At 73.0% G+C, this 56913-nt stretch carries 46 protein-coding genes, 3 tRNA genes and 1 pseudogene (2 of these 50 cut by a window edge); 13 read left to right on the top strand and 37 right to left on the bottom strand.

The window, feature by feature from the left end:
* Positions 1-131 carry the beginning of a bifunctional UDP-N-acetylglucosamine diphosphorylase/glucosamine-1-phosphate N-acetyltransferase GlmU gene (gene glmU, locus ACZ7BZ_RS16665; RefSeq protein WP_465743925.1) on the bottom strand. 1324 nt of this gene lie to the left of the window's left edge, so 131 of the gene's 1455 nt are visible here — the first part of the coding sequence; its start codon is at positions 129-131; its stop codon lies off the left edge, out of view.
* Positions 132-285: 154 nt separating this feature from the next.
* Positions 286-356, bottom strand: a tRNA-Gln gene (locus ACZ7BZ_RS16660).
* Positions 357-624: 268 nt separating this feature from the next.
* Between ACZ7BZ_RS16660 and ACZ7BZ_RS16655 the strand changes: the two genes are divergently transcribed.
* Both ACZ7BZ_RS16655 and ACZ7BZ_RS16650 read left to right on the top strand, forming a co-directional pair.
* Complete coding sequence (locus ACZ7BZ_RS16655; protein WP_380457231.1) at positions 625-1617, top strand: acyl-CoA desaturase; 993 nt, start codon at positions 625-627, stop codon at positions 1615-1617.
* A 230-nt stretch (positions 1618-1847) separates the two neighbouring features.
* Positions 1848-2450: a TetR/AcrR family transcriptional regulator gene (locus ACZ7BZ_RS16650; protein ID WP_380457256.1), complete on the top strand. Its 603-nt coding sequence runs from the start codon at positions 1848-1850 to the stop codon at positions 2448-2450.
* A 46-nt stretch (positions 2451-2496) separates the two neighbouring features.
* Here ACZ7BZ_RS16650 and ACZ7BZ_RS16645 read toward each other — a convergent pair whose 3' ends face one another.
* The gene (locus ACZ7BZ_RS16645; protein WP_470358955.1) at positions 2497-3288 is read right to left on the bottom strand and encodes a methyltransferase domain-containing protein; all 792 of its coding nucleotides are present in this window, start codon (positions 3286-3288) and stop codon (positions 2497-2499) included.
* A gap of 110 nt (positions 3289-3398) precedes the next feature.
* Between ACZ7BZ_RS16645 and ACZ7BZ_RS16640 the strand changes: the two genes are divergently transcribed.
* A complete protein-coding gene (locus ACZ7BZ_RS16640; RefSeq protein ID WP_380411794.1) occupies positions 3399-3896 on the top strand; it encodes a MarR family winged helix-turn-helix transcriptional regulator in 498 nt (165 codons plus the stop codon).
* A 16-nt stretch (positions 3897-3912) separates the two neighbouring features.
* Here the strand turns inward: ACZ7BZ_RS16640 and ACZ7BZ_RS16635 are convergent, their stop codons facing one another.
* The 5 genes from ACZ7BZ_RS16635 to ACZ7BZ_RS16615 form a co-directional block, all read right to left on the bottom strand.
* The gene (locus tag ACZ7BZ_RS16635) at positions 3913-4836 is read right to left on the bottom strand and encodes a LuxR C-terminal-related transcriptional regulator (protein WP_470358954.1); all 924 of its coding nucleotides are present in this window, start codon (positions 4834-4836) and stop codon (positions 3913-3915) included.
* Between the two features lie 293 nt (positions 4837-5129).
* On the bottom strand, positions 5130-6092 hold the full coding sequence (gene galE / locus ACZ7BZ_RS16630; protein WP_380457226.1) for a UDP-glucose 4-epimerase GalE: 963 nt from the start codon (positions 6090-6092) through the stop codon (positions 5130-5132).
* Positions 6093-6439: 347 nt separating this feature from the next.
* A complete protein-coding gene (locus ACZ7BZ_RS16625) occupies positions 6440-7108 on the bottom strand; it encodes a helix-turn-helix domain-containing protein (RefSeq protein WP_470358953.1) in 669 nt (222 codons plus the stop codon).
* 168 nt (positions 7109-7276) lie between these two features.
* A tRNA-Thr gene (locus ACZ7BZ_RS16620) sits at positions 7277-7349 on the bottom strand.
* Between the two features lie 169 nt (positions 7350-7518).
* Positions 7519-8001 carry a winged helix-turn-helix transcriptional regulator gene (locus tag ACZ7BZ_RS16615; RefSeq protein ID WP_470358952.1) on the bottom strand — a complete coding sequence of 161 codons (483 nt, stop codon included), beginning with the start codon at positions 7999-8001 and terminating at the stop codon, positions 7519-7521.
* A gap of 175 nt (positions 8002-8176) precedes the next feature.
* On the opposite strand from ACZ7BZ_RS16615, the gene ACZ7BZ_RS16610 reads away from it, so the two are divergent.
* Positions 8177-8773, top strand: coding sequence for a flavodoxin family protein (locus ACZ7BZ_RS16610; protein ID WP_470358951.1), 597 nt, complete (start codon positions 8177-8179; stop codon positions 8771-8773).
* 15 nt (positions 8774-8788) lie between these two features.
* On the opposite strand, the gene ACZ7BZ_RS16605 is transcribed toward ACZ7BZ_RS16610, so the two are convergent.
* The 5 genes from ACZ7BZ_RS16605 to ACZ7BZ_RS16585 form a co-directional block, all read right to left on the bottom strand.
* Entirely contained in the window at positions 8789-10123 is a 1335-nt protein-coding gene (locus ACZ7BZ_RS16605) for an MFS transporter (protein WP_470358950.1), read from the bottom strand.
* 137 nt (positions 10124-10260) lie between these two features.
* A complete protein-coding gene (gene mycP / locus ACZ7BZ_RS16600) occupies positions 10261-11598 on the bottom strand; it encodes a type VII secretion-associated serine protease mycosin (protein WP_470358949.1) in 1338 nt (445 codons plus the stop codon).
* A gap of 44 nt (positions 11599-11642) precedes the next feature.
* Entirely contained in the window at positions 11643-12986 is a 1344-nt protein-coding gene (locus ACZ7BZ_RS16595; protein WP_470358948.1) for a S8 family serine peptidase, read from the bottom strand.
* A gap of 98 nt (positions 12987-13084) precedes the next feature.
* Positions 13085-14719: a WXG100 family type VII secretion target gene (locus tag ACZ7BZ_RS16590; protein WP_470358947.1), complete on the bottom strand. Its 1635-nt coding sequence runs from the start codon at positions 14717-14719 to the stop codon at positions 13085-13087.
* A gap of 70 nt (positions 14720-14789) precedes the next feature.
* Positions 14790-15368, bottom strand: coding sequence for a hypothetical protein (locus ACZ7BZ_RS16585; protein ID WP_470358946.1), 579 nt, complete (start codon positions 15366-15368; stop codon positions 14790-14792).
* A 322-nt stretch (positions 15369-15690) separates the two neighbouring features.
* Here ACZ7BZ_RS16585 and ACZ7BZ_RS16580 point away from each other — a divergent pair, with 322 nt between their 5' ends.
* A complete protein-coding gene (locus ACZ7BZ_RS16580) occupies positions 15691-17553 on the top strand; it encodes an FUSC family protein (RefSeq protein WP_470358945.1) in 1863 nt (620 codons plus the stop codon).
* A gap of 72 nt (positions 17554-17625) precedes the next feature.
* On the opposite strand, the gene ACZ7BZ_RS16575 is transcribed toward ACZ7BZ_RS16580, so the two are convergent.
* The 7 genes from ACZ7BZ_RS16575 to rsmI all read right to left on the bottom strand — a co-directional run bounded on the left by ACZ7BZ_RS16575 (position 17626) and on the right by rsmI (position 25712).
* Complete coding sequence (locus ACZ7BZ_RS16575; protein WP_470358944.1) at positions 17626-19455, bottom strand: ABC-F family ATP-binding cassette domain-containing protein; 1830 nt, start codon at positions 19453-19455, stop codon at positions 17626-17628.
* A gap of 237 nt (positions 19456-19692) precedes the next feature.
* Complete coding sequence (locus tag ACZ7BZ_RS16570) at positions 19693-20607, bottom strand: 4-(cytidine 5'-diphospho)-2-C-methyl-D-erythritol kinase (protein ID WP_380457210.1); 915 nt, start codon at positions 20605-20607, stop codon at positions 19693-19695.
* Positions 20604-21485, bottom strand: coding sequence for a 16S rRNA (adenine(1518)-N(6)/adenine(1519)-N(6))-dimethyltransferase RsmA (rsmA, locus tag ACZ7BZ_RS16565; protein ID WP_470358943.1), 882 nt, complete (start codon positions 21483-21485; stop codon positions 20604-20606). Before rsmA ends, ACZ7BZ_RS16570 begins: the two co-directional genes overlap by 4 nt.
* A 59-nt stretch (positions 21486-21544) precedes the next feature.
* On the bottom strand, positions 21545-22423 hold the full coding sequence (locus tag ACZ7BZ_RS16560; RefSeq protein ID WP_380457206.1) for a TatD family hydrolase: 879 nt from the start codon (positions 22421-22423) through the stop codon (positions 21545-21547).
* A complete protein-coding gene (gene metG / locus ACZ7BZ_RS16555; RefSeq protein ID WP_470358942.1) occupies positions 22423-24042 on the bottom strand; it encodes a methionine--tRNA ligase in 1620 nt (539 codons plus the stop codon). The genes ACZ7BZ_RS16560 and metG overlap by 1 nt, the downstream gene beginning before the upstream one ends.
* 139 nt (positions 24043-24181) lie before the next feature.
* Complete coding sequence (locus ACZ7BZ_RS16550) at positions 24182-24607, bottom strand: hypothetical protein (RefSeq protein WP_470358941.1); 426 nt, start codon at positions 24605-24607, stop codon at positions 24182-24184.
* A 235-nt stretch (positions 24608-24842) separates the two neighbouring features.
* A complete protein-coding gene (gene rsmI, locus ACZ7BZ_RS16545) occupies positions 24843-25712 on the bottom strand; it encodes a 16S rRNA (cytidine(1402)-2'-O)-methyltransferase (RefSeq protein WP_380457200.1) in 870 nt (289 codons plus the stop codon).
* Positions 25713-25808: 96 nt separating this feature from the next.
* On the opposite strand from rsmI, the gene ACZ7BZ_RS16540 reads away from it, so the two are divergent.
* Positions 25809-27605, top strand: a complete 1797-nt coding sequence (locus tag ACZ7BZ_RS16540) for a dolichyl-phosphate-mannose--protein mannosyltransferase (RefSeq protein WP_470358940.1) — start codon at positions 25809-25811, stop codon at positions 27603-27605.
* Between the two features lie 198 nt (positions 27606-27803).
* The gene (locus tag ACZ7BZ_RS16535; RefSeq protein WP_470358939.1) at positions 27804-29564 is read left to right on the top strand and encodes a penicillin-binding transpeptidase domain-containing protein; all 1761 of its coding nucleotides are present in this window, start codon (positions 27804-27806) and stop codon (positions 29562-29564) included.
* Positions 29565-29688: 124 nt separating this feature from the next.
* Here the strand turns inward: ACZ7BZ_RS16535 and ACZ7BZ_RS16530 are convergent, their stop codons facing one another.
* The 6 genes and pseudogenes from ACZ7BZ_RS16530 to ACZ7BZ_RS16505 form a co-directional block, all read right to left on the bottom strand.
* Positions 29689-31098: a glycosyltransferase 87 family protein gene (locus tag ACZ7BZ_RS16530; RefSeq protein ID WP_470358938.1), complete on the bottom strand. Its 1410-nt coding sequence runs from the start codon at positions 31096-31098 to the stop codon at positions 29689-29691.
* 139 nt (positions 31099-31237) lie between these two features.
* Complete coding sequence (locus ACZ7BZ_RS16525) at positions 31238-32890, bottom strand: amino acid permease (protein ID WP_470358937.1); 1653 nt, start codon at positions 32888-32890, stop codon at positions 31238-31240.
* Positions 32891-32974: 84 nt separating this feature from the next.
* On the bottom strand, positions 32975-34525 hold the full coding sequence (locus ACZ7BZ_RS16520) for a penicillin-binding transpeptidase domain-containing protein (RefSeq protein ID WP_470358936.1): 1551 nt from the start codon (positions 34523-34525) through the stop codon (positions 32975-32977).
* Between the two features lie 7 nt (positions 34526-34532).
* Positions 34533-35873, bottom strand: a pseudogene (locus ACZ7BZ_RS16515) (FtsW/RodA/SpoVE family cell cycle protein); the annotation flags it as partial.
* A 151-nt stretch (positions 35874-36024) separates the two neighbouring features.
* Complete coding sequence (locus tag ACZ7BZ_RS16510; RefSeq protein ID WP_470358935.1) at positions 36025-36708, bottom strand: ABC transporter; 684 nt, start codon at positions 36706-36708, stop codon at positions 36025-36027.
* Complete coding sequence (locus ACZ7BZ_RS16505; RefSeq protein WP_470358980.1) at positions 36705-37550, bottom strand: ATP-binding cassette domain-containing protein; 846 nt, start codon at positions 37548-37550, stop codon at positions 36705-36707. Before ACZ7BZ_RS16505 ends, ACZ7BZ_RS16510 begins: the two co-directional genes overlap by 4 nt.
* A 174-nt stretch (positions 37551-37724) precedes the next feature.
* Here ACZ7BZ_RS16505 and ACZ7BZ_RS16500 point away from each other — a divergent pair, with 174 nt between their 5' ends.
* From ACZ7BZ_RS16500 to ACZ7BZ_RS16490, 3 genes are all read left to right on the top strand, one after another.
* Complete coding sequence (locus ACZ7BZ_RS16500; RefSeq protein ID WP_470358934.1) at positions 37725-39047, top strand: VWA domain-containing protein; 1323 nt, start codon at positions 37725-37727, stop codon at positions 39045-39047.
* A 2-nt stretch (positions 39048-39049) separates the two neighbouring features.
* Complete coding sequence (locus ACZ7BZ_RS16495; RefSeq protein WP_470358933.1) at positions 39050-39916, top strand: peptidase; 867 nt, start codon at positions 39050-39052, stop codon at positions 39914-39916.
* A 148-nt stretch (positions 39917-40064) separates the two neighbouring features.
* The gene (locus ACZ7BZ_RS16490) at positions 40065-40403 is read left to right on the top strand and encodes a universal stress protein (protein ID WP_470358932.1); all 339 of its coding nucleotides are present in this window, start codon (positions 40065-40067) and stop codon (positions 40401-40403) included.
* Here ACZ7BZ_RS16490 and ACZ7BZ_RS16485 read toward each other — a convergent pair.
* The 10 genes from ACZ7BZ_RS16485 to ACZ7BZ_RS16440 form a co-directional block, all read right to left on the bottom strand.
* Positions 40393-42015, bottom strand: coding sequence for a DUF2079 domain-containing protein (locus ACZ7BZ_RS16485; RefSeq protein WP_470358931.1), 1623 nt, complete (start codon positions 42013-42015; stop codon positions 40393-40395). The two genes, ACZ7BZ_RS16490 and ACZ7BZ_RS16485, sit on opposite strands and share 11 nt — an antisense overlap.
* Positions 42016-42041: 26 nt before the next feature.
* Positions 42042-43376, bottom strand: coding sequence for a glycosyltransferase 87 family protein (locus tag ACZ7BZ_RS16480; protein WP_470358930.1), 1335 nt, complete (start codon positions 43374-43376; stop codon positions 42042-42044).
* A gap of 244 nt (positions 43377-43620) precedes the next feature.
* A tRNA-Ala gene (locus ACZ7BZ_RS16475) sits at positions 43621-43694 on the bottom strand.
* Positions 43695-43766: 72 nt separating this feature from the next.
* Complete coding sequence (gene sepX / locus ACZ7BZ_RS16470; protein ID WP_470358929.1) at positions 43767-44768, bottom strand: divisome protein SepX/GlpR; 1002 nt, start codon at positions 44766-44768, stop codon at positions 43767-43769.
* 150 nt (positions 44769-44918) lie between these two features.
* Positions 44919-45503 (bottom strand): GNAT family N-acetyltransferase, encoded by a 585-nt coding sequence (locus tag ACZ7BZ_RS16465; protein ID WP_380457173.1) that lies wholly within the window; start codon positions 45501-45503, stop codon positions 44919-44921.
* Positions 45504-45541: 38 nt separating this feature from the next.
* On the bottom strand, positions 45542-46075 hold the full coding sequence (locus tag ACZ7BZ_RS16460) for a MogA/MoaB family molybdenum cofactor biosynthesis protein (RefSeq protein WP_470358928.1): 534 nt from the start codon (positions 46073-46075) through the stop codon (positions 45542-45544).
* The gene (gene moaC / locus ACZ7BZ_RS16455; protein ID WP_470358979.1) at positions 46072-46512 is read right to left on the bottom strand and encodes a cyclic pyranopterin monophosphate synthase MoaC; all 441 of its coding nucleotides are present in this window, start codon (positions 46510-46512) and stop codon (positions 46072-46074) included. The genes ACZ7BZ_RS16460 and moaC overlap by 4 nt, the downstream gene beginning before the upstream one ends.
* Positions 46513-46687: 175 nt before the next feature.
* Positions 46688-48049: a molybdotransferase-like divisome protein Glp gene (gene glp / locus ACZ7BZ_RS16450; protein ID WP_470358927.1), complete on the bottom strand. Its 1362-nt coding sequence runs from the start codon at positions 48047-48049 to the stop codon at positions 46688-46690.
* Between the two features lie 79 nt (positions 48050-48128).
* A complete protein-coding gene (galU, locus tag ACZ7BZ_RS16445; RefSeq protein WP_380457165.1) occupies positions 48129-49049 on the bottom strand; it encodes a UTP--glucose-1-phosphate uridylyltransferase GalU in 921 nt (306 codons plus the stop codon).
* Between the two features lie 51 nt (positions 49050-49100).
* Complete coding sequence (locus ACZ7BZ_RS16440) at positions 49101-49997, bottom strand: GGDEF domain-containing protein (RefSeq protein ID WP_470358926.1); 897 nt, start codon at positions 49995-49997, stop codon at positions 49101-49103.
* A gap of 60 nt (positions 49998-50057) precedes the next feature.
* On the opposite strand from ACZ7BZ_RS16440, the gene ACZ7BZ_RS16435 reads away from it, so the two are divergent.
* Complete coding sequence (locus ACZ7BZ_RS16435) at positions 50058-50633, top strand: 5-formyltetrahydrofolate cyclo-ligase (protein ID WP_470358925.1); 576 nt, start codon at positions 50058-50060, stop codon at positions 50631-50633.
* A gap of 88 nt (positions 50634-50721) precedes the next feature.
* Here the strand turns inward: ACZ7BZ_RS16435 and ACZ7BZ_RS16430 are convergent, their stop codons facing one another.
* Positions 50722-53442 carry a penicillin acylase family protein gene (locus tag ACZ7BZ_RS16430; RefSeq protein WP_470358924.1) on the bottom strand — a complete coding sequence of 907 codons (2721 nt, stop codon included), beginning with the start codon at positions 53440-53442 and terminating at the stop codon, positions 50722-50724.
* A gap of 340 nt (positions 53443-53782) precedes the next feature.
* On the opposite strand from ACZ7BZ_RS16430, the gene ACZ7BZ_RS16425 reads away from it, so the two are divergent.
* A complete protein-coding gene (locus tag ACZ7BZ_RS16425; protein ID WP_470358923.1) occupies positions 53783-55273 on the top strand; it encodes a potassium/proton antiporter in 1491 nt (496 codons plus the stop codon).
* A gap of 551 nt (positions 55274-55824) precedes the next feature.
* Positions 55825-56913 carry the 5' portion of an MFS transporter gene (locus tag ACZ7BZ_RS16420; protein WP_470358978.1) on the top strand. It continues 171 nt past the right edge of the window, so only the first 1089 of its 1260 coding nucleotides appear in the window; the start codon lies at positions 55825-55827; the stop codon falls past the right edge of the window.

The raw sequence follows: 56913 nt of genomic DNA, 5'->3' as shown, positions 1-56913 counted from the left end.
GCCGAGACCGCGTGCCCCACCAGCGAGCGCCCGCACACCTCGTGCAGCACCTTGGGCAGCTTGTTCGACTTCATCCGGGTCCCGCCACCGGCGGCGAGCACGACAACGGCGGCAAGCGAATTGGCACCCATGCGGGGAGGCTCCTCAGTAGGTTCACAGAGAGGGCAGAGCAGGCCAGAACGCGGATCCGCACATGTGCTCTGGCAGTTCGAGGATAGTGCGAGCCCGCCGGCCGGAATGCCGGCGGCCCGGCTCGCGCACGCCTGCCCGCGGCCTTACTCAGTGCTCCCGGAGGAGGATTCGAACCCCCATAAGCTGGACCAAAACCAGCTGTCCTGCCCTTAGACGATCCGGGACCGGAGCTCCCGCCGCCGGAGGGCCGGCGGCGCGCTGGGCCAAGACTACGGGGTAGCGCGCTTCACATCTACCACCTGTGCCGACCGCCCCGGCCGCCGGATCCCTTGACCGGTGCGGCCCCGGGTTCATCCATCCAGTCGGGTGAATTCACTCAAGCGCCGCGCGGCGGTGTGTTCCGGCGGACACGGAGCGCAACCTACGATGCCGTAGGTTACGCCAACGTAGGCTCCGCTCTGTCCCGATTCGGGACGCCGCGAAGGGACGCCCATGACCATCCAGGCCGGCGAGGCGCGCGCGGGGTCCGCCGCGCACCCCGACCCCTCCTCCGATCCCTCCGCCGACGCCGCGACCCGGCTGTCCGCCACCCGCGGCGGGGAGAAGCAGGGTCTCGCCGAGCGGATCGCGCTCGCCCTGTTCATCCTCCTGCCGTTCACCGCGCTGGTCGCCGCCGTACCGGTGGCCTGGGGGTGGGGACTGGGGTGGACGGACGTGGCGGTCACCGTCGCCATGTACTTCCTCACCTGTCACGGCATCACCGTCGGCTACCACCGCTACTTCACCCACGGCGCCTTCAAGGCCTCCCGTCCGATGCGGCTGGCGCTGGCCGTCGTCGGCAGCCTCGCCGTCGAGGGCCCGCTGGTGCGCTGGGTGGCCGACCATCGCAAGCACCACCGGTTCAGCGACAAGGACGGCGACCCGCACTCGCCCTGGCGCTACGGGGAGAGCGTCCCGGCGCTGATCAAGGGCCTGTGGTGGGCCCACATGGGCTGGATGTTCGACGAGGAGCAGACCCCCCAGCTCAAGTACGCCCCGGACCTGATCGGCGACCCGGCGATGCGGCGGATCTCCCGGCTGTTCTGGCTCTGGACCACCATCTCGCTGCTGCTGCCCGCGCTGGTCGGCGGCCTGGTGAGCCTCTCCTGGGAGGGCGCGCTGTCCGCCTTCTTCTGGGGCTCGCTGGTCCGGGTCGCGCTGCTGCACCACGTCACCTGGTCGATCAACTCGATCTGCCACGCCGTCGGCCGGCGCCCGTTCCGCTCCCGGGACCGCTCCGGCAACGTCTGGTGGCTCGCGGTGCTCTCCTGCGGCGAGTCCTGGCACAACCTGCACCACGCCGACCCGACCGCGGCCCGGCACGGGGTGCTGCGCGGGCAGATCGACTCCTCGGCCCGGCTGATCCGCTGGTTCGAGCTGGCCGGCTGGGTCCGGGACGTCCGCTGGCCGGACGCGGAGCGGATCGCCGCCCGCCGCGCCGCATGAGGCGGCGCTTCCAGCATGATGTAGGGGTGAACGGGAGCAGCGCAGACAGCACAGGCGGTCACCACAGCACGCGGACGGACGCGGCGCCCGGAACGGCGCCGGCCCGTCCGCGGGCCGCTGCGGCGCCGGGCGCGGCCCCCGCCGGCGGTGCCCCCCACGGCGCGGCCGGCCAGGCCGCCGACGGGTCCGCGACCGCAGCGGCCCCGCGCCGCCGGGGCGGCCGGGTCCGGATGACCGGCAAGCAGCGCCGGGAGCAGCTGCTGGAGATCGGCCGGACGGTCTTCGCCGAGCGCGGCTACGACGGCACCTCGGTGGAGGAGATCGCCGAGCGCGCCGGGGTGTCCAAGCCCGTGGTGTACGAGCACTTCGGGGGCAAGGAGGGGCTGTACGCGGTGGTGGTGGACCGCGAGATGCAGCTGCTGCTGGACATGGTGACCGGGGCGCTCACCGGCGGGCACTCGCGCGAGCTGCTGGAGCAGGCCGCGTTCGCACTGATGGACTACATCGACACCTCGACGGACGGCTTCCGGATCCTGGTCCGGGACTCCCCGGTGGCCCAGTCGACCGGCACCTTCGCCTCGCTGATCAGCGACATCGCGACCCAGGTCGAGGACATCCTGGGCCTGGAGTTCAAGTCCCGGGGCTTCGACGCCCGGCTGGCCCCGATGTACTCCCAGATGCTGGTCGGCATGGTCGCGCTGACCGGCCAGTGGTGGCTGGAGGTCCGCAAGCCGGACAAGGCGACGGTGGCGGCGCACCTGGTGAACCTGGCCTGGCACGGCCTGGAGGGCCTGGAGCGGCACCCGAGGCTGGTCGGCGACCGCCTGGCCTGACCCCGCCGGGTGCCGCCCGGCCCGCTCACCGCTCGACCCCGACGGCCTACCGCTTGACCCCGACGGCGAAGATCCGCCGGAACGGGAAGACCGTCCCGTACGGCCCGGCCGGGTAGGCCTCGCGCAGCAGCCTCCCGTACTCGGCGAGGAAGGCGGCCCGCTCGGCCGGATCGGTGAGCCGGCCGAGGACGGGGCGCAGCGCGGTGCCCTTGACCCACTCCAGCACCGGGTCCGGACCGGGCAGCAGCGTGCTGTAGGTGGTCTCCCAGACGTCGACGGCGCAGCCGGCCCCGGCGAGGGCGTCCAGGTACCGCTCTGGCGGGTGGACACCACTGCGGACCGCCTCGGCGCCGAGGGCGTCGCGCCAGCGGGGGCTGCGGCGCAGGTCGGCGAGCAGGGTGTGGCTGGGGGCCTCGAAGTTGCCGGGCACCTGGAAGGCGACCACCCCGCCGGGCTCGAGGGCCTCCGCCCAGCGCGGCAGCACCGCGAGGTGCCCGTCCACCCACTGGAGGGTGGCGTTGGAGGCGATCAGGTCGGGCGCGACCGGGGCCGGGTCGTAGTGGCCGGCGTCGGCGAGCAGGTAGTCGGCGCTGGGCTCGCCCTCGGTGCGGGCGGTCTCCAGCATCGGGGCGGAGTTGTCGACGCCGGTGATCCGGGCCCGCGGCCAGCGTTCGCGCAGTACGGCGGTGGAGTTGCCGGGGCCGCAGCCGATGTCGAGGATCGTCGCGGCGGGTTCGTTCGGCAGGGCGGGGACGCGGGCGAGCAGGTCGCGCAGCGGGCGGGTGCGTTCGTCGGCGAAGCGCAGGTACTGCGCCGGGTCCCAGACGGGGCTGGTCATGGTTCACCTCGCAGGTATCTCGACATCAAGATATCTCCGGAAGCCTCGCTGGCATATTTCTCGATGTCAAGAGACTTCACATCGACACATCCACCGATACACTGATCGACATGGAGGACGAGGTCGACAGGCTGGTCGCAGCATGGCGCCGGGAGCGCCCCGACCTCGACGTGGAGCCGCTGGAGGTGCTCAGCCGGGTCAGCCGGCTCGCCCGCCACCTCGACCGCGCCCGCCGCACCGCCTTCGCCGAGCACGGCCTGGAACCCTGGGAGTTCGACGTCCTGACCGCCCTGCGGCGGGCCGGCTCCCCGTACCAGCTCTCCCCCGGGCAACTGCTCACCCAGACCCTGGTCACCTCCGGCACCATGACCAACCGGATCGACCGCCTCACCGGCAAGGGCCTGGTCAAGCGGCTGCCCGACCCCGACGACCGGCGCGGCGTGCTCGTCCGGCTCACCGACGACGGCCGCGACCGCGCCGACCAGGCCCTGGCCGGCCTGCTGGCGCACGAACGCGAACTACTGGCCCAGCTCAGCTCCGGCCAGCAGGGCGAACTCGCCGCCCTGCTGCGACTGCTGGTCGCCCCCTTCGACAACATCCCGGGCTGACACCGGACTCCGGCGGCTACGGCGCGGAGGCGATCGACGGCGGTACGGCCGGCTCCGCCGGACTGACCCCGGCCCGGCGGGCCACCGCGACGGCGGCCAGCGTGGAGTGCACCCCCAACTTCCCCAGCACGTTCTGCATGTGGGTGCGGACGGTGTGCGGCGACAGGTACAGCCGCTCCGCCACCGCCTGCCGGCCCAGACCCGCCACCATGCAGCGCAGGATCTGCTTCTCCCGCGGGGTCAGGGTGTCGACCAGCCGCTCGCTCTCGGTGCGGTCCCGCCGGGCGGTGGTGAGCTCCCGGATCACTCCGGTGAGCAGCGCGGGCGGCAGATGCGTCTCGTCCCGCAGCACCCCCCGCACCACCGCGAGCAGCCGGGCCAGCGAACTCTCCTTCGCCACCCAGCCGGTGGCGCCCGCGTGCAGCGCCCGGGCCGCGCGGTGCGGGTCGTCGGCGGTGGCCAGCACCACCGCGCGCAGCCCCGGGTGGGCCCGGCGGAGCCGGCCGAGCAGGGTGATGCCGTCCGGCGGCGGGGCGGCGGGGCGGAGCTGCTCGGCGCGCAGTTGGTCAGGGCGCAGTTGGTCAGGGCGCGGTTGGTCCGTACGCGACTGGTCCGCCGGTCGGGTGGCGAGCCCGGGCAGCGCGGGTGCGGCGCCCAGCCGGCGCGGCGGCGGCACCGCCGTGGCCTGGCGTCGGCGGGCCTCCTCTGCCGCGGGCCGCCCGCGCGGGGCCGCCCCGCCCACCTCGGTGCCCAGGTCGGCGTCGACCAGCACCACGCCGTAGGCCCGCCCCTCGGCGGCGGCCCGCTCCAGCGCCCGCTCGGCGGCGGCCGCGCTGCCGGCCGCGCCCACCTCCACGTCGGGCTCGGCGGCGAGGGCCGCGGCCAGCGCCTCGGCGAAGATCCGGTGGCCGTCGACCACCAGGACCCGGATCCGCCCCATCGTCACTACCCCCTGCTCAGAGCGCCCGAGCCCGGGAGGCGGGGACCGGTACGGCGTCCGCGTTCCGGACCCGCCGCTCCGCCCGCCCACCGGTGGCCGGTGAAGCCGAAAGGGCGCCGGCCCCCACCGGTACCGCGCTCAGCGTACGGGCCGGGAAACGCCCCCGTGGCGGTTCGGTGAAGTTTCGTCAGGAGGCTTGCGAGCGGCCGGACTTGTCCGGCCGGGCTACCCCGGGGGTGCCGTACGCGCCCCCGGGGCAGCCCGGCCGACCGGCTCGTCCGGGCAGGCGGCGGCTACTTCGCGCTCTTCTCCAGGGCGAACTTCCAGGCGTCGGCGACGATGTCGTCCAGGTTCGGGCGGCGCGGCGTCCAGCCCAGCTCCTGGTGGGCCCGCTCGGCGGAGGCCACCAGCACCGCCGGGTCGCCCGCCCGGCGGCCGACGACCTGCACCGGGATCTCCCGGCCGGTGACGCGCTTGACCGACTCGATCACCTCGCGGACCGAGAAGCCGCTGCCGTTGCCCAGGTTGCAGATCAGGTGCTCGCCCGGCTTGGCGGCGTCCAGCGCCAGCAGGTGCGCGTCGGCCAGGTCGGCGACGTGGATGTAGTCGCGGATGCAGGTGCCGTCCGGGGTCGGGTAGTCCTCACCGAACACCGCGATGTGCGGACGCTGCCCGAGCGCGGCCTGGAAGACCAGCGGGATCAGGTGCGACTCGGGGTCGTGGCGCTCGCCGTAGGCGCCGTACGCGCCGGCCACGTTGAAGTAGCGCAGCGAGACGGCGGCCAGGCCGTGGGCGACGGCCTCGCTGGTGATCATGTGGTCCATGGCGAGCTTGCTGGCGCCGTAGGTGTTGGTCGGCGAGGTCCGGGCGGTCTCGGCGATCGGCACGACCTCCGGCTCGCCGTACACGGCGGCGGTTGAGGAGAACACCAGCTTGCGCACGCCCGCCGTACGCATCGCGGTGATCAGCTCCAGCGAGCCGGCCACGTTGTTGCGCCAGTACTTCTCCGGGTCGACGACCGACTCGCCGACCTGCGAGGAGGCGGCGAAGTGCAGCACGCCGTCGAAGGAGCCGTCCAGCACCCGGCCGGCCTCCTGGATCCGGCCCTCGACGAACTCGGCACCCGCCGGGACGCCCTCGCGGAAGCCGGTGGAGAGGTCGTCCAGGACGGTCACCTGGTGACCCGCCTCCAGCAGGTGGGCGGCCACCACGCTGCCGACGTAGCCGGCGCCACCCGTGACCAGGTACTTACTCATGATGAGACCTCCAGCGGGCGATGGTCCGCCCGCTCGGCGGGGCCATCGACGGAATGCGTGCGTACGACTGGGGTCAATTGTCCCTGTCCGCCGGGGTGCTCGGGACCACCCGGGTGGTCGCCCGGGCGCATTCTCACCCACTCCTCAGGCGGTCCGGCCGGTTGTCCTCCGGCCGTTCTCCGGCTGCCCACAGGCCGTTCCGGGTCACCGTTCCGGGTGCCCACTGGCCGTTCCGGGTCACCGTTCCGGGTGCCCGTGCCGGGTCACTGTTCCGGGTGCCCGTTCCGGGGTCGCCGTGCCCAGCCGTCGCAGGTGGGCCGTGCTCAGCCGCCTCGGGCGGGCCGTGCTCAGCCGCCGGCCAGCCGCTCCAGCAGACCGGTGCGCGCGGCCACCGCGGCCGCCTCCAGCCTGGTCCGGGCGCCGAGCTTCATCAGCACCCGTTGGACGTGGGTCCGGGCGGTGCTCGCGGCGATCCGCATCCCGGCGGCGATCGCCGCGGTGTCCTCGCCGTCCGCGATCCGGGCCAGCACCTGCACCTCACGGCGGGTCAGCAGTCGCAGCAGCCGGACCGCCTCGTCGTCCGGTTCGGCCACCGGGCGCAGCAGTTGGTCGAAGGCTCCGCGCAGAACGTCCACCGTCACCGCGGCCTCGCCCGCCCGGGCCCGTCCGATCGCCCGCTCGACCACTTCGATCCGCTCGTCACTGGGCACGTAGCCCGCCGCCCCGGCCGCGAACGCACAGGCCACCCCCCGGAGTTCACCAACTGGCCCGAGCACGATCACGGCCACCTCGGGGCGCTCCCGGCGGATCCGGCGCAGCCCGTCGAAGGCCCCCGGCTCCCCCGGCGCGGCCACCCCCAGCAGGCACACCTCGGGCCGTCGCCCGGCCACCAGGTCGGCGGCGCCCCCGGCCGGCGAACCGACCGCGAGCACCCGGTGGCCGCGCAGCTGCAGCGCGGTGGCCAGCGCTTCGGCCAGCAGCCGGTGGTCGTCGACAACCACGAGTCGAACGCCCATGACGCCCTCCCGGTCGGGGTCCGGCTCGCGCCCGCACCCCTCGGGCGGGCGGCCGATGACGCACCATCACAACGCATTCCGTACCCGACCCGCTAGGCCACCGCGTATCGCCGGACGAGGTGCGGGAACGCGAAAGACCCCCGCCATGAGGCGGGGGTCTTTCAGTTGAGCCCCCATGCGGAATCGAACCGCAGACCTTCTCCTTACCATGGAGACGCTCTACCGACTGAGCTATAGGGGCTTGCCGGGTTTTCGTTTTCCCGGGCCGGTCGAACAAGGAAGACATTACACGGCCGTCGGCCCGGAAGGGAAATCGGCTCCGCTCCGCCCCTCGGGCACCCTCGGGCACCCCGCAGTCGCCCGCCCGCGCGCCTGCCAGGACCACCCGGACCACCCGGACCGGCGGGTCGCTAGCGGGGCGCCTCGGTGTGCGCCGCGTCGAACTCCTCGCGGGCCGCGAGCATCTGCGGAGCCCGCCGCTCCGTCCAGCGCCCGAGCGGCAGGACCAGCTCGGCCAGCTCCCGGCCCAGCGGCCGCAGGTCGTAGACCACTCGCGGCGGCGTCTCCGGGAAGACCGTGCGGAGCACCAGGCCGGCGCGCTCCAGGTTCCGCAGGGACTGGGTGAGCATCTTGCGGCTGACCCCGCCGACCCCGCGCTGGAGTTCGGAGAAGCGCTGGGGGCCGCAGGTGAAGAGGCTCATCAGGATCAGCAGGGACCACTTGTCGGTGAGCTCGGCGAACAGCTCACGACTGGGGCAGAGCTGGGCGAAGACGTCGCGCTCCTGCTCGTCGCCGCCCCGCTCGTCACTCTCCCACTCCCCGCAGCCCCGCTCTCCGCGGCCCCGCTCCCCGTGCCATCCGGCCCCGGTCCGGGCCGCTTCCTCCGTCGTCATACCGCCCAGGGTAGACCCACGGTCTCCGATCCACACCTGGTCTCCATTGGAGACCTGGTCTATATTGGAGACCGTTCGACGGTTCGGGCCGCACCGAGCCCCTCGGGGCCCGCTGCGTCCGCCCCGCCCGTCCCATCCGTTCCCCCTGTTCCTCCGCCCGCACAGGAGTGCCCGCATGACCGCCATCCGCCCGACCGTCGTCCTCGCCTACCACTCCGGCTACGGCCACACCGCCGTGCTCGCCGAGGCCGTCGCCCGGGGCGCCGCCGCCGCGGGCGCCGAGGTCACCCTGGTCTCCGTCGACACCATCACCGAGGAGCAGTGGGCCCAGCTGGACGCCGCCGACGCGATCGTCTTCGGCTCCCCCACCTACATGGGCACCGCCTCCGGCGCCTTCCACGTCTTCGCCGAGGCCACCAGCAAGCGCTGGTACACCGACGCCTGGAAGGACAAGCTCGCGGCCGGCTTCACCAACTCCGCCTCCAAGAGCGGCGACAAGGCCGGCACCCTCGGCTACTTCCAGACCCTCGCCGCCCAGCACGGCATGAACTGGGTCAACCTCGGTCTCAAGCCGGGCTGGAACGCCACCACCGCCTCCGAGAACGACCTCAACCGCCTCGGCTTCTCCAACGGTGCGGCCGCCTCCACCCCGGCCGACGCCGGCGTCGAGGCCGTCCACAAGGCCGACATCGCGACCGCCGAGCACCTGGGCGAGCGCGTCGCCCGGCACACCGCCGTCGTGCTGGCCGGCCGCGCCGCCCTGGCCGGCTGAACCACCCCCGCACGGCTACGCCGCCGGATCCGCCCCCAGCACGGGCGCCCGGCGGCGTCCGCCGTCCACCGCCGCCAACTCCGCACCCGTGGTGTCCGGCAGCAGCCACAGACAGCCCATCGCCACCGCGCCCAGCACCGCCAGGTACCAGCCGACCGGCTGCGCCGTCCCGTACGCCTCCGTCAGCCGGGTCGCCACCAGCGGCGTCGTCGCCCCGCCCACCACGCCGCCCAGGTTGTACGTCAACGCGGCACCCGTGTACCGCACCCGGGTCGGGAACAGCTCCGGCAGGAACGCCGCCACCGGGCCCATCAGACAGCCCAGCACCACCATCGCCCCGGCCAGCGCCAGGAACATCAACGGCCGGCGCACCGTCTCCAGCAGCGGGAACAGCACCAGCGACCACCCCGCCGCCAGCGCCGTCGCCCACCGCATCGTCCGCCGGCGGCCCCACCGGTCACTGCGCGAGGCGCTCAGCCACACCGTCACCGCCCCGCCCACCGCGCCGACCAGCAGCATCGACAGCACCAGCGTGCTCGCCACCCCCAGGCCGGAGGTCGCGTACGCCAGCGCGTAGGTGGTGGTCAGGTAGAACAGCGCGTACCCGACCGTGATCGCCCCACCGCCCGCCAGCACCGGCCGCCAGTGCTCGCGCAACACCTCCACCACCGGCGGTCGGTCACGACGCTCGTCCGCCCGGAACAACGGCGTCTCCGCCAGCCGCAGCCGCACGAACAGCCCCACCGCCACCAGCGCGAGCGAGGCCACGAACGGCACCCGCCAGCCCCACTCCCGGAACGACCGCTCGTCCAGCCCCAGTTGAAGCGCCAGGAACGCCCCGTTCGCCAACACGAACCCGCCCGACGGCCCCAACTGCAGGAACCCCCCGTACCGCCCGCGCCGCCCGGCCGGCGCGTTCTCCGCGATCAGCAGCGCCGCCCCGCCCCACTCCCCGCCCAACCCCACGCCCTGGCACACCCGCAACACCACCAACAGCGCCGGCGACCACCACCCCCACACCGCGAACCCCGGCAACAACCCCACCGCCGCCGTCGCCGACCCCATCAACAGCAACGACACCACCAGCGTGGCCTTCCGGCCCGCCCGGTCCCCGAAGTGCCCGAACACCACCGCCCCCAACGGCCGCGCCAGGAACGCCACCGCGTACACCGAGAACGCCGCCAGCAACGCCCCCACTCTGCCCAGCCCGGGAAAGAACACCGGCCCGAACACCAAGGCCGCCGCCGTCCCGTACAGGAAGAAGTCGTAGAACTCGATCGCCGTCCCGATCAACGCCGCAGCCGCCGCCCGCCGCAACTGCCCGACCCGCCCAGCACCCTCCGCATCCATACCACCCACCCTCGCCACCCCCGGGCCGCCCCCACCAGCCCCCACCCGAGTGACCCCGGCGCACACCCCCACCCCCACGCCCACCAAAAAGCCCGAGCGCCGCCCCACGGCGCCCGGGCCCATCCGGCCCAACCCGCCTACTGGGCATACGGGTTATCCCTCGGCGGCACCGGCGGCTGATTCGACGGCGGAGGCGGCAGAGTCGGCGCACCCATCGGCGGCACGGTCGCCTTCCGCCTCCGCACCACGGCGAACACCACCCCGGCCACCACGACCAGCCCGGCCACCACCCCACCCATGATCGGCAGCGCACTGCCCGAACCGGACGGCTCCTCCGCCTTCGGCTGCACGGTCGGAGCAGCGCCGGCCGCCGCTTCGGACGGGCTCTCGGTGGGAGTCGACGACGTCGGAACCGGCGAGGTGGGAACCGGCGAGGACGGCACGGCAGACGGCGTGACCGCATCAGCCGGGAGGGGAGACACATCCGCCGGACCGGGATCGCCGGGATCCGTCAGCGCGATCCGGGGCCGTACCGCGCCCCAACCCGCGTCATCCGTGCGGATGGTCCCGCCATTCGGCCTGCCTGCGGTGTTGATGAGCACCCGCAGAACCTGATTCGCCGACCAGTCCTTGTGAACCGCCCAGACCAGTGCTGCCGAAGCCGACACCAAGGCGGCCCCGTCGGACGTGCCATGGCTCTTGCAGTAACCGGTGGAGGCGGTACAAGCCGCGACGATGTCCTTACCGGGTGCCACAAGAGCAACTTGCGGCCCCCTCTCGGATTCCTCCGTCACGTTGCCATTTTGATCGAATGCCCCGACCCCCACGACATTCGGCAGTGCCCCCGGATATTCGACGGGGTTGCCCTTCTGTGCGGAGTTTCCAGCACTGGCAACCACGAGCACACCCTTCGCCCGCGCGTTCGCCAGAATCTGGTTGATCTTGGCCATGTCGCCAGGAGAAGCAGTGACTGCGGCCCTCCCCTGCGAGATGTTGATGACCTTGGCACCCTGGTCGACCGCATAGTTCACGGCCTGGCCGATCTGGCCAAGGAAGTCGGCCGAGATGACAGTTCCCTCAGACCCGTTGTTGATCTTCAACGGAAGGATCTTTGCCCCGGGCGCGAGACCGTAGGCTCCATTCCCTCCTCGGTTCTTGCCGATACCAGCAATGAGGCTGGCCATTCCCGTCCCGTGCCCTTCCGGGTCAGAACCCACTCCTCCCGAGCTGCCACTGAAATCCTTCCCCGGCAGGAACTGCCCCACCAGGTCCGGATGGTCCAGCTTGAACCCGCCGTCGATCACCGCAACGGTGATCCCCTCCCCCTTCGACACCTTCCACATCTCGGAGGCGTGCATCACATCCAGATGCCACTGATCCGCACGGATCGAGCCCCCCGCAACCGCCTGGCCCGCCGCACCCCCCACCACACACGCAGCCGCGACCCCCACGGCCACGATCCGCCGGGCCCACATCCAGCGGCTCCCCACCCGATCCCCCACCCTCACAACAGCTCGAACTACCTCGTGTACGGGTTGCCCCCCGGCGGAACCGACGGAGCCCCAGCACCCACCGGCTGCTGCGGAGGGACAGCTGCCCTCCGCCTCCGCACCACGGCGAACACCACCCCGGCCAACACCAGCAGACCGGCCACCACCCCACCGACGAGCGGCAGCGCACTACCCGCCCCGGACGACACCCCCGCCTTCGGCTGCGCCGTCGGCGCGCCGACCGCCACGTCGCTCGGGCTGTCGGCAGGACTCGGTGCAGACGACGCGGGAGCCGAAGAACTCGTGGGCATGGAGGGGCGCGCCGAGGGAACAGGATCCGCCACCGGAACCGGAGACACCTCCGCCGGACCGGGATCCCCCGGATCCGTCAGCGCAACCCGGGGACGCACACCTCCGTATCCGACATCGTTGTTGCGAGCGGACCCGTCAGTCGGTTTCCCTGCAGTGTTGATGAGAACTCGGAGAATCTGATTCGCGCTCCAGTCCTTGTGCACCGACCAAACCAACGCCGCCGCCGCAGACACCAAGGCGGCCGCGTCGGACGTCCCATGACTCTTGCAGTACCCGGTATCAGCAGTACAGGCCGCAATGATGTCCATGCCGGGCGCGGCAAGGATCACCTGCGGCCCCTGCTCGGATTCAGATGTTGCGACGGCATCGTGATCAAGAGCCCCGACGCCGACGACATTGGGCAGACCACCGGGATAGGAGACAGGGTTTCCCGACTGCGCCTCGTTCCCCACGCTCGCCACGACCAGAGACCCCTTCGCCCTCGCCTGGGCAATGATCTTCTTCAGCTTGTCGACGTCATCCGAAGCAAATCGGACTTCATCCAGGCCCTGCGAGATGTTGATGACCTTGGCCCCTTGGTCAACCGCATAATTAACGGCCTGACCGATCTGATCGAGGAAGTCGGTCGGCGAAATCGCCGAAGCCGAGCCATTGTTGATCTTCAGGGGAAGGATCTTGGCTTCTGGAGCCAGGCCGTACGCGCCTGTCCCTCCGACGCTCCTCCCGGTCCCAGCGATCAGACTCGACATCTCCGTACCGTGCCCGTCGGCATAGGACCCCACGCCACCGGAGCCACCGCTGAAATCCTTTCCTGGCAGGAACTGCCCCGCGAGATCGGGGTGATCCAGTTTGAATCCACCGTCAATGACCGCCACAGTGATTCCCTGCCCCTTGGAGACCTTCCACATCTCCGGCGCGTGCATGGCGTCCAGATGCCACTGCTTCTCACGGATCGATCCCTCTGCCGCCGCAGGCGCTGTCATCGGGCCGACTACGACTCCCACCGCCAGAAACGCCGCAATTGCAGCCCGGCAATGCGTTCGCGCGTCCATTCGCCCCATCCCAACTCCTCATCAGTCTCCCCGCAGACCGGGAAAGCACGTCCGAACAGGTCTGCCCGGCCGCTGAGCTGGCCCAGCGACCGGGCAGACTCGGCGCTCTACTCAATCACGTCCGGATTGCTGTGCGGCGTACCACTAGTCCAGGTCTCCTCGTCCTCGTGCAGGTAGTCCGCACGGTCGCGGCGGTCGCGCTCCTTCCGGCTGCCGTGACCGCCGGCACCCGGGGCCATCATGCCGTTCTGCCCGGACCGGGCACCGCCCTCGGCCGCTTCTGCCGCGGCCGCACGGTTGCGCAGGCCCGTACCACCCGGGGTGAACTCCCCGCCTGCGGAGGGCCCCTTGCGGCCGCCGACCGTACCGCCAGCGGTCGAGGTCAGGCCCCGGCCGCGCGAACCGCCGGTGCCGCCGACGACGCCGTGGCCGCCGCCCATGCCCGGGTGCATGCCGCCCATGGACGGTCCGCCGGCCCGGCCTCCGCCGGGCGCGCCCTCACGGCCGAAGACCGTTCCGCTCGGCAGGCCCGGGGTGCCGGACTTGCCGGGGATCGGGCTACCGCCGAAGGGGCCCGTGCGGAGCGGCACCGAGCCGCCCCCCTTGCCGGGGATGCTGCCGATGCCCCTAGTGGGAACGGGTCCGCCACCGGGCCCGCCCGGGAAGCCGGTGATCGGGCCGCCGCCGGGGAGTCCGGGCAGTCCTCCTCGGCCATCGGGCCCGCCCGGGTAGCCGGGGTTTCCGCCGGGGCCACTCGGCAGCCCGGGACCGCTGCCAGGACCGACCGGGGTGGTCTGGTCCGGCGGAGTCGGGATGCTGTCGAGGCCGGTGCCCGGACGGGTGACCGGGTCCGACGGGTGGGACGGCGGGACCGGGGTGCCCGGGTCCTGCGGCGGGGGCGGCAGCTGGCCTCCGCCGTACGGCGGTGTCGGGCCGGGGTGGGTCGGGTTGGACGGGTCCTGCCAGCCCGTTCCCGGATCGCGTTGCCGCATGGTGGCCCCGTCGTAGGAGCCCACGGACGGGTTGTAGCTTCCGCTAGTCCCGCTTCCCCCTGTACGAGGAGCGCGCAGGGAGCCACCGTAACCACCGGTGGTGCTCCCCTCGTCGCGGGAGATCGCGGTGGAATCGTTCTGGTTCGCCTCGGGCGTCCCCGGCAGCACCACGTTGTCGCCGAGCCCGGTCAGCGTGGTCGTCGCTGCGGCGTAAGCCTCACCCAGCTTCTCCATCTGCCGGATGGCTTCCTGGTGCGCGTCGTAGAGCTCCTTCGTTCCGGCCATCGCCTGGGTCTCGGAGACCCAGTTCGGGTTCTTGCGCTTCATGGCCGCATCGATGTCAGCCGTGGACGGGCCGTTCGGATACCAGCCGACCGTCTGCATCTGCCTGACCACCTCAGGATCAGGAGCCGCCTGCGTCTTCCGCCCGTTCACCCACTTGAGAGCGTCCGGTGGCACCGGCGGCATGGCAGCCTTGGCTGTGCTGAGTGCCTCACCGGCCTGATTCATGGCGTTGCCTGCGCCCACCGAATAAGCGCCGAGCTTCTCGGCGGACTGCTGCAGGTTCCCGGCCCACGTCTTGAAGTTCTCCGCAGCGTGGCCTTCCCAGGTGACCTTGGAGAGGTGCGATTTGAGTGCCTCGCTCAGCTCCTTCAGAACGCCGCCGGCCTGCTGCAGTTTCGCGGCGCGACTCAGAACCGTCTTGGGGTCGGTTCCGTTGACCATGTTCAGAAGTACTTCATGGTCCATGCCTTCGAACTTCGACTGGACTGCCACTATTTTCTCCCCGTTCCCCGTGAACCGTCTCCGTCGACCGCCGTCAGAAGCCCTTGGCGCCGGTCCGCTTCGACCCGGGTCCGCTCGTTCCCGTCAGACCCGCACTCTGAGCGACCGCGTTCTGATCGGCTGTCGCGTTGTCCTCGTTGGTCGAGTAGTTGTGCGCCGTGGACGTGACCGCGCTCTGCATCGCCTTGATCTGGGACGTGAAGTCCTTGTGCAGCTTGACGAGCTGGGTGTGGACCTTCTCGTAGGTCGAGGACAGCGCGACTGCTTCCACGAACTGATGGGCCTGGCCCCCGCTGACGAAGCTCTTCTGGGACACCTTCTGCGCCTCGAGCTGGTACGGCGCGGCCTCCGAGCCCTCCATCGCTGCAAGCAGAGCCTCGATCTTCTTGGCGAACTCTGTGAGGGTGTCGATCTCGACCTTGACGTCCTGCTTGCCGAAGGCCGCCACCAGATCGCCGGCGCTCACGTTCGTCTGCACGGTGCTGACGACAGGGGCGATCTTGACCCCATGCCCCCAAGGCAACGGGATCGTCGGCCCGTCCAGCATGAACGGCGTCGAGTCCGGCGAACCCGGCGGGTTCGTCCCCGCGGCCGGCGTACTCGGATCCGTCACAGCAATCCACCTCTCCCCCGTACGGCCGGCGCGCCCCGGGCGTCTCCCGGGGCCCGCCGTGCCACAACACACCGTCAACTTCTGCGTCTTACCGTCTTGGTCGGTCAGACCGCCCGCCCTGTGGGCGGTCCGCGCCCCTGTCATCGTAGCCACCGCCCCTGTCGGCCGGGCAGGGCCCTTGGGCGGCCCGGGCTCGATCGGTACGAACTTGACACGTACTGTCCGTGCCCCGGGCCGCTGGGTAGACTGCCCCGGTACGCCCCATCTGCCGCGCAATGTCGCACAGCAGCGACCCGAGGCCGCGGAACGGACGTGACGAGACATGCCGACCCCTACCCCCTGGTGGGCCCGTGCCGTGCGGCCGGTGAGGCCGCCGGTACCGGTGGTGTTGATGGTGCGGGCGGCGGTGGGCATGGCGGTGCCGCTGGTGGTGGGGCTGTGGGCGCACCGGTTGGATCTGGGGGTGTTCGCCGGGCTGGGGGCGATGCACGCGACGATGAACGACCGCCTGGAGCCGGTGCGGTTGCGGGCGGTCCGGATCGGGTCGGCGGTGGCGGCTTCGGCGTTGGGGATGCTGGCCGGTACGGCATTGCAGCATGCTCACGCGGGTGTGCTGGTGCTCGGTGCGGGGTTGACCCTGACGGCGTTCGTGTCGGGGGCGTTGAGTGCGACGGGTCCGCGGGGGTCGGCGGCCGGGATGCTGTTGCTGGTGTCGGCGGCGTTGGGCAGTGGGATGCCGCTGCCGGGCCCGTGGTGGGCGGCAGCGCCGATGATGCTGGTGGGGGCCGCGTTCGTCGCGCTGTTGGGTCTGCCCGGCCGTGCGGCCGAGCCGAGTCGTCGGGCGCTGGCCGCCGTGTACGAGGCGCTCGGCCGCACCCTGGGCGACCTGGGCACCGCCCGGGGTGCGGAGTCCCGCCGGGCGCTGACGACCAGCCTGAACCGGTTGCAGGACCTGCTGCCCGAGCAGCACCGGACCGGGACGGCCCTGCGCCCGATGTACGAGGCGGCACTGGCCGCCACCGAGGCCGCGACCGGTCTGCTGTGGGCCCGGCGCCCGGTGCCGCCGGAGGTGGCCGACGTCGCGAACCGGTTGGCGCGGGCCGTGCGGCAGGGCGGCGGCGAGGTGACGGTACCCGACTGGCGGCCGGACACCCCGGCCCGTCAGGCGCTGGACGTGGCGTTGCGCGCCGCCGCCGACACCGTGGCCGGGCGCGAGACCCGCCTCGGCACCGCCCCCGCGCCCCCGCCCGACCCCTGGCGGCTGAGGGGCCGGCTGTGGCGGGGCCCGTCGGTCCGGTACGGCCTGCGGGTCGCGCTGTGCATCGCGGTGGGCTCGGCGGTCACCGCCAACTACCCGCTCAGCAAGAGCTACTGGGTGCCGATGACGATCGCGTTCGTGCTGAAGCCGGACTTGGGGTCGGTGTTCCTGCGCGCGGTGAGCCGCGCGGTCGGCACGGTGCTGGGCGTGGTGGTGACGGCGGCGTTGCTGTCGCTGACCACCCAGGAGTGGGCGCTGACCGCGGTGGCGGCCGGCTGCGTCGCCCTGCTGCCGTACGTGACAGCGGCGCACTACGGGCTGAACACGGTGGCGATGACGCCGATGGCGCTGGTGCTGCTGCAGTTGGGCGGGCAGTCGGGCGCGGCCGAGTTCTGGCCGCGGGTGCTGGATTCCGTGCTGGCGAGTGTGATCGTGCTGCTCTTCGGCTACCTGCTGTGGCCGGAGCGCCCGCGCCACCGGATCGAGCCCCGGCTGGTCGCCGCGACGACCGCCCTGCGCGCCTACCTGGACGCCACCACCGGGAACGGCGGCGCCCAGGCCCAGGTCTGGCTGCGCCGTACGGCCTACCGGTCGTTGGCGGACGCCCGGCAGGAGGTGCGGCAGGGCCTGGCCGAGCCGCCGCCCACCGGCCGGCTGGCCGAGCAGTGGCTGCCGGCCACCGCCGCGCTGGAGCGGCTCGGCGGCGCGGTGGCGGCGTTCGCCGCGCAGATCCGGTACGGCGGCCGGGTGCCCGACCCCACCGAGACCGAGCGGGTCCGCCGGGCGCTGGACGAACTGACCGCCGCCGCCCGGGAGCACCGCCCGCCGACCAGGCCGGCGGCCCGGCCGGACGCACCGCACGACCCGGCGCTCAGCGCGCTGGGCCGTGCGGCGGACGAGCTGGAACTGCTGCTCAGGAAGCCGTAGTCCCGCACTCCCGCCAATGAAGCCGTAGCCGAGAACGCCGCAACCACGAACTCCCGCTCAAGAACGAGCAGTTCAGACCTGTTCGGCCAGCTCCAGCCAGCTCATCTCCAGTTCCTCCTTCTCCTCCCGGACGGCCCGCAGCTGCCCGTCCAGCTCGGCGACCTTGGAGAAGTCGGCGGCGTGCTCGGCGAGTTGGGCGTGCAGCTTGGACTCCTTCTCGTCCAGCTTGGCGATCTGCCGCTCGATCTTCTGCATCTCCTTCTTCGCCGCCCGCAGGTCCCCGCCGGACAGCGCCGGGGCACCGGCCTCCTCGGCCACCGGAGCGCCCGCGGAGCCGGACGGGGAGGATGCGGGAGCAGCCGTGGCCGCCATCCGCGCCCGCCGCTCCAGGTACTCGTCCACCCCGCCGGGCAGCATCCGCATCTTCTTGTCCCCGAGCAGCGCGTGGACGACGTCGGTGGTGCGCTCGATGAAGAACCGGTCGTGGCTGATGACGACCATCGATCCGGGCCAGCCGTCGAGCAGGTCCTCCAGCTGGTTGAGGGTCTCGATGTCCAGGTCGTTGGTGGGCTCGTCGAGGAAGAGCACGTTGGGCTCGTCCATCAGCAGCCGCAGCAGCTGGAGCCGGCGCCGCTCGCCGCCGGAGAGGTCGCCGACGGGCGTCCACTGCTTGTCCTTGCCGAAGCCGAACTGCTCGCACAGCTGGCCGGCGCTCATCTCGCGGCCCTTGCCGAGGTCGACCCGCGAGCGGACCTGCTCGACGGCCTGCAGCACCCGGATCTCCGGGTCCAGTTCGGCGATCTCCTGGGACAGGTAGGCCAGTCGTACGGTCTTGCCGACCTTGACCACGCCCGAGGAGGGCTGCACGTCACCCTCGGAGGCGTACGCGTCCCGGAGCGCCCGCAGCAGCGAGGTCTTGCCGGCGCCGTTGACGCCGAGCAGGCCGATCCGGTCGCCGGGGCCGAGCTGCCAGGTGAGGTTCTCGAGCAGCAGCTTGGGGCCGGCCTTGACGGTGACGTTCTCCAGGTCGAAGACGGTCTTGCCGAGCCGGGCGTTGGCGAACTTCATCAGCTCGCTCTTGTCGCGGGGGTCCGGCACGTCGGCGATCAGGGCGTTGGCGGCCTCGATCCGGTAGCGCGGCTTGGAGGTGCGGGCGGGGGCGCCGCGGCGCAGCCAGGCGAGCTCCTTGCGGGCGAGGTTCTGGCGCTTCTGCTCCTCGACGGCCTCGATCCGGGAGCGCTCGGCGCGGGCGAAGACGTAGTCGGAGTAACCGCCTTCGTACTCGTGCACCTCGCCGTGCTGGACGTCCCACATCCGGGTGCAGACCTGGTCGAGGAACCACCGGTCGTGGGTGACGCAGACCAGTGCGGAGCGGCGCTTCTGGAGGTGCTGGGCGAGCCAGTTGATGCCCTCGACGTCGAGGTGGTTGGTGGGCTCGTCGAGGATGACCAGCTCGGGGGAGCCGAGCAGCAGCTTGGCGAGGGCGATCCGGCGGCGCTCACCACCGGAGAGCGGGCCGATGACGGTGTCCAGACCGTCGGCGAAGCCGGGCAGGTCGAGGCCGCCGAAGAGGCCTTCGATGATGTCGCGGATCCGGGCGTCGCCGAGCCACTCGTGGTCGGCGCGGCCGGCGATGACCTCGTGCCGGATGGTGGCCTCGGGGTCGAGCGAGTCGTGCTGGGTGAGGACGGCCGGTTCGAGGCCGCCGCTCCAGGTGATCCGGCCGCGGTCGGGCTCCTCCAGCTTGGCGAGCATCCGGATCAGGGTGGTCTTGCCGTCGCCGTTGCGGCCGACGACGCCGATCCGGTCGCCCTCGCTCACGCCCAGGCTCACCGCGTCGAGCAGGGTGCGGGTGCCGTAGACCTTCGTGACGGACTCGATGGTGGCGAGGTTGACGGCCACGTGTGCTGCGCTCCTGGGTTCGGCGGTCGGGGCGGGCCCAGCCCGCCCCTCTCTCGGGGACGCCCCGATCACCCCAGCCTAATGGGCTGGCCGCAACACCCCCGCCGCCGAGCGGCACCCTCGCCGCGCAAGCGCACCCTCACCGGGCGAGACGCCGCGCAAGCGCACCCTCACCGGGCGAGACGCCCCGCGAGTGGCCCCCTCGTCGAGCGAGAGGCCCCTGGCCCCTGAACCTCCCTAGACCACCGACGCCCCCGGCACCGGCCCGTACGTGGCGTGCGCGGCCCGGCAGGTGCCGGAGGCCAGCAGTGCCGCGGCGACGGCGGTGGCCGCCTCGGCGTCCTTGGCCAGGAAGGCGCAGGTCGGCCCGGAGCCGGAGACCAGGGCGCCGAGCGCGCCGGCCTCGGTGCCGGCCCGCAGGGTGGCGGCCAGTGCGGGGCGCAGCGAGAGCGCGGCGGGCTGGAGGTCGTTGGTGAGCGCGGCAGCCAGGGCGACGGCGTCGCCTTCGGCGAGGGCGGCGAGCAGCGCCCGGTCGGCATCGGGCGTGGGCACCTGGACGTCGCTGGAGCCGGTGCCGGCCTCCTCGCGGAGCCGGTCGCACTCGCGGAAGACGGCGGGGGTGGAGAGTCCGCCGTCGGCGACCGCGAAGACCCAGTGGAAGGTGCCCTCGGTCGGCAGCGGCGCGAGGATCTCGCCCCGGCCGCGGCCCAGCGCGACACCGCCGAGCAGGGCGAACGGCACGTCGGAGCCGAGTTCGGCGGCGAGGTCGAGCAGCACCGGGAGGGGGGTGTCCAACTGCCACAGCGCGTCGCAGGCGACCAGTGCGGCGGCGCCGTCGGCGCTGCCGCCGGCCATGCCGCCGGCGACCGGGATGGCCTTGGCGATGTGCAGGTGCACGCCGGGGTCGGCGATGCCGTGGTGGGCGGCGAGCAGCCGGGCGGCGCGGGCGGCGAGGTTGCTGTCGTCCAGCGGGACGGCGTCGGCGTCCGGCCCGGAGCAGCTCAGCGTGACGCCCTCGCCGGGGGTCGCGGTGACCTCGTCACCCAGCGCGACCGCGAAGAAGACGTTGGCCAGGTCGTGGAAGCCGTCGGCGCGCAGGCCGCCGACCCCCAGCTGGACGTTGACCTTGGCCGGTACCCGTACGGTGATCACTCACTGTCCTTCGCGGGCTTGTGCTCGGCGATCGCGGCGAACTGTTCCACGGTCAGCATCTCGCCGCGCAGCTTGTGGTCGATGCCGGCGGCCGTGAGGGCCTGCTCGGCCGCGGCGGCGGAGCCCGCCCAGCCGGCCAGTGCGGCGCGCAGGGTCTTGCGGCGCTGGGCGAACGCGGCGTCGACCACCGCGAACACCTCGGTCCGGCTGGCGGTGGTCTTCGGCGGCTCTCGGCGGACCAGCGAGACCAGTCCGGAGTCGACGTTGGGGGCGGGCCAGAAAACGTTCCGGCCGATGGCGCCGGCCCGCTTCACCTCGGCGTACCAGTTGGCCTTGACCGACGGGACGCCGTACACCTTGTTGCCCGGCTTGGCGGCGAGCCGGTCGGCGACCTCGCTCTGCACCATCACCAGGGTCCGCTCGATGCTGGGGAAGGTCGCCAGCATGTGCAGCAGGACGGGCACGGCCACGTTGTACGGCAGGTTGGCGACCAGTGCGGTGGGCGCCGGGCCGGGCAGCTCGGTGACCTCCATGGCGTCGCTGAACACCAGGTCGAAGGCGTCGGCCTTGCCGGGCATCCGGGCCGCGACGGTGTCCGGCAGGTGCCGGGCGAGCACCGGGTCGATCTCGACCGCGGTGACGTGCCGGGCCACCTCCAGCAGCGCCAGGGTGAGCGAGCCGAGGCCGGGCCCGACCTCCACCACGGCGTCCTGCTCCGTCACCTCGGCGGCCCGGACGATCCGCCGTACGGTGTTGCCGTCGATGACGAAGTTCTGCCCGCGCTGCTTGGTCGGCTTCACGCCGAACGCGGCCGCCAGCTCGCGGATGTCGGCGGCGCCCAGCAGGTGGCTCTCAGGGGTGGGGTCGGTGGTGCTCACGCGCCAAGGATACGGGCGCACGGGGTGCCGCCCGGACGCGCCGATCCCGATGTCACGCCTCAGTAGCCGAAGGCCCGCGCCGTGTTCGCCGCGATCGCCGCCGACAGCTCGTCCTCGTGCAGCCCGAGGGTGGCGGCCATCGAGCGGACCGTGACCGGGATCAGGTAGGGCGCGTTGGGCCGCCCCCGGTACGGGTGCGGGGTGAGGAAGGGCGCGTCGGTCTCGACCAGGATCCGGTCGAGCGGGGTGGCGAGGAGGGCGTCGCGCAGCGGCTGGTTGGCCTTGAAGGTGACCGGGCCGGCGAAGGAGAGGTACCAGCCGTGCTCGGCGCAGACCTTCGCCATCGCGGCGTCGCCGGAGTAGCAGTGGAAGACGGTCCGCTCCGGGGCGCCCTCGGCCAGCAGGACGGCGATGACGTCCTCGTGGGCGTCGCGGTCGTGGATGACCAGCGCCTTGCCGTGCCGCTTGGCCATCTCGATGTGGCGGCGGAACGACTCCTTCTGGATCTCCACCCCCTCCGGGCCGGTGCGGAAGTAGTCCAGTCCGGTCTCGCCCACGGCGCGGACCTGCGGCAGGGCGGCCAGCGCGTCGATCTCGGCGAGCGCCTCGTCCAGCGCCGCCTGCCCGCCCGCGCGCCGCTGCTGGCCGGACCAGCCGTCGGCGTCGCCGAGGAAGATCCGCGGCGCCTCGTTGGGGTGCAGGGCGACGGCCGCGTGCACCTGCTCGTACTGCGCCGCCAGCTCGGCGGCCCAGCGCGAGCCGGGCACGTCGCAGCCCACCTGGACGACCGTGCCGACGCCGACCGAGGCGGCCCGGGCGAGCCCCTCGGCCGGGCTGCCGGCCTGCATGTCGAGGTGGGTGTGCGAGTCGGCCACCGCCACGGCCAGGGGTTCCGGCAGCGGCGGCGGGGTCGACCGGTCGTCGTCCTTCTTGGCCATCAGGAGGCGGGCTTCTCTTCGAGGCGCGGGAACAGGATCTCGCCCTTGGTGACGGTGGCGCCGGCGGGCAGCCGGCCCCAGTCACCGGCGGTGGCGACGCGCTGGTCGGCGAGCACGCCGAGGCCCTCGGCGGCACCCAGCGAGGTCCACAGCTTCTCGGCGGTGGACGGCATCACCGGGTTGAGCAGCACGGCGGTGCCGCGCAGCGCCTCGGCGGCGGTGTAGAGGATGGTGGCCAGGCGGGCCTGCCCCTGCTCGGACTCGTCCTTGGCGACCTTCCACGGCTCCTGGGTGGTGAGGTAGCCGTTGACCTGCTTGACGAACTCGAAGATCGCCGCGAGGCCGCCGGCGAAGTCCAGCTCCTCGCCGATCTTCGCGTCGGCGGCGGCGACGGCCGCGGCCAGCCCGTCCGCGACGGCCTGCTCGGCCTCGCCCGCGGCGGTGGCGGCCGGCAGCGTCCCGCCGAAGTACTTGCCGACCATCGCGGCGACCCGGGAGGCCAGGTTGCCGAAGTCGTTGGCCAGCTCGGAGGTGTAGCGGGCGGTGAAGTCCTCCCAGGAGAACGAGCCGTCCGTGCCGAACGGGATCGCGCGCAGGAAGTAGTAGCGGTAGGCGTCCACGCCGAAGTGCGAGGTGAGGTCGGTGGGCGCGATGCCGGTCAGGTTGGACTTGGACATCTTCTCGCCGCCGACCATCAGCCAGCCGTTGGCGACGACCCGCTTGGGCAGCGGCAGGCCCGCGGCCATCAGCATGGCCGGCCAGATCACCGCGTGGAAGCGCAGGATGTCCTTGCCGACGAGGTGGACGGAGGCCGGCCACAGCTCGGCGAAGCGCTCCGGGTCGCTGCCGTAGCCGGCCGCGGTGATGTAGTTCTGCAGCGCGTCCACCCAGACGTAGAGGACGTGCTTCTCGTCCCACGGCAGCGGCACGCCCCAGTTGAAGGTGGAGCGGGAGATCGACAGGTCCTTGAGGTCCTGCTCGACGAAGCGCAGCACCTCGTTGCGGGCCGAGGCCGGCTGGATGAAGTCGGGGTTGGCGGCGTAGAACTCCAGCAGCCGCTCGCCGTAGGCGGACAGCCGGAAGAAGTAGTTCTCCTCCTCCAGCCACTCGACCGGCTTCTTGTGGACGGAGCAGAGCTTCTCGTCCTCGGTGGCGCCGTCGAGCAGTTCGGCGGGGAGCTTGAACTCCTCGCAGCCGACGCAGTACGGGCCGGAGTAGCCGCCCTTGTAGATCTCGCCCTTGTCGAACAGGTCCTGGACGAACTCCTGCACCCGGGCGGTGTGCCGCTCCTCGGTGGTGCGGATGAAGTCGTCGTTGGCGATCTCCAGGTGCCGCCAGAGCGGCTTCCAGGCCTCCTCGACCAGCTTGTCGCACCACTCCTGCGGGCTGACGCCGTTGGCCTCGGCGGTCCGCATGATCTTCTGACCGTGCTCGTCGGTGCCGGTCAGGTACCACACCTTCTCGCCGCGCTGGCGGTGCCAGCGGGTGAGGACGTCGCCCGCCACGGTGGTGTACGCGTGGCCCAGGTGGGGACGGTCGTTGACGTAGTAGATCGGAGTGGAAACGTAGAACGCCGGGGCGCTCGCCCCGGTGGTGCTGTGGTCTGCAGTGGCCGCCATGGTCGGAAAGCTTAGTCGGGCCCGAACACACCCTTGAACCGAATAACCCGGGGGCGCCCGCACGCCCCCCGGACGAACCGGGGCCGCCCGCCGCACTGCTCGCGGCGGGCGGCCCCGGCTGCGCTCCCCGGGCCGGCGGTCAGCCCAGCAGCCGCGACCAGAACCGGGCCCAGCGTCCGCGCGGCCGGGTGGGTTCGGACACCGGGGGCGCCCCGGCCGGCTCGGCGTGCGCCGGGTAGCCGGGAGCGTGCTGCCAGGGCTGGTCGGCGGAGGCCACCCGGCCCTCGCGCATGATCCGGACGGTGTGGCCACCGCAGCCCGGGCAGGTCGGCTTGAGCAACGGGGACGGCACCCGGACGCCGTTGGCGTGGTACTCGAACACGATGTGGCCGTCCTTGGCCACGTGGTGCTCGATGTCGTACGCCTGCTCCCAGCCGTACCCGCAGCGCAGGCAGGCGAAGGAGTAGGCCTCCCGTACGGTCTCGACGGGAGTGTGCGCCCGCCCCGCCAGGCCGGGGGCGCTCAGCGCGTTGCCACTGCGGGGGCTACCGATCGTGTCGCTCATAGCCGTCTCCCAGTGCCCGTCGGGCGCTCGCCCGGCTGGGTCTTTCCATTCCAGCAAATGCCCGGACCGCTCCGCCCGACGCCCTTCTTGTGAAGACTTGGATGCGGGTTGGGGAGTCCTATACGAAAGGCCTCCCGGGGCCACGTGAACGCGGCCGAACCTTCAGCTCAGCGGGCGTTTAGCCGGGCCTTCACTCCAAGGTACGACTCCCCGCCCGCCACGCAACCCCCGGAATTCACCCCTTTTTCAGAGCCTCGCCGGAAGCGTCCTTCTTGGCCGCCACCACCGCGTCGAAGACGTCCCGCTTGGGCACGGACAGTTCGACCGCGACCGCCGCGATGGCCTCCTTGCGCCGCTCCCCGGCCTCCTCCCGGACGGCCACCAGCCGGGCCAGCTCGGCCGGGGTCAGCTCCTGGGGCGCGGCCGGCGGGGCGCCCGCGACCACGACGGTGATCTCGCCCTTGACGCCGTCCGCCGCCCAGGCCGCCAGCTCGCCGATCGGCCCGCGCTTGACCTCCTCGTAGGTCTTGGTGAGCTCCCGGCACACCGCGGCCGGCCGCTCCGGTCCGAAGGCCTCGGCCATCGCGGCCAGCGCGTCGGCGATCCGGTGCGGGGCCTCGAAGAAGACCATGGTGCGCGGCTCGGCGGCGACCGAGGCCAGCTGCCGGGCCCGGTCGCCGGTCTTGCGCGGCAGGAAGCCCTCGAAGGTGAAGCGGTCGACCGGCAGGCCGGACAGCGCGAGCGCGGTGAGCACGGCGGACGGCCCGGGCACCGCGGTGACCTTCACCTCCGCCTCGACGGCCGCCGCCACCAGCCGGTAGCCGGGGTCGGAGACCGAGGGCATCCCGGCGTCGGTGACCAGCAGCACCCGGGCGCCGCCGAGCAGCGCCTCGACCAGCTCGGGGGTGCGGCCGACCTCGTTGCCCTCGAAGTAGGAGACGACCCGCCCCGCCGGTGTCACCCCGAGCGCCTGGGTGAGCCGGCGCAGCCGCCGGGTGTCCTCGGCCGCGATCACGTCGGCCGTGGCCAGTTCGGTGACCAGCCGGGGCGGGGCGTCCGAGACGTCGCCGATGGGGGTGCCTGCGAGAACGAGTACTCCTGTCACGGGCCCCATCCTTGCAGTTCCGCGCCGCCGGGGCTTTTGGTGACGATTCGGGCAGCTTGCGAGGGACCGCTCACACGTACGAGGCGCGCCCCTACGATGTGGCGGATGAACGGCGACACGGCGGCGCAGGCGCCCACTGGTACGGACCACTCCGCGCAGGGCGGTGCCGGCCTGCCGTCCCCCCGCTCACCCGGATCAACCGGATCACCGCTGGACTGGCGGCAGCGCCTGGCCGGGTTCGGCTACCACACCCGCCCGGCCGGCACCCTCGCCGAACGCCTGGTGCCGCCGATGCCGGACGGCCCCCGGGTGACGCCGTCGGACGTCCCGCAGTCCCCGCTGCTGCTGCGCCTGGGCCTGCGGCTGCCGCAGGGCCTCTGGTACTTCCTGTGCCGCTGGTCCGGCTGGCTGGGCCCGATCGCGGTGGCGGTCTTCGCCGGACTGCTGCGGTTCACCGACCTCGGCCAGCCGAACGCGATCATCTTCGACGAGACGTACTACGCCAAGGACGCCTACGCGCTCTGGCACGGCGGCTACGAGATCAACTGGCCGGAGGACGCCAACACGACGCTCATGACGCCGGGCGCGGCCGTCCCCTACCGCCCGATGGCGTCGTACGTGGTGCACCCGCCGGTCGGCAAGTGGATCATCGGCGCCGGCGAGCAACTGTTCGGCATGCACCCCTTCGGCTGGCGGTTCTCGGTGGCCCTGCTCGGCACCCTGTCGGTGCTGATGCTGGCCCGGATCGCCCGCCGGATGTTCCGCTCCACCCTGCTGGGCTGCGTGGCCGGCCTGCTGCTCTCGGTGGACGGCCTGCACCTGGTGCTCAGCCGGACGGCGCTGCTCGACCTGGTGGTGATGTTCTGGATGCTCGCCGCCTTCGGCTTCCTGCTGCTGGACCGCGACCGCACCCGGGCCCGGCTGGCCGCCCGGCTGGGCGGGGTGGCGGACCCGCTCCTGGCCCAGCGGCTCAACCTGGGCTGGCGCCCGTACCGGATCGCGGCCGGCGTCTGCGTCGGCCTGACCTGCGCCACCAAGTGGAGCGGCCTGTACGTCGCGGCGGCCTTCGGCGTGCTGACGGTGCTCTGGGACGTCGGCGCCCGCCGGCTGGCCGGCGCCCCGCGGCCGTACCTGGCGGTGCTGGCCCGGGACGTGGTGCCCGCCTTCGTGTCGGTCGTCGTGGTCTCGGTGGCCGTCTACCTGGCCTCCTGGTGGGGCTGGTTCGCCAGCAGCAACGCGCCCGGCCGGGGCGGCTGGGGCCGGGACTGGGCGGTCGGCCGCACCACCGACTACCCGTGGATACCCGAGGGCCTGCGCGCCCTGTGGCACTACCACTCGACGGTCTACGAGTTCCACACCCACCTGACCGATCCGCACACCTACCAGTCCAACCCGTGGTCCTGGCTGGTGCTGGGCCGCCCGGTCTCCTTCTACTACGAGTCCCCCAAGCTCGGCCAGAACGGCTGCACCGTCGCCGACTGCGCCCGCGAGGTGCTGGGCATCGGCACCCCGCTGCTGTGGTGGACGGGCGTGCTGGCGCTGGTCTACTGCCTGTGGCGGTGGGCGTTCCGCCGGGACTGGCGGGCCGGCGCGCTGCTGTGCGGCCTGGCCGCCGGCTACCTGCCGTGGTTCCTCTACCAGCAGCGGACGATCTTCCTCTTCTACGCGGTGGTGTTCGTCCCGTTCCTGGTACTCGCCGTGACGATGCTGATCGGTGCCCTGATCGGGCCGCCCGGCGCCTCCCGGGACCGCCGGATCATCGGGTCGGCGGCGGCCGGGCTGCTGGTGCTGCTGATCGTCTGGAACTTCCTGTACTTCTTCCCGCTGTTCACCGGCCAGACCGTCCCGCTGCAGGACTGGCGCTCCCGGATGTGGTTCAACAGCTGGATCTGAGGCCGGCGGCCGGGTGCGGACCACCTGCACACGCTTCCCGCGAATCGTCCGTACCCGGTCCACGACACGTACCAGATCCGTCACAAGTCCCCGGCCTTTCGTCGGCGGACCGATCGGCCCTGCCTAGGGTGGGAGGCGTACCGCGTTTCCGGCCCCGCCGGTTGCGCCCGGCCGCGATACCCCTGGGGGCTCAGCACCATGCGCAGTGGCGCGAAGATCGGCATCATCACCGGCGTGTCCATCGCCGTCCTCGCGGGCGGCGGCTACGGGGCCTACAGCCTGATGGGCTCGGACTCCGGGTCCTCCGGCGACAAGAAGCCCCGCACGGTGGTGGCCGAACCGCCCTCGGCCGATCAGGCCGCGGCCGGTGCGAAGGACTTCCTGGCGGCCTGGGCCTCCGGCGACATCGCCAAGGCGGCCTCGCTGACGGACGACCCGGCGGCGGCCACCACCGCGCTCACCGCCTTCAAGGACCAGGTGAAGCCGAGCGCGCTGACCCTCGCTCCGGCCGGTCCGGCCACCCCGCAGGCCTTCGCCTCGGCCACCGGCACCCCGGCCCCGGCCAAGCCCGGCGGCGCGGCCTCGGCCACCCCGTCCGCGACCGGCACCCCCGGCGCCACCGACTCGCCGTCCGCCGCCGCCACCGGGCCCACCGGCGTGCTGATGGGCTTCAAGGCCCGCGCCGAGTTCGAGGGCACCAGCCGGGTCTGGGACTACAACGGCTTCCTCGGCGTCGTGAAGATGAGCGACAACACCCCGGCCGTGCACTGGACCCCCTCGGTGATCCACCCCCACCTGTCCGGCAACGAGACCATCGCCACCCAGCAGGTCTTCGCCCCGCCGTCCACCGTGGTGGACCGCAACGGCAAGCCGCTGCAGGGCGCCTCGCTCACCCCCGCGCTGATGGCCACTCTGCAGGACAACGCCCACAAGCTGCTGCCGCCGGACCCGAACAAGGACAAGGACGCGGGCAGCGCGGTGGTGATCACCGACCCGTCCGGCAAGACCGCCGCGGACAAGCTGTTCACCATCGTCGAACCCAAGCCCGGCCAGCCGTTCAAGGTGACCATCGACAACACCCTCCAGGCCGCCGCCGAGAAGGCGATGACCGACCTGGGCGGCAAGCAGGGCTCGATCGTCGCCATCGAGCCGAGCACCGGCCAGGTACTGGCCTTCGCCAACGCCCCGGCCACCGGCCAGAACCGGGCCTTCACCGGCCTGCTCGCCCCCGGCTCGACGATGAAGATCGTCACCTCGACGGCCCTGCTGGAGGCCGGGCTCACCCCGGACTCCACGGTGGCCTGCCCGGAGAAGAGCAGCAACCCGGTCGCGATCCCGAACGACTTCCCCGGTGCCTTCCCGGACAACACGCTCCAGAAGGACTTCATGGTGTCCTGCAACACCGCCTTCATCAACCAGGGCCTGACCAGCCTCAAGCCCGAGACGCTGTCCGGCACCGCCAAGGACGTGTACGGCATCGGCCTGGAGTGGAAGACCGGCCTGCCGAACGCCGACGGCAAGATCCCGGCTACCCCGGGCAGCAAGGACGAACAGGCGATGAACTACATCGGCCAGGGCAAGGTCCAGATGAACCCGCTGGCCATCGCCTCGATCACGGCGACCGTCCAGAGCGGCGGGTTCAAGCAGCCCGTCCTGGTCGCCGGCCTGCCGCAGCAGCAGGCGGCCCGGCAGATCTCGCCGGACGTCGCCGCCAAGCTGCGCGCGATGATGAACGCCACCGCCGTCGGTGGCACGGCCAGCCAGGTGATGGCCGGGATCACCGACAACGCGGGCGCCAAGACCGGCTCCGCCGAGGTCCAGGGCGCCTCCACCACCAACAGCTGGTTCACCGCCTTCCGCGGCAACCTGGCGGTCGCCGCCGAGGTCCAGGGCGGCGGCCACGGCGTCGACGCGGCGGGCCCGGCGGTCGCCTCGCTGCTCAAGACCGGCAACAAGTAGCCCGGGTACACCCACCGCCCCGAGCGCCCCGAAGAGGCGGGCGGGCGAACGACAGAGCCCGCTCCGCCGACCCGGCGGAGCGGGCTCCCCGCGTCCCCGGCCCGGCTCAGCCCCTCGACAGGGCTCAGCCCCTCGGCAGGACCGGTTCCGGCGCGTCCGGCGCGGGCCTCGGCGGCACCGGGCGGCGGCTGCTCCAGCGCCGGGCGGCCAGCCGGGGCCAGATCACCAGCACGGCCGGCAGCGCCAGGTACCCGAACCGCCCGGCCGGGGCGAGCGTGAAGGCGATCGCGAGCCCGGCGGCCAGCAGGTCGGCGGCGGCGATCGCGGAGACCGGCGGCCGGGCCAGCAGCCAGATCGCCACCCCGACCAGGGCCATGGTCATCAGCGCCAGCGAGACGGTGTGCCCGGTCGGCCCGAAGCCGGCCAGCACCTTGCCGGGCAGCGGGCTGCCGGCCGGGGTGCGGATCGCGGTCATCCCGAGCGGGAAGCGCACCACCTGGTCGCGCAGCGCCTGCGGCTGGGTCAGCACGGACGGCAGCAGCACCGCCGCGCTCACCCCGACCCCGATCAGCGCGGTGCGGGCGGCGGGCCGGCGGCCGTACAGCCGCCACAGCAGCAGGACGGCCACCGGCAGGGCCGGCCAGGCGGTCCACTTGAGGCTGCAGGCGAGGGCGAGCACCAGCCCGGCGGCGACCGTGCGGTCCCGCTCGGCGAGCGCCATGGCCAGGCAGCAGACCCCGATCAGCGGCAGGTCGACCCCGCCGACCACCAGGGCGAGCGCTATCAGCGGCGAGGCGGTGAGGACGGCCAGCGGCAGCAGCGGGGCGCGGTCCCTGGAGGGCCGCAGCAGCCGCCAGGCGGCCAGCAGGCAGACGACGAAGGTGAGGGCGAACCAGATCCGGGCGTCCCCGGCGACCCGGGCGAACGCGGTGGAGCTGCCGAGCAGCTGGCGGGGCAGTCCGAACAGGGACATTGCCGGGAGGTACGGGTTGTAGTCGGTGACCACCACCGGGTGCGGGAGGTAGACGTCACCGGTGGTGAGCAGCAGGTGGGCCGAGCGTTCGACCACCATGACCTCGGACTGGTGGCGGCCGGTCACGGCGAGCAGTCCGAGCGGCGCCAGGACGGCCCCGAGCAGGGCGACCACGGCGGCGGCCTCGGCCGCGAAGCGGCGCGGCAGGGTGAGGCAGAGCAGCCCGGCCACCACGTAGGCGGGGGCCGCGACGAGACCCCACAGCCGCTGGTTGGCCAGGTCGGAGACGAGCGGGAAGGCCGCGGCCCAGCCGGCCGCGATCAGACAGCCGAGCAGCTGCACCCAGCGCAGCGAGGCGAGCCGGGCGGGATTCCACCGATCGAGCGTGGGCGGGAAGGTGCTCTCACCACGCTGTCGGGGGAACGGGCGGGGCGTGGCGCCCCCCGCCGGTGGCCCGGGTCTGGCCGGAAGTTCGGTGCTGATGGTCGGGGCCGGCGTTCTGGCGCGGCCGGTGAAGCGGCCGCGCGGGCGGGAGAAGCCGGGCGTGCGGGTGCTCACCATGGTGGAAGGTTATGGCGGCCAACCGGGCCCTGTCGCCATCGCCTCGGGCCCCGTTCGGCACGCTACGCGCGTAGGGCCGCCGGGTGTCGTACCGGGCGGCGGCCCTTCACGATTGGGTAACGGCCGGTCGGCCGTCCGGTCAGCCGGCGTTGGTGTCGGCCGGGACGCCCTGCTGTCCGGCCCGCTCCAGCCGGGAGTGCTTGATGCTGTAGCCGAAGTAGACGACCACGGCGACGCCGAGGGCGATCGCCCCGGCCCGGAAGGTGTCGGCGTGCAGGCCGGTGATCAGGTAGACGCAGAAGCCGATGCTGATCAGCGGGATGACCGGGTAGCCGGGGACCTTGAAGCCGCGCGGCAGGTCGGGCTGGGTGCGGCGCAGGACGATCACGCCGATCGAGACCACCGAGAAGGCGATCAGGGTGCCCAGGCTGGTGATGTCGGCGAGCACGTTCAGCGGGATGAACGCGGCCAGGGCGCCCACGCCGACCCCGACCACCAGGGTGTTCCAGACCGGGGTGCCGGTGCGCGGGGAGAGTTCGGCGAAGCGCTTGGGCAGCATGCCGTCGCGGCCCATCGAGTACAGGATGCGGGTCTGGCCGTAGATCACCACCAGGGTGACGCTGAAGATCGAGATGATCGCGCCGACCGCGAAGAGCATCGCGGGCCAGCTCTGGCCGGTGATGTCCTGGAGGATCTGGGCGAGCCCGGCCTCCTGGCCCTTGAAGTCCTGCCAGGGCTGGGCGCCGATGCCGGCCAGGGCGACCAGGATGTAGAGCAGGGTCACCACGACCAGCGAGATGATGATCGCCATCGGCATGGTGCGGCGCGGGTTCTTGACCTCCTCGCCGGCGGTGGACACCGCGTCCAGGCCGATGAAGGAGAAGAAGATGCTGGAGGCGGCCATCTGCACGCCGCCGATGCCCAGCGGCATGAACGGGGTCAGGTTGCCGGAGCGGAAGCCGGTGAGCGCGATGCCGACGAACAGCAGCAGGATGACGATCTTGATCCCGACCATGGCCGCGTTGACCTTCACCGACTCGCTGACGCCGCGGACCAGCAGGAAGCAGATCATCGCGACCAGCAGCAGCGCCGGCAGGTTGAACCAGTGGGTGGCGTCCGGCGCGCCGGACAGCCGCTCGGGGATCTTGACCCCGAAGGCCAGGTCGAGGAACTTGTTCAGGTACTCGGCCCAGCTGACCGCGATCGCGGAGGCGGAGACGCCGTACTCCATCAGCAGGCAGATGCCGACGCCGAAGGCGACGCCCTCGCCGAGGGTGGCGTACGCGTAGGAGTACGAGGAGCCGGAGACCGGGATCGCGGAGGCCATCTCGGCGTAGCAGAGCGCGGTGAGCCCGGCGGTGACGGCGGCGATCACGAAGGACAGGATGACGGCCGGCCCGGCGTCCGGCACCGCGGTGCTGAGCACGAAGAAGATGCCGGTGCCGATGGTGGCGCCGATGCCGATCGCGGACAGCTGCCAGAGGCCGATCGAGCGGCGCAGGTGGATGCCGGAGCGTCCGCCCTCCTCGGGGGCGCCGGCCGGGAGGCCGTGGCCCTCACTCTCCGCGATCAGGGTCGAGACGGGCTTGCGTCGCAGCAGACGTGCACCAAGGGTGTTGCTGGCCAAAACGGCGGTCCTTCTAGGCGAGGGAGGGTGTCCTAGGGGCCGGTCACCCGTGGCACCGGGGGGTGCCTTCGGGGACCAACCGAACAAACATGGGACAGTACCCCGCGAAGACACCAGTGTCGCAAACAAACAATACCGATCGGCGCATTGTACGAATTGGCACATCAGACATAACAAACCAGACACTTCGCACTCGTCGTATCTCCAGCCGTTCCGGCAAAACGTCCAGCTCAGCCCGTCCGATTGGCCTCATCGGCCGAGCACCGCCCGCAACACCGACCGGGCGATCGGAGCGGCCAGCGCGCCACCGGTCACATCCGTGGCGTCACTGTCCGCGACCACCACGGCCACCGCCACCGGCGGCACCGCGTCCGAACCGGCCGGCTTGGCCCAGGCGATGAACCAGGCGTACGGCGTCCCGCTGTTGTCCACCCCGTGCTGGGCGGTGCCGGTCTTGCCGCCGACCACCGCCCCGTCGATCCGGGCGTTGCCGCCGGTGCCCTTCTCCACCACGTCGGTCATCAGCCGCCGCACCTGCCCGGCCACCGCCGGGGTCAGCGCCCGCCGGTACACGGCCGGCTTCATCCGCTCCACCTCGGTGCCGTCGCTCCTGGTCAGCCGGTCCACCAGCTGCGGCCGCATCACCGTCCCGTCGTTGGCGATCCCGGCCGCGACCATCGCCATCACCAGCGGGGTGGCCGCGGTGTCGAACTGCCCGATCGAGGAGAGCGCCAACTGGGACGGGCCCATCGCGGTGTCCACGTTGGAGCGGGCCGGGCGCACCGGCACGTCCAGCCTCGGGTCGTTGAAGCCGAAGCCCTCGGCCGTCGCCACCAGCCCGGACAGCCCGATCCGCACCCCCAGGTAGCCCAGCACGCTGTTGCAGCTGACGGTCATCGCCGTGTCCAGCGAGAGCCCCGGCCGGTCGCAGGCCGCGCTGTCGTTGACCAGCGGCGTGGTCGTCCCGGGCAGCACGTACGGGAAGGGCGCGGAGGTGGGCGCGTCCGGGTCGGTGACCACCCCGGCCGACAGCGCCGCGGCCGCGGTGACCACCTTGAAGGTCGAGCCCGGCGGGTAGGTCTGGCGCAGCGCCCGGTTGAGCATCGGCTGGTCGGTGTCGTCCTGCAGCCGGTTCCAGGCCCTCTGGTCGGCGCCGGCGGACCCGGCGAAGGAGCCCGGATCGTACGAGGGGGTGCTGGCCAGCGCCAGGATCCGCCCGGTGGCCGGCTCGATCGCGGCCACCGCGCCCTTCTGGTCGCCGAGCCCGCGCATCGCGGCCTGCTGGGCCGCCCGGTCGATCGTGGTGTACACGTCCCCGCCGGGGTTGCGCCGGCGGGAGACCGCGTCCCAGACCGACCAGCCGCTCAGCCGCCCGTCGGTGCCGGTCAGCAGGTCGTCCTCGGTGCCCTCCAACTGGCTGTTGCCGTACGCCTGGGAGGCGAAGCCGGTGACGGCGGCGTAGGTCGGGCCGTCGGTGTAGTCACGCTTGTACGCGTACCGGCCGCCGGTCGGGCGGGAGCCGGTCACCGCCTGGCCGCCGACCAGGATGTCGCCGCGCGGCTGGGCGTACCGCTCGACGGTGAGCCGCTGGTTGGCCTGGTTGCGGTCCAGTCCGTCGGCCTCGAACACCTGCACCCGGGTGGCCTGCACGCACAGCGCCCCGACCAGCAGCAGGCAGAAGGTGGCCGCCCGCCGGCCGGTGACCGAGATCCCGGGCAGCCCCTGCGGGCCGTTGCCGTCGGGCCGGACCCCTCCGGGCCGACCCGCTGGCCGGACTCCTCCGGGCCGGTTCCGGGCCATCACACCCCTCGGGAACGGGCCGCCGGGCGTCGTCGCTCATCCGCACCAGCAACGCCACGATGATCCAGTTGGTGACCACCGAGGAGCCGCCCTGGGCGATGAACGGCATGGTCATCCCGGTCAGCGGGATCAGCGCGAGCACCCCGCCCGCCACCACGAACACCTGCAGCCCGACGATCGCCGCCAGCCCGATCGCCAGCAGCCGCCCGAACGGGTCGCGCAGCGCGATGCCGGTGCGGAAGCCGCGCGAGACCAGCACCGCGTACAGCAGGAACACCGCGGTCAGCCCGGTCAGGCCGAGCTCCTCGCCGATGGTGGCGAGGATGAAGTCCGACTTGGCGGCGAAACCGATCAGCACCGAGTGCCCGTTGCCCAGCCCGGTGCCCAGCTCACCGCCCCAGGCGAAGGCGAACAGCGACTGGGCGATCTGGTTGGCGCCCCGGCCGGCCGTGATCGAGCCCAGCGGGTCCAGCCAGTCCACCACCCGGCTGTGCACGTGCGGCGAGAGCCAGCCCACCGTCACCGCGCCGACCGCCGCCAGCCCCAGCCCGATCGCGATCCAGCCGGTGCGCGCGGTGGCCACGTAGAGCATCACCACGAACAGGCCGAAGTACAGCAGGGCCGTCCCGAGGTCGGTCTCCAGCACCAGCACCCCGACGAAGGCCGCCCAGATCATCAGCACCGGCCCGAGCACCCGCCCGCGCGGCAGCTGCCAGCGCCAGACCCGGCGGCCGGTGAGCGCCAGCGCGTCCCGGTGCACCGCCAGGTACGCCGCGAAGAAGACGGCCAGCAGGATCTTGGCGAACTCCCCCGGCTGGAAGGACAGCGGCCCGACGACGATCCAGATCCGGGAGCCGTACACCGGAGGGAACAGGATCGGCACCACCAGCAGGACCAGCGCCAGCAGCGCCCCGACGTGGGCGTAGCGGCGCAGCCGCCGGTGGTCGCGCACCAGCAGCACCACGGCGGTGAACAGCGCCACCCCCAGGGCCGACCAGAGCAACTGGGTGGAGGCGGCCTCCCGGCCGGGGGTGGCCCGGTCGAGGCGGTAGATCACCACCAGCCCGATCCCGTTGAGCAGCACCGCGATCGGCAGCAGCAGCGGGTCCGCGTACCGGGCCCGCCACCGGATCACGCCGTGCGCCGCCAGGGCCAGCACGCCGAGCGCGGCCCCGTACTGGGCGGCGTCGGCGGGCGCCTCGCCGTCCAGGTCGACGCCGACCTCGACGTAGCCGAACACGGCGGCCAGGACGGCGGTCAGCACCAGCACCAGCTCGGTGGTGCGCCTGGTGGGCACCGGCCGGGCGGGCCGGGCGGCGGATCTCGTCACGGCGGAGGGTGTCGCCACGGACCGTCCTGGGAGGGGAGGCGGGAGTCGAAGGGGCCGACCGGGTCCGGGCACCGGCACCCCGGTTCGTCACCCTAACGAGCGTTGTCCCCGTGTATCGGCTGTTCGTCACGGTGTGTCCGCCATTGCCGCTTCCGCCCCCGCCGGGCCCTCACTCCGGCCGCCGCCCGGCCAGCGCCGCCACCCCGGCCCCGACCGCGGCCGCCAGGACGACCGAGAGCAGCAGTTCGCCCCAGGGCACGGCGAGCCGCCCGGTCCGGGCCGCCGCCACCAGCCCGCGCACCGCCGCGTTGGCCGGCGAGACCGGCACCACCAGCGCCGCCGCGGCCAGCCCGAGCGCCGTCAGGATGCCGTACGGCGAGCGGACCAGCACCGGGCGGTTGCCCAGTGCCCCGGCCAGCACCCCCAGCAGCGCGCACACCACCGAGGTCGCCAGCCCGGCCGGCAGCGCCCGGTCGACGCCCGGGTCCTGTCCCGCCCCCGGGTTCGCCACCGCCCCGCTGGTCCACCACAGCGCCGCCACCTCCCCCACCGCCAGCAGCAGAGCCGCCGTCAGCGCCGCCAGCAGCGCCCCCAGGTGCACCCGCGCCGGGCCCGCCACCGCGACCAGGCAGGCCCGCGAGGCCGGCGGCTCCGCGGTCAGCGCGCTGCGCACGAACCAGGCGCTCACCGGCACCAGCAGCCCCGCGCCGAAGCCCAGCCCGCCCAGCAGCGGGTCCCCCGGCGTCACCCCGATCACCAGCACCAGCGCGAACGCCAGGAACGGCGGCAGCCAGGCGTGCGAACGCACCAGCAGCTCCAGGTGGTACCGGGTCAGCGCCCCGACCTGCCTCACCGCGCCACCTCCCGACGACGCACCGCCAGCACCCGCACCGCCGGACGGCTCACCAGCAGGGCGCGCAGCAGCGCGTCCGAGTGCGCGGCCGGTACCACCAGCCGCACCGCCGTCCCGTCCAGCGGGGTCGGCTCCGGCCAGCCGGGCAGCCGCTCCGGCAGCGGGGCGCCGTCCGGGAGGTCCAGCTCGATCTCCATCACCGGCCCGCCCCGGTCCACCGCCACCGGCTCCTCGGCCGGTTGCAGGCCGCCGTCCGGGCCGACCCGGTACGCCGCGCTGGTCCGCCCGGCCAGCCGGGCCGGGTCGTGGTCCACGAACAGCACCGTGCCGCCCGCCGCCGCCCGCTCCGCGGCCGCGTCGTCCAGCACCGCCCGGGCCTGCGGGTCGAGCCCGGTCCAGGCCTCGTCCAGCAGCAGCACCCGGGCCTCGGCGATCAGCGCCTGCGCCACCGCGACCTTCTGGCAGGTGCCCTTGGACAACCGGCTCAGCGGGGTGCCCGCCCGGTCCGCGATGCCGAACCGGTCCAGCCACTCCCCGGAGCGCCGCCGCGCCGCCTCCGCCGACAGCCCGTGCACCCGGCCCACCCGCAGCAGGTACGACGCGGCGTCGAAGGGCAGCGCCGGCGGGAAGCGCTCCGGCACGTACGCCGCGGCCCCGGGCCGCACCACCCGGCCGGTGCTCGGCCGCTCGATCCCGGCCGCCAGCCGCAGCAAGGTCGACTTGCCGCTCCCGTTCGCCCCGGCGATCCGCACCAGCTCCCCCGGCCCGACGGCCAGCCGGACGTCGCGCAGGATCCACCGCCCGCCCCGCCCGTACCGCTTGCCGACCCCGGCCAGCTCCATCCGCACCCCGCCTCCATCCGGTCCCCCCGAAGGCTATCCACCGCGGGTAAGGCCGCCGTGAGCATCGCGTCGCGCAATCCCCCGGCCACGCGCCGGAGTTCACGCCGGGGCAGGTGGGGGCACAGCCCGGTCCCGTTTGGCCTTGACGAACTGATGATCCCTAGGATCGGCCGGGTGAATACCGGACGACGACCGAAAACCAGGCTCGGCAGCCTGCTGGCCGCCCTGGCGATAACGGGCGCCTCGCTGCTCCTCGGCCTGCCCGCCCAAGCCGACGAACCCTCAGCCGGCGCCTCATCCGCACCGAAGGAGGCCCCCAAGGTCGATCTGATCCTGGACGTCAGCGGCTCCATGAACATCGCCGACATCCAGGGCAAGAGCCGCATCTCGGTGGCCCAGCAGTCGCTGAACGAGGTGATCGACGCCCTGCCCGCGGAGACCGAGTTCGGCATCCGCACCCTCGGCGCCACCTACCCCGGCAACGACAAGAACGTCGGCTGCCAGGACACCAAGCAGCTCTTCCCGGTCGGCAAGACCAACAAGGTGGAGGCCAAGACCGCGGTCGCCACGCTGCGCCCCACCGGCTGGACCCCGATGGGCCTGGCCCTGCGCGGCGCGGCCCAGGACCTCGGCAAGGGCGACGCCACCCGCCGGATCGTGCTGATCACCGACGGCGAGGACACCTGCACCCCGCCCGACCCGTGCGACGTGGCCCGCGAGCTCGCCGCCCAGGGCATCCACCTGGTGGTCGACACCCTCGGCCTGGCCCACGACGACAAGACCCGCCAGCAGCTGCTCTGCATCGCCAACGCGACCGGCGGCACCTACACCGACGTCCGCACCCCGCAGCAGCTCACCGACAAGGTGAAGCAGCTGGTCGACCGCTCCAACGACACCTACACCGTCAACCCGGTCAAGACCGCCGGCACCGACAAGTGCGAGAGCGCCCCGGTGCTCACCCCCGGCGTCTACAGCGACCGGGAGAAGTTCTCCGAGCACCGCGTCTACAAGGTCCCGGTCAAGGCCGGCCAGGAGCTGCGCGCCTCGGTCAGCGTGGGCCTCGACCGCGCGGTGGCCCGGGACTACGGCGTCCTGCTCCAGGCCACCAGCGCCACCGGCCAGGAACTGGTCCGCGGCACCGACGCCGGCAGCAACCGCACCGACGTCATCTCCACCGGCCTGCGCTGGTCCACCGCCGACTCCAAGGGCTACGTCACCGCGAGCCCGACCGCCTCGGCCAAGGACAAGCCGGACACCGCTGTCTGCCTGGTCGTCAGCAACTCGCTGGCCCCCCAGGCCGGCGTCCAGGCCGACCCCGGCATGCCGCTGGAGCTGACCGTGGACCTCGCCTCCGCCTCGCCCGCCCCCGAGGGCGCCGCGATGGGCCTCGGCCGCGGCTGGATCCTGCTGCTCACCCTCACCCTGGCCGGCCTGGTCTTCGGCCTGGTCTCCGGCTGGATCGCGCGCTGGCGGATCGCCGTCTGGCGGGAGAACTGATCATGCGTACGACGATCCGCGGCGCCCTCGCCGCCCTCGCCCTGCTGCCCGCCCTCGCGCTGGGCACCCCGGCCGCCTCCGCCGCCTCGCCGTCCCCCACGGCGACCGCGAGCGGCACTCCGGCCCCGGTCACCAAGGCCGGCACCTCCTTCCTGACCGCGGTCAACCTCTCACCCGGCCAGGACGCCGACGTCGCCGCCTCCACCGGCGACTACCTGTACTGGGCGTTCGGCGCCTCCGAGGGCCAGACCCCGACGGTCAGCCTGACCGTCAACCTGGCCCCGGCCGCCGACCGGCACGGCCCGCAGACCTGGAGCGTCGAGGTCTTCGACGGGCTGCGCCGCCGCCAGGCCTGCACCGCCGGCGTCCAGAACGCCACCGGCGACCAGAGCGCCACCAGCGTGGCGCTGAACTGCACCCTGCGCGAGGTCCGCACCTGGGCCGAGCCGTGGTCCGGCGACCCGCTGCCCGGCACCTACTACGTCCGGCTGTCGGTCACCGACGCCCCGCAGCCCGACCTCGGCCTGGCCGCCACCGCCCAGCTGCACGTCGCCGCCAAGGGCGACGCCGACAACGCCCAGCCCGAGGGCGGCGAGCTCAAGGCCCCGCTGGTCCCGCCGGTCGGCGGCGGCGCCAGTACGGCCAAGGCCGCGGCCCCGGTCGCGGAGAAGGAGCACTGGTACACCGGCTGGTTCTCCGGCTGGAACAGCCGCTGGTACTGGACCGTCGGCGGCGGCTTCCTGGCCGCCCTGGCCGGCGTACTCGGCTACCACCTGACCCGCCACCCGCGCGGGCGACGCCCCGGCCACCACGGCGCCGTCCCGCCCCAGGGCTCGCACCAGCACGACCACTACGCCGAGCGCCCGTAACCCCGCCCGCCCGAGGGCCGGCCGGACACCTTCCGGCCGGCCCTCCGGCATGTCCACGCTCGAAGCATGCAGCCGCTCGGCCGGATCGTGGTCGGCGTGGACGGCTCCGCCGCCGCCCGGTGGGCGGCCCGGCTGGCCGGCCTCACCGGTGGCCTGCTGGAGGCGGTGGCCGTCTGGGACTTCCGCTGCCTGTTCGGCGAGCGGTCTCGTCCCGCCCGCCCTGGACGGCTTCGAGCCGGAGCGCCGCGCCGCCGAGATCCTCGCCGAGACGGCGGCCTACTGCGCCCGCCCCCTGTGCCGCCGCCTCACGGCCGGGCCACCGGGCCCCGCCCTGGTCACCACCGCCACCGGCGCCGCCCTGCTGGTCCTCGGCAACCGCGACCACGGCACCCCGCCGGACGCCCCGCCGGGCACCGTCGCCCAGTACTGCCCGTGCCACGCGCCCTGCCCGGTGGTCATCGTGCGCGCGGCCGGGCTCAGCCCTTGAACAGGTTGTGCCCCACGTCGGACGGCACCTCGTCCTGGACCGGCTTGCTGCCCGGCCCCGGCACGTGCTCGCCGGGCACCGGCTGGTCGCCCTCCCGGTGCAGCAGCACCACCCCGTCCTGGGCCCAGATCTGCCGGTAGCCGTGCGCCAGCAGCAGCTGGATCCGCTCGGCCTGCTCCTTGTCCGTCTTGAACGGGAAGGACCGCTTGTCGGAGCGGGTCAGCACGTAGTCGCGGCCCCGCGGCGTGCCGTCCACCAGCACCACGTCGGTCCGGGCGGTCAGTCGCGGCGCGATCTGGTTGTCGGCCTCCACCGAGGCGCCGTCCGGGATCAGCGCGGCCGCCCGGACCAGCGCGGCCTCGCTCGCCCTGGGCTCCCAGGAGGACGGCACCGCCAGCTGCAGCAGCCCGATCGGCACCGCCGCCACCAGCGCCACCCCGACCGCGCCCAGGCCCAGCAGCCGGGCCCGCCGCCGGGTGTGCTCGGGCCGCTCGGCGCTGCTCAGCCGCCCCAGCACCTCGAGGGTGGCGGTGAGCAGGACGGGCCAGAGCATCGAGTCGTAGTGCCGGGCGATCGACCAGTGGTTGGGGTTGCTGGAGAGGATCCGCTCGGCCAGCAGCGGCAGCATGCACAGCACGGTGGCGGAGCGCAGCGGCAGCAGGAACAGGGTGCCGAACAGCCAGAGCAGCAGCAGCGGCTTCAACGGCTGGTCGAAGGCGGTCTGCACCAGCAGGAACGGGTCGTGCAGCAGGTTGGTGACCGCCTGGCCGCCGTCCTTGCCGAGGGTGTCGTAGTTCCAGTAGTAGCCCGGCTCCCCGCCCATCGCCGGGATCAGCCACTTGATCGCCACCGCGGCGGCGACCGGCCCGCCCAGCAGCAGGCCGATCCCGGTGAAGCGCCCGGCGCGGTCCGCGGTGCGCCGGGTGCGCAGCAGCAGCACCAGCCCGTACGCGCCGACCAGCAGGCCCAGGTCCTCCTTGGTGCAGCACAGCAGCACCGCGGCGAGCAGCACCGTGCCGTAGCGGCGGGCCAGCCCGCGCTCCAGCATCAGCAGGGCCAGCGGGACGGCGAAGGCCACCTCGTGGAAGCCGACCCGGGAGGCGACCAGCAGCGGCCAGCCGAGCGCGTAGGTCAGCCCGGCCAGGTCGGCGGCCCGGCGGGCGGTGCGCGGCTCGGCGGCGGCGAAGGAGTGCGCGGCGATCCGCCGGATCAGCGGCACCCCGAGCGCGAACAGCAGCGCCTGTCCGATGATCAGCGAGCGCGGGTCGTCCCAGATCCAGTACAGCGGCGCGAGCAGCGCCAGCACCGGGGAGAAGTGGTCACCGAGCAGCGAGAACCCGGGCGGGAACTCGTGGTGGTAGGACTTCAGCGTGGAGACCGGCAGCCCGAAGTGGGCGTAGCCGCGTATGCCCTGGTCGAAGATGCCGAGGTCGAAGCCGCCGAGCGAGACGGAGGCCCAGCCCTGCATGCCGATGGCGCACATCACCGCGAAGCACAGCAGGCTGAGCAGCAGGGTGCGCCGGGCGGGCGTGCCCAGGACGGTCGCGGCCCTGCGGGCGGCGGCGGGTACGGCGGCCCGGGGCGTCGGCGGGATCGCGGTCTGGGTGGTCACGTCGGCTCTGGTCCGTCTCTGGTCCGTCAGGACCGATTGGTCAGGGCGGGGTCACGTTCGGGCTCGTGGCCGGGCTCGTGGTCGAGCTTGGCGCCGAGCAGCGCCCAGGCGCCGGCCGAGGCGTCGACCGCCTGCCGCCGGGCCCGGTAGAGCCGCACCCCGATGACGAGCAGGACGGCGATGGCCAGCGGCGGGTAGATCGAGCCGGGCAGCTGCCAGTTCCAGGTGACCCCGCGGCCCCAGCGGTGCGGCACCAGCCACATCACGTGGGAGAGGAACACCAGCAGCGTCACCCCGAGCAGCACCCGGCGGCCGGTGCTGCGGGCCTCGGCGGCCAGCAGGGCGATCAGCGGGATGCACCAGACCCAGTGGTGGGTCCAGCTGATCGGCGAGACCAGCAGCGCGGTGAACGCGGCGCAGACCCCGCCCCAGGCGTCGGCCCGGCGCAGCACCCGGACGGAGCGCCCGGCGAGCACGGCCACCCCGAGCCCGAGCGTGGCGACCAGCGCGGAGGCGATCAGCCCGACCAGCCCGGGGTCGTTGACGTCGAGCAGTCGGCAGACGGCCCCGCGCAGCGACTGGTTGTCCACCAGCACGGTGACGCCGACCCGGCTCGGGTCCCACAGGTACTGGGTCCAGAACCCGTACGAGCCGTCCGGCAGCAGGATCCACCCGATCAGCCCGGCCGCCAGGAAGGTGCCCATGGAGACCAGGGCGGCCCGGATCCGGCCGGTCAGGAACAGGTAGACGGCGAACAGCCCCGGGGTGATCTTGATCGCGGTGGCCAGGCCGATGCCCACGCCCTTGGCCCGGCTGCGGTCGGGGCGGGTGAGGTCCCACAGCACCAGGCAGAGGATGCCGAGGTTGACCTGGCCGTACTGGAAGGTGGTGTAGACCGGCTCCAGCCAGACCGCGAGGCCGGTCCCGAGCACGGTGAGCGCCGCCCGGTGCCGCCGGGCGGGCCAGCCGGCCAGCTTGAGCGACAGGAACACCGCAAGGCCGAGCAGCGCGTAGTTGCCGAGCATCACCAGGACGCGCAGGGTGCTCACGTCGAACCAGGTGCTCGGTACGAACAGCATCGCGGCGAACGGCGGGTAGGTGGCCGGCAGGTCCCAGCCGGGCAGCCGCATCGCGTACAGGTCGTCGCCGTTGACGACGGCCTGGCCCTCGGCCCGGTAGACGAGCATGTCGACCATGGTGGCGCCGTGCAGGTGCCGCTGGACGACGAAGGCCGCCACCGACAGCACCGCGACACAGGCCGCCGCGATGGTCCAGGAGTTCGGTCTTCCGTTCGCCGGGCGGCCGTCGGGCCCCTCCGGGTCCGCTTGCCGCGTCCAACGTTTCAGACCGAACTCGCGCACCGCGATGGCACCCCGTCGAGATAGACCAGATCGTTCCCTCGTCAGCGTCTGGGCCCACCCACCATAACCGACCCCTCCGAGACTCCCCCGAGTCCCAAAGCACGTCAGATTCCGCCCTGGTGAGAGCGGTGTGACCTCGGTCACGGGCACCGCCGCCCGGCCTCGCGAGCCGCAAAACGCGAAGTCCCGCCGGGAGTTGACTCCCGGCGGGACTTGGTGGACCGATCGGAACCGGTCCGTTGGGTGGAGCTGAGGGGATTCGAACCCCTGACCCCCTCGATGCGAACGAGGTGCGCTACCGGACTGCGCCACAGCCCCAACGAGAAGAAACTCTAGCACCTTCCGGAGGGGGTCCGTGACCACCCCCCTGGTCGGGGGTGGTCACCCACCTCATTCGTTGGCGGCGCGGGGGCGGGACTCCGGAGCCGGGGCTTCGGCGTACTGGTCGAACAGCGGGGTGCTGCGGGACTCGGTGGGGCGACCGGCGGTCCAGGTGCCGGGGGCCGACAGGTCGAGGCCGCGGGACACCCGGGGCGCGACCGGCGCGGTGACGTAGGTCGGCAGCGGAACGGGCACCGGCTCCCAGGAGTCAGGGCCGGCCGCACCGCGCTCGCGCATGCCGTCGACCCACTCCTCGTGCTCGGTCGCCTCGGCCACCGCGGAGGCGGACGGCACCGCGACGGTGACCTGCTCGGGATCGGCGGCCAGCCGCAGGTGCGCCCGGCCGGGCCGGTGCCCGGCGGCCGCGGACGGGGCCGGCTCCACCGGGGCGGGGGCCTCGACCGTCGGCCGGTCGTCCACCGGGGCCTCGGCCCGCTGCCGCTCGCGCTGGCGCAGCCGCTCGGCCGCCTGGGCAGCCCGGCCACGGTCCAGCTTCACCTCGTACCGCTCGCGCTCCAGCTTGCGCAGGTGGCCGATGTAGAAGGTGAGGAGGAGTGCCGGGACGGCCGGGACCCAGAGGAAGGCGAGGCCGGCCACCGCGGCGACCACCGCGCCGAGCGCGAACGCCAGGAAGAGGACGGTGACCATCCGGCGCCGGCGGGCCAGCAGCCGCGCCCGGCGCTCCCCGTTGCCCTGCCGCACCGGGGCCGGCCGTTCGGCCGGGCGCTCCGCCGGGGGTTCGGGCTCCCGCGCCACGGGATCGCCGGGGGCGGCCCCGTCCCGTTCGGGAGGGCCGTCGTTGCTGTGCTCGTCGTCACGCGGTTCGTCGCCCAGGGCCCGGGCTGCCCGTCGCTCCAGCGCCGAACGCCCGGCCAGCAGGCGGATTGCGGTGCTGAAGCGTTCCGTCGGGCGCGCCTCGTTGAGTTCGTCCTGCCTGCGGAGCCACATCGGCACCAGATAGGCGGCCCAGGCCCCTACGATGACGGCGTAGATAAGGCCGCTACTGCTCACGATTCACACCGTACGGGCGCCGGGGAAGGCCTGGCAGCAATTTGGCGCGGCGTGTCGTGTGATCAAGCTGATTCTCCGACTATTTTGCCGGCGTTTGTGACGGTCCGCCACCGCGTCGATGCCATATCGATATTCTTTTCGAACATATATTCAATTACGCGGCTCGCGACCGGAACTGATCGCCCGCCAGCGCTCCAGCATCCCCTCCGGGACCTCCTCGGCGGTCAGGACGTAGACCAAGTGGTCCCGCCAGTCCCCGTCGATGTGGAGATAGCGCGGGCGGATTCCCTCCGAGCGGAAGTCGAGCTTTTCCACCACCCGTCGGCTCGGCCCGTTCTCCGGGCGGATGCAGACCTCGATCCGGTGCAGTCCGAGGGTGTGGAAGCAGTAGTCCACCGCGAGCGCCACGGCCGTCGGCATGATGCCCCGGCCGGCCACCGCCTCGTCGATCCAGTAGCCGACGTTGGCCGAGCACATCGAGCCCCAGGTGATCCCGCCGACGGTCAACTGGCCGACCAGCTGGCCCTTGTAGAGCACCACGAAGGGCAGCATCCGACCGGCCGAGGCCTCCCCGCGCAGGAACCGGACCATCTGCCGGTAGGTCGGCCGGGGCCCGGCCGCCTGGCCCGGCGGGCCGGGCGGCACGGTGGCCTCCCAGCGGCGCAGCCAGTCCCGGTTGCGCCGGCTCACCTCCTGCCAGTCGCGCTGGTCGCGCGCCCGGATCGGGCGCAGCACGACCTCCCCCTCGTGGAGCTCTACCGGCCAGCCGGCGTTCAGTGCGCTCTCCTAGGTGCTGGGGCCCCGGAGCCTGGTGCGTCGGGCCGGGGGTGGTCCCCGCCGCCGAGCTGGTCGACGGCGTGGGCGAGCAGCGGCTCCAGCACGGCCAGGCCGTCCTTGACGCCGCCGGTCGAGCCCGGCAGGTTGACGATCAGGGTACGTCCGGCGAGCCCGGCGAGCCCGCGGGAGAGCGCCGCGGTCGGCACCTTGTCGCGGCCCTGGGCGCGAATGGCCTCGGGGATGCCGGGGATCTGCCGGTCGATCACCCGGGCGGTCATCTCGGGGGTGAGGTCCATCGGCGAGATGCCGGTGCCGCCGGTGGTCAGCACCACGTCGTACCCGGCGGCGACGGCCTCGCGCAGGACGGTCTCGACCGGCTCGCCGTCCGGGACGACCCGGGGGCCGTCGGCGGTGAAGCCCATCGCGGTCAGGCCCGCCACCAGCAGCGGGCCGCCCTTGTCCTCGTACACCCCGGCCGAGGCCCGGTTGGAGACGGTGACGGCGAGCGCCGTCATGCGCTGCGCCGTCATGCGCCGGCCTCCGGCGCGAACCAGTCGCCGCTCTTGCCGCCGGTCTTGCTGAGCACCCGGACGGACTCGATGCTCGCGCCCTTGTCGACCGCCTTGACCATGTCGATCACGGTCAGCGCGGCGACCGTCACCGAGGTCAGCGCCTCCATCTCGACGCCCGTGCGGTCGGCGGTCTTCACGGTGGCGGTGATCTCGACCGCGTCGTCCACGACGGCGAGGTCGACCTTGACGCCGGAGACGGCGATCGGGTGGCAGAGCGGGATCAGGTCCGGGGTCCGCTTGGCGCCCATGATCCCGGCGATCCGGGCCACGGCGAGGGCGTCGCCCTTGGGCACGCCCTCGCCGCGCAGCAGTTCCACGACCTTCGGGGAGACCTTGACCCGCCCGGCCGCGACGGCGGTGCGCGCGGTGGTGGCCTTCTCGGAGACGTCGACCATCCGGGCCGCGCCCTGCTCGTCGACGTGGGTGAGGCGGTCGCCGGGGTTCGGTGTCGTCACGGGTAACTCCAGGGGCGCGCAGGTCGAATACCGCGCTACCGTACCGCTCGGTCACCCGCCCGCTCGCCCCGGGCGCTCTTGACCCGCCGCCGACGGCCGGCGGTGCGCCGATTGCTCAGGCGTCCAGCAGGACCACGTCGACCTCGCTGCCGGCCGGCAGCTCGGTGACCTCCTCGGGGACGGTGATCAGACAGTTCGCCCGGGCCAGCGCGCCGACCAGGTGGGAGTCGGCGCCGCCCACCGGCTCGACCGTGCCGTCCGCGGCGGAGTGGCGGCCGCGCAGGAACTGCCGTCGCCCGGCCGGGGAGCGCAGCGCGGACGGGCAGAGCGCGCGCACCACCGGGCGGTGGACGTCGGCCGCGCCCAGCATGGTGCGGATCACCGGGCGGACGAAGAGTTCGAAGGAGATGTAGGCGCTCACCGGATTGCCCGGCAGGGCGAGCAGCGGCACCCCGGCGCCGGCGCCGATCCGGCCGAAGCCCTGCGGCTTGCCGGGCTGCATCCGCAGCTTGCGGAACTCGACACTGGCGGCTCCGCCGCGGGCCACGCCCCCGTAGGACTCGAAGACCTCCTTGACCACGTCGTACGCGCCGACGCTGACCCCGCCGCTGGTGACGATCAGGTCGGCCCGGCCGAGCTGCTCCTCCAGGACGGCGCGCAGCCGGTCGGCGTCGTCGGGGACGGCGCCGACCCGGTAGGCGATGGCGCCGGCCTCCTGGGCGGCCGCGGTGAGGGTGAAGCTGTTGGAGTCGGCGATCTGGCCGGGCCCGATCGGCTCGCCGGGCTGGACCAGCTCGCTGCCGGTGGAGAGCACCACCACCCGCGGACGCGGGCGGACCTTCACGGTGGCCCGGCCGATCGCGGCCAGCAGGCCGAGCTGGGCGGGGCCGAGCCGGGTGCCGGCAGCCAGGACCAGGGTGCCGGCCGCGACGTCGCTGCCGGCCCGGCGGATGTGCGCGCCCTCGGCGACCGGGCGCAGCACCCGGACCTCCTCGTCCGCCACCGGCGCGGTCATCGCGGCGGCGGCGACCCCGGTGCCGGTGCCGCCGTCGGTCCACTCGACCGGGGCGACGGCCTGGGCACCGGGCGGAAGCGGGGCGCCGGTCATGATCCGGGCGGCCTGGCCGGGGCCGACCTTCGGCAGTTCGCCCGCGCCGGCGGCGATGTCGCCGACCACGGTGAGCACCGAGGGGTAGGTCTCGGTGGCTCCCCGGGTGTCGGCGGTGCGGACGGCGTAGCCGTCCATCGAGCTGTTGTCGAAGGGCGGCAGGTCGCCGTCGGCGACCACGTCCTCCTCCAGCCGGCAGCCCTGGGCGTCGAGCAGCTGGAGCTCGATGGCGGGCAGCGGGCCGACGGCGGCCAGCACGTCGGCCCGGTGCTCGTCCACCGTCCAGAAGCGAGGAGCCGCCGGTGCCCGGTCCGCGGACCCGTCGCAGCAGGCTGCGGGGGTGGTGCTGTGCTCCGTGGACCCGGTCATCGGCGGCTCGCTCTCTGTGTCGTGGGCCTGTCCCATGGATTTTGTCGGATCAGGCGAGGATCCATGGGACAGGCACTCGTCAGTCCTGCAGCTCGGAGGCGACGAACTCCCGCAGCCAGGAGCGGAACTCCGGGCCCAGGTCCTCGCGCTCGGAGGCCAGTCGGACGATGGCGCGCAGGTAGTCGGCGCGGTCGCCGGTGTCGTAGCGGCGGCCCTTGAAGAGCACGCCGTGCACCTGGCCGCCGGCCTCGGCCTCGCGGTTGGTCAGCTCGCGCAGGGCGTCGGTGAGCTGGATCTCGCCGCCGCGGCCGGGCGGGGTCTCGCGCAGCACGTCGAAGACCAGCGGGTCGAGGACGTAGCGGCCGATGACGGCGTAGTTGGAGGGGGCCTCGCCCGGCTCGGGCTTCTCGACCAGGTCGGTCACCTGGAAGACGTCCTCGCCGAAGCCGTTGGCCTTGACGGCGGCGCAGCCGTAGAGGTGGATCTGGGAGGGGTCGACCTCCATGAGGGCGACGACCGAGCCGCCGAGCTCCTGCTGCACCTCGATCATGCGGGCGAGCAGCGGGTCGCGGGGGTCGATCAGGTCGTCGCCGAGCAGGACGGCGAAGGGCTGGCCGGCGACGTGCTGCTCCGCGACGGAGACGGCGTGGCCGAGGCCCTTGGGGTCGCCCTGGCGGACGTAGTGCATGTTGGCCAGCTCGACGGACTCGCGGACCCGGCGCAGCCGGTCCTCGTCGCCCTTGCGGACGAGCAGCTCCTCCAGCTCGTAGGCGCGGTCGAAGTGGTCCTCCAGCGCGCGCTTGTTACGGCCGGTGACCATCAGTATGTCGGACAGGCCCGCGGACGAGGCCTCCTCGACGACGTACTGGATGGCCGGCTTGTCCACGACGGGCAGCATCTCCTTCGGCGTCGCCTTGGTCGCCGGAAGGAAGCGGGTGCCCAGTCCGGCCGCGGGCACCACGGCCTTGGTCACCGGAATTCGGGGAGTGGTCGTCGTCATGCGTTTACCTTACTCAGGCACGTTTTCGCCCGGCCGAGCGCGTTCGGACGGCTAGGACAGCACGTCGCGGGGCACGGCCACGGTGGCGGGCGGATGGGAAGCGACCGGCTGGGCCGAGGGGCCCCCTCCGGTACAGGCCGACACACTACCCGGCTTTTCCGAACGGTCACGTTCGGCAGCCGGGGCGGGCTGCGGAGCGGAAGCGGGCTGTTCACGGGGCCGGCCGGGCCGGGGCGCGATCCGCCAGCAGTCGCCGCCGGACGCCCGCGCCGCGGCCAGCGCCGCGTCGGCGGAGCGCAGCAGGACGGCGGCGTGGGTGCCGTCCTCGGGCAGCACGGCGATGCCGACGGCGGCGGTCAGGCCGTTGCCCCGGGCCGGGCGGGGCGCCCGGGTGCCGGAGGACCAGTCGAGCAGCAGGTGCCGGCGGACCGACCAGACCAGCCGCTCGGCGACCTGTACGGCGCCGTCGGCCCCGGTGTCCGGCAGCACCACCAGGAACTCCTCGCCGCCGTAGCGGCCCAGGGTGTCCGCGCGCCGGATCTCCATCGCGAGCCGCTGGGCGAGGTCGCGCAGCACCGCGTTGCCGCGGGCGCGGCCGAGCTCGGCGGTGACGGCGTCGAAGCCGGCGATCTCCAGCAGCAGGACAGCCAGCGGGCGCGGGCCGTCGGCCTGGTCGGTGTGCTCGGCGCGGCGGGCCCGTTCGATCTCCCGGTCCAAGGTGAGCTGCAGGTGGCGGTAGTTCCAGACCCCGGTGAGCGGGTCGCAGGAGGCGGTGCGCTCCAGTTCTGCGCAGCGCTCCTCCAGCTCGCCGATCCGCCCGGTGAGCCGCTCCCGCTCCTCGGCCGCCTCGGCCCGCTCCCGGCGACCGCGCAGTCCGAGCACGGTGGCCCCGGCCAGCGCGGGGGCGCTCAGCGCGGCCAGGGCCTGGACCAGCAACGGGGTGGACAATCGGGGGCCCTTTCGCGTGTCAGGCTCTGCGCGTCACGGTTTTCGGACGCGGAGGATCCGGTGCACAACGAGAAGAGCGACCTGAGGACACGGCTGTTGACGAAGCGCCGCGCACTGACCGCCGAGGGGCGCGCGGAGGCGGCGGACGCGCTGGCCGGGCACGCCTGGGAGCTGGCGGCGCGCGGCAGCACGGTGGCCGCCTACGTCTCGGTGGGCACGGAGCCCGGGACCAGGCCGCTGCTGGACGCGCTGCGGGAGGACGGCGTGCGGGTGCTGCTGCCGGTGCTGCTGCCCGACAACGACCTGGACTGGGCCGACTACGCGGGGCCCGGGACGCTGGCTCCGGCCGGGCGCGGGCTGCTGGAGCCGGTCGGGCCGCGGCTCGGGCCGGCCGCCGTCACGGGGGCCTCGATGGTGCTGCTGCCGGGCCTGGCGGTGGACCGGGGCGGGCGGCGGCTGGGCCGCGGCGGCGGCAGTTACGACCGGGTGCTGGCCCGGCTGGAAAGGGCCGGGGTGCGGCCGGTGCTGGCCGTGCTGCTGTACGAGCACGAGCTGCTGGAGCGGGTGCCGGCCGAGCCGCACGACCTGCCGGTGGACCTGGCGGTCACGCCCTCGGGGGTGCGTGCGCTCGGCTGAGGGCGCACGGGCCGGGGCTCGGCCCGACCGACGACGGCGGCCCGCCCCCGGTGCGGGGGCGGGCCGCCGTCGGCATGTCGTACGGGCGTCAGCCGGTGGTGAGCACCAGCTTGTGCTTGGTGGCCTTCTCGACCGCGTCCGGGGTGAACGCCCAGGTCAGCAGCTTGCCCTTGAGCCAGAGGTCGGTCTGGTCGTTGTAGTTCTGGTGGAAGGCGTGGCCGGAGGCGCCGCCGACGTTGACCCAGCGCGAGGAGTCCAGGTCGTTCAGGTCGACCACCATCCGCATCGACGGGATCCAGTCCACCTGGTAGCCGGCCGCCGCGTTCCAGCCCGCCGCGTCGACCGCCGCCGAGCCGCCGGAGAGGCGGTAGGGGCCGCGGTTGAGCAGCTTGTGGACGACGCCGGAGGCGATCGAGGAGTTGTCGGTGCCCATGGTCTGCTCGCGCAGCTCCAGCTTGTGCAGGCGGCCCCAGCTCCAGGTGGAGATGTCCTTGCCGAGCAGCGAGGTCAGGTCCTGGCGGGCGTTCTTCATGGCCTCCTTGAGGAGGTTGTCCAGGCCCTTCTGCTCCTTGTGCTGGGAGTCGATGTACGTCCACCACGAGCTGTCGGGCTTGTCCAGCTGGGCGCGCACCACCTCGGTCCAGCGGTCGCCGCCGTCCGGCTGGGCCTTGCCCGGGTCGCGGGTGCCGCACTCCGTGACGATCTTGCTGGAGCTGTCCGGCTTGGTCGGGTCGTCCTGCTGGCGGACCAGCAGGCAGTTGTCCTTGGCGCGGATGTCGGCCGGGAACTTCTGCCCGAAGGCGAGGCTCAGCAGGTTGCGCCAGACGCCGTTGTAGTAGGCGGCGGCGGCCGAGTCGGCGTCCTGGTGGAAGTTCCAGTCCTTCAGCAGGTCCTGGGCCTCGCGCACGTACGGGTCGTCGATCTGCTGCTTGAGCAGCAGCGGGACCAGCGTCTTGGCCATGATGCTGGTGTTGTCCAGCTGCAGGGTCTGCATGTCGTCCGGCGAGATCTTGCCGTTGTTCTTGAGCAGGCCCTCGATCTGGTCGGTGATCTCCTTGGCCCGAGTGCCGTACTCCCAGTCCTTGGTGAGGGTGTACTTGTAGCCCGGGTCCACCACGGCCTGGTTGGCGGTGACGATGTAGCCCACGGCCGGGTTGAAGCTGTACGGCAGGGCGGTGAAGGGGACCGGATCCGGCTTCCACTGGTAGGAGGAGTCCCAACCCGGGGCCGGCATGGAACCGTCGCCCTTGCCGCGCACCGGGATGACACCCGGGGCCTGGTAACCGATGTTCTTGGCGTCGGCGTAGATCAGGTTCTGCGCGGGGACGGCGAAGTCCTTGGCGGCGGCGCGGAACTCGTCCCAGTTGCGGGCCTTGTCCAGCTCGAAGACGGCGTCCATGGTCTTGCCCGGGCTGAGCGCCGTCCACTGCAGGGCGACGCCGTAGCCGCCGGTGCCGCGGTCCGGTGCGGAGCTGCCGTTGGGGGCGTACTTGCCGACGTTCTGCTGCTCGGTGCTCACGTCGGAGATGAGCGGCGCGCCGGTCCGGGTGGTGCGGACGGTGATGGTGCGGTCCTCGCCGCCGGCGACCTTGATGGTCTCCTTGCGGAGGTCGAACTTCTCGTCCTTGCCGTCGACCTGGTAGGTCTCCGGGCCGGTGACCTTCTCCAGGTAGAGGTCGGTCACGTCGGCGCCCAGGTTGGTGAAGCCCCAGGCGATGTCCTTGTTGTGTCCGATCACCACGCCGGGCATGCCGGCGAAGGTGAAGCCGGAGACGTCGAACTGGCAGGCCGAGGAGACGGTCCGGCAGTGCAGGCCCATCTGGTACCAGACCGAGGGCAGGCCGGGGCCGAGGTGCGGGTCGTTGGCCAGCAGCGGCTTGCCGGTGGTGGTGTGCGAGCCGGCGACCACCCAGGAGTTGGAACCGATGCCCTGGCCGGGGCGGCCGAGCAGCTGCGGCATCGCGTCGATCCGGTCGGTGAGGCCCTGCATCAGCGCCTTGGTGGTGGCCGCGCCCTGGGTGGTGCCGCCGCCGGGGGCCGTACCGGGCTGGGCGGAGCCGTCCGCCGGGCGGTAGGTGTCACCGCTGACGGTGCCGGTCTTCACGATCGTGCCGTTGCGCGAGTACGGGTAGTCCGGGTACAGCTCGGCGATCTTGTCCGGGCCGAAGTCCTGGGCCAGCAGCGAGCGGTCGATCTCCTCCTGGAGGTTCCCGGAGAGGTTCCAGGCCATCGCCTTGAGCCAGGCCACCGAGTCGACCGGGGTCCACTGCTCGGGCTGGTAGCCGCTGTTGACGGCGCCGAGCAGGGCGTACTCCAGCGAGGCCTTCTCGCCGCCGGGGTGCTCGCCGAGCCAGGCGTTCACGCCGTCCGCGTAGGCCTGGAGGTACTTCTTGGCCTCCGGCGAGAGCTTGGTGTCGTACTCCTTCTGCGCCACCTGGCGCCAGCCCATGGTGCGGATGAAGGAGTCGGTGTCGACCTGGCCGTCGCCGAACATCTCGGACAGCCGGCCCGCGGTGATGTGCCGTCGGACGTCCATCTCCCAGAACCGGTCCTGGGCCTGGACGTAGCCCTGGGCGCGGAACATGTCCTCGGGGGTGTCCGCGTACAGCTGCGGGATGCCGTTGGCGTCCCGCTTGACGTCCACCGGCGCGCTCAGGCCCGCCACCTTGACGGTGCCGTCGACCTCCGGGAAGGAGGCGCGGACCGCGGTGACCCCGCGGTAGCCGCCGTAGCCGACGCCGGCCACCAGCAGCACGACCAGCACGATCACGATCAGACGGGCGCGCCGGAACTTCTTCGAGCGGGGCATCTGGGTCCTTGCGGTCCTGACTTCGGGGCGGGCGGGCGTGTCCGGGACCTGGGGCCGGGACAGGGCACCACATTAGGCCGAGTCGGCGGAGGGCTGTGAACGGGGGACCGAGCTGGAGCCGAGCCGGAGTCGATCAGGAGCTGACCAGGAGCCGATCAGGAGCCAAGCCGTGAGACAAGCTAAAGGTATGGCAAAATGTTAGACTGAGTAACGATCCGCAACAGGAGCATTGACGACTTCTTAGCGGTCCGGTGCCCGACAGCACCCGCCCCGTACCAACGGACCACCTTCAGCACCACCTGACACCCCGCCCGCCCATGCCTGCCCGAGGTGCCACTGCGTGAACGTCGCCCATCTGAACCAGCTCCTGCTCGAAGCCTCCGTGATCCTGCTCTTCGCGGTGGTCGCCGTCCGGTTCTCGACCCGATCAGGACTGCCCAGTCTGCTGATCTACCTCGGGATCGGCGTGGCACTGGGCCAGAACGGGATCGGCGTCACCTTCAACAACGCCGAACTGACCCAGGTGCTCGGCTACGCGGCACTCGTGGTGATCCTGGCCGAGGGTGGCCTCAAGACCAGCTGGCGCGAGGTCAGGCCGGCGATGCCGGCCGCCACCGTGCTGGCCACCGTCGGCGTCGGGGTCAGCGTCTTCGTCACCGCGGCCGGCGCGCACTGGCTGGTCGGCCTGGACTGGCGGACCTCGCTGCTGCTCGGCGCGATCGTCTCCTCCACCGACGCGGCGGCCGTCTTCTCGGTGCTGCGGATGGTCCCGCTGCCGCACCGGCTCACCGGCCTGCTGGAGGCCGAGTCCGGCTTCAACGACGCCCCCGTGGTCATCCTGGTCGTCGCCTTCGCCTCGGCCGGCGAACTGGACTCCTGGTACGTGCTGCTCGGCACGATCGCCGCGGAGCTGGCGATCGGCGCGGCGGTCGGCCTGGCCGTCGGCAAGCTCGGCGCCTACGCGGTCAAGCACGTCGCGCTGCCCTCCTCGGGCCTCTACCCGATCGCCGTGGTGGCGCTCACCGTGCTCGCCTACGCCGGCGGCTCACTGCTGCACGGCTCCGGCTTCCTCGCCGTCTACATCAGCGCGGTGATCCTCGGGAACTCCAAGCTCCCGCACGGACCGGCGGTGCGCGGCTTCGCCGACGGACTGGCCTGGATCGGGCAGATCGGCATGTTCGTGCTGCTCGGCCTGCTGGCCGCGCCCGAGAGCATGGGCGACGCGGTGGTCCCCGCCCTGGTGATAGGCGGGGTACTGGTCTTCCTGGCCCGGCCGCTGTCCGTGGTGCTCACCCTGACCCCGTTCAAGGTGCCCGCCCGCGAACAGGCGCTGCTGAGCTGGGCCGGGCTGCGCGGGGCGGTGCCCATCGTGCTGGCCACCATCCCGGTGGTCTCCGGCGCGCACAAGGCCGAGGACGTGTTCAACATCGTCTTCATCCTGGTCGTCGTCTTCACCCTGCTCCAGGGCCCGACCCTGCCCTGGATGGCCAAGCGGCTGCGGATCGGCGAGGGCGCGATGGGACAGGACCTCGACATCGAGTCCGCGCCACTGGAGAAGCTGCACGGCCACCTGCTGTCGGTCGCGCTCTCGCCGACCTCGCGGATGTCCGGCGTGGAGATCAGCGAGCTGCGGCTGCCCAAGGGGGCGGCGGTCACCCTGGTCGTGCGGGAGGGGAACTCCTTCGTGCCGGACAAGACGACGATGCTGCGCGGCGGGGACGAGCTGCTGGTGGTCACCACCGACGAGGTCGGCGAGGCGGCCGAGCGGCGGCTGCGGGCCGTGGACAAGGGCGGCAAGCTGGCGGGGTGGCTCAACGGGCGGGGTGACTGAACGGGCCGGGTGACCGAACGGGCGGGGAGCTCCTGGGAACGGGGGGCCGGTCGCGGCTCGGACGGCCCGTGTGTCTTGCGGGCCGGGTGTTCCGGGTGCTCGGGGCACTCCATGTGCTCCGAGCGACCTGCGAGGCCTGCGAGGCCTGCGTGATCCGGGTGGCCTGGCGTTATCTACGCGCGTAACTGTATGCTGGTTCGACTACGCCGTATGACTACCGTTAGACCACCCCAGCATCTGCCTGACGCAGAGTTGGCGCGACCGCTCGGCGGCCGCGGTCCGGCACCGGCCCACCAGGCCCGGCCGACCCGGTATCTACCCCGGTCGACGCGCGAGAGGACGACTCTCGGCGCCGTCGGGGCCACCCCATGCCCTGCCGCGCTACCAGGCAGCAGGAAGGACCGACCGTGACGGCCCGCCGAACGGTCGAGATCGCCGCGGACTCCGCTCCGGAGACCACTCCGGACTTCGCTCCGGACTTCGCTCCGGACACCGCGCGCAGCACTGTCGACACCACCGCCGAGGCGCCCGCCAGGGTCGGGTACGGGGAGCTGCTGCGCACGCCCGGCGCCTGGACGTTCCTGTCCCCCGCCCTCGTCGCGCGACTGCCCTACGCGATGCTCAGCATGGGCATCCTGCTGCTCGTCACCCAGACCACCGGCTCGTACGGCACCGCCGGCACGGCCGTCGCGGTCGCCGCCGTCGCCCAGGCCCTGATCGGGCCGCAGACCGGTCGGCTGGCCGACCGGTACGGCCAGGCCGCGGTGCTGGTCCCGACGGTGCTGGTGCACGCGGTCTCGGTCGGCCTGCTGATCGCGCTGGCGCTCGGCCACGCGCCGGCCTGGAGCGTCTACCTGGCCGCCGTCCCGGCCGGGGCGAGCGTGCCGCAGATCGGCGCGATGGTCCGGGCCCGCTGGGTCTCCACGTTCACCGGGGAGGGCGCCTCGCCCGCCGCCGGCGCCAAGGTGAGCACCGCCTTCGCCTTCGAGTCCGTGACGGACGAGTTCACCTTCGTGGTCGGCCCGATCCTGGCCGCCAACATCGCCGCCTTCGCCAGCCCGGCGGTCGCGCTGGTCGTCGAGGCCTCGCTGACCCTGGTCGGCGGTCTCGCCTTCGCGGCCCAGCGGCGCAGCGCCCCGGCCCGGATCCTCCCGCAGCCCGGCGTGCGGCGCGCCTCGGCGCTGGCCTCGCCCGGCGTCCGGCTGCTGGTCGGAGCCTTCCTCGGGGTCGGCGCGGTGTTCGGCGGCATGCAGGTGTCGGTCAACGCCTTCGCCGACTCGGTGGGGCAGCACGACTCCGGCGGCACGGTGTACGGGATCTTCGCGGGCGGCTCGATGCTGGCCGGCGTGCTGTACGGCGTGATCGCCTGGCGGCGGCCGGTGCAGCAGCGGATGGCCATGAGCTACACGATGCTGGTGCTGGGCTGCTCGGTGCTGTGGGCGATGCCCAACCTGGTCGCCCTGACGGTCGCCGGGCTGGTCTGCGGCCTGGCCATCGCCCCGACCCTGATCAGCGGCTACACCCTGGTCGAGACCCTGGTCGCGGACGGCGCCAAGACCGAGGCCTTCACCTGGCTGACCGGTGCGATCGGGCTGGGACTGGCGTTCGGCTCGATGGCGGCGGGCAAGCTGCTCGACGGC

Source organism: Kitasatospora sp. NPDC036934, from assembly GCF_055608425.1.
This window is presented reverse-complemented; position numbering and strand designations above follow the sequence as displayed.

Excerpts from the sequence above, each read along its gene's own strand:
- ACZ7BZ_RS16655 (WP_380457231.1), top strand. The coding sequence starts at position 625 with ATGACCATCCAGGCCGGCGAGGCGCGCGCGGGGTCCGCCGCGCACCCC.
- ACZ7BZ_RS16650 (WP_380457256.1), top strand. The coding sequence starts at position 1,848 with ATGACCGGCAAGCAGCGCCGGGAGCAGCTGCTGGAGATCGGCCGGACG.
- ACZ7BZ_RS16645 (WP_470358955.1), bottom strand. The coding sequence starts at position 3,288 with ATGACCAGCCCCGTCTGGGACCCGGCGCAGTACCTGCGCTTCGCCGAC.
- ACZ7BZ_RS16640 (WP_380411794.1), top strand. The coding sequence starts at position 3,399 with ATGGAGGACGAGGTCGACAGGCTGGTCGCAGCATGGCGCCGGGAGCGC.
- ACZ7BZ_RS16635 (WP_470358954.1), bottom strand. The coding sequence starts at position 4,836 with ATGGGGCGGATCCGGGTCCTGGTGGTCGACGGCCACCGGATCTTCGCC.
- galE (WP_380457226.1), bottom strand. The coding sequence starts at position 6,092 with ATGAGTAAGTACCTGGTCACGGGTGGCGCCGGCTACGTCGGCAGCGTG.
- ACZ7BZ_RS16625 (WP_470358953.1), bottom strand. The coding sequence starts at position 7,108 with ATGGGCGTTCGACTCGTGGTTGTCGACGACCACCGGCTGCTGGCCGAA.
- ACZ7BZ_RS16615 (WP_470358952.1), bottom strand. The coding sequence starts at position 8,001 with ATGACGACGGAGGAAGCGGCCCGGACCGGGGCCGGATGGCACGGGGAG.
- ACZ7BZ_RS16610 (WP_470358951.1), top strand. The coding sequence starts at position 8,177 with ATGACCGCCATCCGCCCGACCGTCGTCCTCGCCTACCACTCCGGCTAC.
- ACZ7BZ_RS16605 (WP_470358950.1), bottom strand. The coding sequence starts at position 10,123 with ATGGATGCGGAGGGTGCTGGGCGGGTCGGGCAGTTGCGGCGGGCGGCG.
- mycP (WP_470358949.1), bottom strand. The coding sequence starts at position 11,598 with ATGTGGGCCCGGCGGATCGTGGCCGTGGGGGTCGCGGCTGCGTGTGTG.
- ACZ7BZ_RS16595 (WP_470358948.1), bottom strand. The coding sequence starts at position 12,986 with ATGGGGCGAATGGACGCGCGAACGCATTGCCGGGCTGCAATTGCGGCG.
- ACZ7BZ_RS16590 (WP_470358947.1), bottom strand. The coding sequence starts at position 14,719 with ATGGACCATGAAGTACTTCTGAACATGGTCAACGGAACCGACCCCAAG.
- ACZ7BZ_RS16580 (WP_470358945.1), top strand. The coding sequence starts at position 15,691 with ATGCCGACCCCTACCCCCTGGTGGGCCCGTGCCGTGCGGCCGGTGAGG.
- ACZ7BZ_RS16560 (WP_380457206.1), bottom strand. The coding sequence starts at position 22,423 with ATGGCCAAGAAGGACGACGACCGGTCGACCCCGCCGCCGCTGCCGGAA.
- metG (WP_470358942.1), bottom strand. The coding sequence starts at position 24,042 with ATGGCGGCCACTGCAGACCACAGCACCACCGGGGCGAGCGCCCCGGCG.
- ACZ7BZ_RS16550 (WP_470358941.1), bottom strand. The coding sequence starts at position 24,607 with ATGAGCGACACGATCGGTAGCCCCCGCAGTGGCAACGCGCTGAGCGCC.
- ACZ7BZ_RS16540 (WP_470358940.1), top strand. The coding sequence starts at position 25,809 with ATGTGGCGGATGAACGGCGACACGGCGGCGCAGGCGCCCACTGGTACG.
- ACZ7BZ_RS16535 (WP_470358939.1), top strand. The coding sequence starts at position 27,804 with ATGCGCAGTGGCGCGAAGATCGGCATCATCACCGGCGTGTCCATCGCC.
- ACZ7BZ_RS16530 (WP_470358938.1), bottom strand. The coding sequence starts at position 31,098 with ATGGTGAGCACCCGCACGCCCGGCTTCTCCCGCCCGCGCGGCCGCTTC.
- ACZ7BZ_RS16525 (WP_470358937.1), bottom strand. The coding sequence starts at position 32,890 with ATGTGCCAATTCGTACAATGCGCCGATCGGTATTGTTTGTTTGCGACA.
- ACZ7BZ_RS16520 (WP_470358936.1), bottom strand. The coding sequence starts at position 34,525 with ATGGCCCGGAACCGGCCCGGAGGAGTCCGGCCAGCGGGTCGGCCCGGA.
- ACZ7BZ_RS16505 (WP_470358980.1), bottom strand. The coding sequence starts at position 37,550 with ATGGAGCTGGCCGGGGTCGGCAAGCGGTACGGGCGGGGCGGGCGGTGG.
- ACZ7BZ_RS16495 (WP_470358933.1), top strand. The coding sequence starts at position 39,050 with ATGCGTACGACGATCCGCGGCGCCCTCGCCGCCCTCGCCCTGCTGCCC.
- ACZ7BZ_RS16460 (WP_470358928.1), bottom strand. The coding sequence starts at position 46,075 with ATGACGGCGCAGCGCATGACGGCGCTCGCCGTCACCGTCTCCAACCGG.
- moaC (WP_470358979.1), bottom strand. The coding sequence starts at position 46,512 with ATGGTCGACGTCTCCGAGAAGGCCACCACCGCGCGCACCGCCGTCGCG.
- glp (WP_470358927.1), bottom strand. The coding sequence starts at position 48,049 with ATGACCGGGTCCACGGAGCACAGCACCACCCCCGCAGCCTGCTGCGAC.
- galU (WP_380457165.1), bottom strand. The coding sequence starts at position 49,049 with ATGACGACGACCACTCCCCGAATTCCGGTGACCAAGGCCGTGGTGCCC.
- ACZ7BZ_RS16430 (WP_470358924.1), bottom strand. The coding sequence starts at position 53,442 with ATGCCCCGCTCGAAGAAGTTCCGGCGCGCCCGTCTGATCGTGATCGTG.